The following is a 57671-nucleotide window of genomic DNA, read 5'->3' on the forward strand; positions in this document are numbered from 1 at the left end:
CTCACCGACCGCCGCCTGGCCGCCCGCGGTATCGGGGTGGGGCCGTCCGTCAGGCCTGGATGTCGAGCGTGGCGGTCAGGCGGCGGTCGGTGAGTGAGTGGCAGGCCCTGACCTCGTACGTGCCGGGGACGAGGGACCAGCCGTCCGCCTGCTCGTCCCAGATCTCGAAGGCGCGGCCCGCCAGCGGGACTTCGACCTCGACGGCTTCACCGGGTCCGGCCTCGACGCTCGCGAATCCGGCCAGCCAGCGAGCGGGGCGCTCCACGGGGTCGGCGGTGGGGGCCAGGTAGATCTGGACGACTTCGCGGCCCGTGCGCGAACCGGTGTTGCGGACGCGGACCTTGGCCGTGGCGGGTGTGGCCTCCAGGGACTCGTACTCCCAGGTGGTGTAGCCCAGGCCGTGGCCGAAGGGGTATGCCGGGGCGGCGCCCGCCCGGTCCCAGGCGCGGTAGCCGATGAACACGCCTTCGGCGTAGTGGAGTTCGCCGTTGGTGGGGGTGACATCGGTGACCGGTGCGTCCGCGAGGGAGGCCGGCCAGGTGGTGGGCAGTCGGCCGCCGGGCTCCTCGGCGCCGAGGAGGACATCGGCGAGCGCCCCGCCGCCCTCCTGGCCGGGGAACCAGCTGAGCAGTACCGCGGCGACGTCCTCGCGCCACGGCATCTCCACCGGGGAGCCGGAGTTGACGATCACCACGGTGTTGGGGTTGACGGCGGCGACCGCGCGCACCAGGTCGTCCTGGCGGCCCGGGAGGCTCAGGTCCGTACGGTCGAAGCCCTCGGATTCGACGCGCTCGGTGGTGGCGACCACGACGACGACGGTGTCGGCGTCGCGGGCGGCTTCGACGGCCTCGGCGATCAGTTCGTCGGGGTCGCGCCTGGGCGTGCTGTGGACGAAGGAGAACATGATGGCGGAGAGCGGCCCTGCGGCGTCCGGGTTGACGGTGTGCGCGAGGGAGACCTCGACCGGCTCGCCCGCGGTGAGGCGGACGCGGCCGCGTTCGGCCGGGGAGCCGAAGAACGCCTCGAAGGGGTCGGCCTCGTCACCCATCGCCTGGACGCCTTCGTAGAGGACCTCGTCGCCGACGGTCAGCGTGAAGGCGCCGATTCCGCGAGTGCCGAAGGAGTGCTCGCCGCTGTCGCGGGGGGTGAAGGTGCCCTTGACCTCGACGCTGTGCAGCGTCGAGTGGGTGACGCCGTCGGGGAGGTCGTCGCCGATCCACTGGACCTGGCCGCTGGGCAGGCTGCGGGTGCCGATGACCGCGCCGCTCGCGTCGCGGCAGACGGCGTGCAGCTCGAAGCCCTTTTCGGCGGGGGCCAGTTCGTCGTTCGGGTCGGCCCCGACGGTGTACGTGAGGACGCCGTCGGGCAGGGCCGCGGTGAGACCGTCGAGCGGGGCGACGACGCGCTCGGGGAAGACGGTGGCGGAGCCGCCGCCGAGGACGCGGGCGTCGCGGGCCGGGCCGCCAATGAGGGCGACCTTGCGGACCCGGGAGGCGTCGATCGGCAGGACGGGGACGCCGTCGCGCGGCTCGTTGCGTACGAGGACGAAGGCGCGGTGGGCGACCTCGCGGGCCAGAGCCTGGCCGTCGACGGCCGCGGGCAGCTCGCCGACCACGGGCGGGGCGCCGTCGAGGATGCCGACGCGGGCGGCCAGCCGCAGCACACGGCGCACGGCTTCGTCGACGACGGACTCGTCGACCTCGCCCGCGCGGACGGCTCCGGCGAGGGCGTCGCCGTAGACGGTCTGCGGTCCCGGCATGGCGACATCGAGACCGCCGAGGATGTCGCCGGTGGTGGAGCGGGCGGCCATCCAGTCCGAGACGATGTAGCCGTCGAAGCCCCACTCGGCGCGCAGGACCTCGTTCTGGAGGTGGCTGTGCTCGGTCATCGAGACGCCGTTGACCTGGTTGTACGCCGCCATGATGCCCCAGGGGTGGGCGTTTTTGACGATGGCTTCGAAGGGGGCCAGGTACAGCTCGCGCAGCGGGCGCGAGGTGATGATGTTGTCGACGGTGAAGCGGTCGGTCTCGGCGTCGTTGGCGACGAAGTGCTTGACCGTGGTGCCCACCCCGCCGTCCTGGACGCCCTGGACGTATCCGGTACCGATCTCCCCGGTGAGGTACGGGTCCTCGGAATAGCACTCGAAGTGGCGGCCGCCGAGCGGCGACCGGTGCAGATTCACGGTCGGGGCGAGGAGGACGTGCACGCTCTTGCGACGGGCCTCCTGGGCGAGGAGGCGGCCGGCGCGGCGGGCCAGGCCCTGGTCCCAGGTCGCGGCGAGCGCGGTCGGTGAGGGCAGTGCGACGGACGGGTCGTCGGCGGTCCAGCGCACGCCCCGGACGCCGATCGGACCGTCGGACATGACCAGCGACTTCAGGCCGATCCCCGGAATCGCGGGCAGGGACCACATGTCCTGGCCGGCGAGCAGCCGGGCCTTGGTGTCGAGGTCGAGCTTGCCCAGTGCGGCTTCGACCACCTCGTCGCGGGCCCGGTCGTCCGGGGTCTGTCGCGTTTCCGACGCCCGGGGCGTCGTTCCCGGGGCCTGGGGGATTGCGGGGGTGCTGGATGCGCCTGCCACGGCGGTACCTCCTCGTTGAAGTCCTGCTGGCCTTCCCATCGTCACTCGTCCACCTGTAGAACGGTAGGGTTCGTGATGCATTCGTTACTTCAAGGGGTGGTGCTTCAAGTGATGGCGTACCGTCCTGCCAGCAGGCACCAGGGGAAGGACCAGCACGATGGCCAGGGCCAGAAGCGAGGAGCGACGGGCGGAGATCCTCCGTGCGGCACTCGAAGTGATCGCCGAACGCGGCTACCGCGGCGCGTCGCTCAGCGCGGTCGCCGAGCGCGTCGGCCTCACCCAGCAGGGGCTCCTGCACTACTTCCCCACCAAGGAGTCACTGCTCGTCGCCGTGCTCGAAGAGCGCGACCAGTGGGACACCGGAGCCTCCGGACGGAGCGCCGGGGCCTGGCGGGTCGACCTGCTCGACTCGCTCGTGGAGTACAACGCGATGCGTCCGGGCATCGTGCAGACCTTCTCCGCGCTGCTCGGCGAGAGCGTGACCGATGAGCATCCGGCGCGGGGCTTCTTCACCCAGCGGTATGTGCAGGTCCGCGCGGGCATGGCGGGCGCGCTGCGCACCGAGTACGGCGAGCGGCTGCCGGGCGGGCTCACTCCCGAGCAGGCGGCCCCGCTGCTTGTCGCGGTGATGGACGGGCTCCAGTACCAGTGGCTGCTCGATCCCCGGTCGGTGGACATGCCGGCCGCCTTCCGCGACTTCCTCGGGCTGCTGCGGCGCGGCCCGATGCCCGGCCCCGCGCCCGCCGAAGCAGCCGAAAACCTGTGAAACCGCACGTCACTCGGTCCCCAGGGGCCCGCCCTGTAGCGCGGGCCCCTGCCGGAACGAGATACTTCCGCCACCCCGACGGAAGGATTCCCGTGTCCCGGATTCGTGCCCGGCTGGACGCACTCGGCGTCGCACTCCTCGCCTCCGCCACCCTCAGCCTCGGGACGCCCCCCGCGACGGCCGGTGAGCCGGCGACTGCGGCGAATGCCCCGGTGACAGCTCCACCGGCCGCCCCGCCGACCGTCGAGGAACGGCGGCTGGAGAAGGCCGTTCCGCAGGAGATCCTGCGTCGCAGCGGATTCGACTCCGTGGCGCCGGAGTTCGCGCGGGCGCTGCGCGGGGCACGGTCGTACGGCGCGGCCGAGCGGGCCGTCGAACGCCACGGGTCGCGGCTGTGGCAGCGCGCGGTGGACCGGGCCCAGGGGCAGGGCCCTGCGGGCGGGGATCTCAGCAGGGACGACGACCGGCCGCTGTACTGGGCGCGGCTGGGGATGACGAGCGAACTGCGGGAGTGGCAGGCGCCGTTCGGGCTGCCGGACGAGGCGCGGGGGCGGCTGCTCGGCCGCCTGGAGCGTGCCTCTCGGGGGCAGGACACGATCCACTTTCCCACGAAGGGTGCGAAGGGCGGGATGAAGCGGGTGCTCCTCACCGGCTTCGACCCGTTCACGCTGGACCGGGACATCCGGATCAGCAATCCGTCGGGGGCGACCGCGCTCGCCCTGGACGGCACGGTGGTACGTACGGCTTCGGGCCCCGCCCGGATCGAGACGGCCGTCTTCCCCGTCCGCTGGGACGACTTCGCCGACGGCATGGTCGAGCGGGCTCTGCGGCCGCATCTGCCGCAGGTCGATCTGTTCACGACCGTCAGCCAGGGCCGGGTGGGGCGCGTCGACGTGGAGCGCCACAACGGGGCGTGGCGCGGGGGCTTCGGGGACAACGAGAACATCTCGCGCACCGGGCTCGCGCCGGTGGAGGACCTCGCGTCACAGCCTCAGTGGACGACAACGACACTTCCCTACCGGGAGATCGTGGCCGCCGACACCGGCCGCTTCCCGGTGTACGACAACACCTCGGTCACCGAGATTCCGGCGGGCGGCACTTCGCCCGTGGTGCGGCCCGACGGGCCGACGGCGGGGTCCGCCGCGCGGGCCGGCGGCGGCGGGGACTACCTGTCCAACGAGATCGCGTACCGGGCCACGTTGCTGCGGGACCGGCTGGGGCTCGACCAGCTGCCCGGCGGGCATGTGCATACGCCGGTGCTGGAGTTCGGGTCGGGGAACACGACCGAGATCACCGACCCCGCCTTTGTGCGGAACCGGTTGGACATTGTGGCGCAGATGCGGGCGATCGTGCGGGTGGCGGTGCGGTAGGGCGGGCCGCTGCGCGGGGCTTGTTCCCCACCCCGCCCCTCCCCGAACCGGGGCTCCGCCCCGGCCCCCAATCCTCAATCGCCGGACGGGCTGGACTACTTCAGCCCGTCCGGCAACCTAGCGGGCGAAGCCCAATGTGGCGCCCAGGCCCACCAGGACCGTGCCGATCCCCCGGTTGAGCGCCTTCTGGCGTCGCAGCATCGCCGTCCGCAACCTCGCGTCGGAGAAGAACAGCGCCACCAGAGTGAACCAGCCCAGGTGCGCCGCCGACATGAAAAAGCCGTAGCCCGCCTGCTGCCACCTCGCCGTGTCCGGGCCGACCACCTGGGTGAACGCCGAGACCACGAAGAGCGTCGTCTTCGGATTCAGCACATTGGTGAGGAAGCCGGAACGCAGCGCCCCGAGCGGGCCGAACTCCGGCTTCGCGTCCAGGTCGACAGTGAGTTCGGAGCGGGCCAGGAAGGTCCGTACTCCGATGTAGACGAGGTACGCCGCACCGGCCAGTTTGATCGCGGTGAAGAGCGCGGTCGACGACGCGATCAGCAGCCCGACACCGAGCATCGTGTACGTGACGTGGACCAGGACGCCCGCCGAGACGCCCGCCGCGGCGAACAGGCCCGTCGTACGGCCGTAGAGACAGCTGTTGCGGACCACCATCGCGAAGTCAGCTCCCGGACTGATGACAGCGAGGAGGGTAATGAGGGCTACGGCGACGACTTCGGTCATGCTCACATGCTGACCGCACCGGTCCGGAAGATCAACGGGTTCCGATCTTTCTTCCGCATACCGAGACGGGGATGATGGACCACATGATCATCGCAGCGGCACAGTTCAGACCCGAGCCCGGTGCCGTCGAGGCCAACGCACACCAGATGGCGGACTTCGTCCGGGAGGCCGCCGGACGCGGAGCACGGGTGACGGTTTTTGGTGAACTGACGCTGAGTGGCTACGAGTTGGGGCTGCTCGCCGAGGATCCCACCCTGCTGGTGACACCGGACGATCCCCGCCTGGAACCGGTGGTCGCGGCCTGCCGCGAGACGGCCACCGCGGCGGTGCTCAACTGCGCCGCGCACACCGAGGGCGAGCTCCCCGCCATCACGACCTTCGTCTTCGGGCCCGGCGGTGAACTGCTGACACGCTACGACAAGCAGCATCTGCACGGGGTTGAGAACGAGGTCTTCGCGGCAGGTGCGGTCGACGGCCGGTTCGAGCTCGACGGGGTGCGGTTCGCGCTCGCGACGTGCTTCGACAACAGTTTCCCGGAGCTGGCGGAGCGGGCCGCAGCCGCCGACTGCCGCGTGTACCTGGCCAGTTCGCTGCACGACGAGCTCGACCGCCTTGAGGTCTACCCGGCACGGGCGAGGGACCACGGGCTGTATGTCGTGTTCGCCAACCATGTGGGCCAGTCCGGCCCTTACGCCGCCTGCGGGCTGAGCGGGCTGTGGGGCCCGGACGGTACGGCGCTCGCGAGCGCGACGCCCGACACCGCCTGCCTTGTGCTCGGCGAAGTGGCGACCGCGGTTACGCGGTAGACAGCGACGTCGCGTCGCCGTCGGTGGCGTCGGCCGACGGCTCGTCCAGGAGGTCCCGGGCCATCAGCGTCGCGCCCGCCACCGCGCCCGGCATCAGGAAGACCGCGACCAGCGGGACCAGGAAGGCGAGCGTCAGCGGGACACCGAAGCCGAGGGTCATCAGGCGGCGGCCGCGCAACAGGGAGAGGCGCTGCTTCAGCTCGATGCCGCGACGCTGGAGCGCCACCGCCGCCAGCTCCTGGGCAAGGAAGAAGCCGGAGACGCAGAAGCCGATCGCCGGGACGGCGGTCTGGCCGATGACGGGGATGAAACCGCAGGCGAAGAGCAGGACGGCGTACAGGAGGACACGCGCCAGCACACGCAGGCTGTCACGCGCGGAGATCCACAGCTCCCGGATCAGTGACAGTCCGGACTCCGGCGCGGTGCCGTCCGGGGACACGGAGCGGTCGACGCGCTCGGACAGGTTCTCGTAGAAGGGCTGGCCCACCAGCAGGGTCACGGCGGTGAAGGTGATCACCGCGAGGAAGAGCGCGAGGGCGAAGACCAGCGCGGTGAGCGCACCGCGGAAGAGACCGAGCCAGGGTGCGTCCCAGTCGTCGGCGAAGGGCGTCGCCCAGGCCGTGAGGTTGTCGGCGCCGTAGACGAGGCCGATCAGCGCGCCGGCGTACAGCACGAAGGTGACGAGACCGGGCAGCAGCCCGAAGCCGTACGCCCTGCCGTGCCGGCCGACCCACCGCTGGCCCTTCATCAAGTAGCCGAAGCCCACCCCTAGATCACGCATGGGGGCAGCCTAGCCGGGCGGCGCGCGGGCACACTCCCCGGCCCGGCCGCCCCGCCGCGACGCGCTGCTCGGGTATCTCCGTGAGGCGGAGGGCAACCACATCGCGGGGTCGAACCCGTTCGCCGTCGAGGATCTCGTACGCCGCATGAAGTACGGCGACTTCGGCCGTGCGGGCGAGATCGTCATGTCCGGCATCGCGGTGGTCGAGATGGCCTGCTGGGACATCAAGGGCAAGGCGCTGGGGGTGCCGGTCTGGCAGCTGCTCGGCGGGAAGGTCACCGACCGGGTCAAGGCGTACGCGAACGGCTGGTACAGCACCGAGCGGACCCCGGAGGCGTCTTGGCGTCGAGCTGGATGTGGACGCGGCGGCCGAATTCCCTCAGCAGCAGGCCAGGTTCGATCTGTGGGCCGACGGCTGGGAGCAGAGGAAGCCCAAGTGAACGCCGCCCAGGCCCCGGTGAGCGGGGCGATCGTCGTCGACCGGCCCGACGCGCACCGCCTGGTCGCCGCTGAGCTTCGGGTGCCCGCACCCGGCGAGGTGCGGGTGCGGGTCGCCGCCGCCGGGATCTGCAGGAGTGACCGCGAGGTGTACGACGGCCACCGCGACCCGGGATACGTCGCTGAGCGCCCTGCCGAAGGCGGCGCGGCGCGGGGGTCGTCGACGAGCACGAGGAGGCCCGGGTCGCCGAGTCGTTCCGCCGGAGCATGAACATCAAGGCGCCGACCGTCTTCGAGCAGGTCGGCCGGCTCTCCGGCGGCAACCAGCAGAAGGTCGTCCTGAGCAAGTGGATCTTCGCGGGTCCCGATGTGCTGATCCTCGACGAGCCGACGCGCGGGATCGATGTCGGCGCGAAGTACGAGATCCCCACCGTCATCGACAAGCTCGCCGCCGAGGGCAAGGCGGTCGTCTTCATCTCCTCCGAGCTGCCCGAGCTGCTCGGCATGTGCGACCGCATCTACACGATGTCCGCCGGCGGCTCACCGGCGAGATCGGCTCGTGCTGCTGGCGGCGGTCGACTTCGACGTCCACAACAAGCGGAAGGTCGGTTCCTGACACGGCTCGCGCGCTCCCTCCGCCCCCCATATGCCCCATGCGTCACAGCCCCCCTTGCCGTGACCGGATCGAACCGGTAGACCCTGCGTACCGATCGACGTATTGATCGTCGCGCAGATCGCGTACGGATCACCGTACTGATCGCGTAACGGATCGCCGTACTGATTTCGACGACGCACGTCCCCGGAGGTACACGCGCATGGGCCCAGGCATCCCGAGACCCCTTCTGATCACGACCGCCGTCCTGGCGAGCGCCCTTCTGCTCGCCCACGTCCCCGCCACCGCACAGCCCGGCCCTCCGCCCGGCGCCGGTGACGGTGACGGGGACGGCGCACATCGCGAGCGAGCCGCTCAGGGACAGGCCGCCCGCACCCCGGCGGGCGCCGCCGCGAACGCGCTCGACGCCCGAACCCCGGGCCTCGACCGCGACGGCGGGTATCCCCGGCACACCGAGCTGACCGCGCCCGCGCCGAACCCGGCCGACAAGTCCATCAAGCTCGGCCTCACGCCGTACCACTCCATCGCGCCGAAGCTCAACTCCCTCCAGACATTGGGCAATCGGGTAAGTGTCGAGGTCGCGGGCAAGTCGGCCGGTGGGCATCAGCTGTATCTGGTGACCGTCACCGCGCCGGAGAGCTCCCGCGAGACGCGCGAGCAGGAGCGGATGCGGGAGCTGATCGAGAACGCACCGGCCCGCGCCGCGAAGGACCCGCGCGTCAAGGCCGCCTACAAGGCGCCGGTGCTGATCAACAACAATATTCACGGCAATGAGTGGGAGGGCACGGACGCTGCCCTCGGGCTCATCGAGGAATTGGCGAAGGCGAAGGACCGCAAGACCGCCGAGCTGCTGGCGAAGACCCGTATCTATCTGAATGTGACCGCCAACCCCGACGGCCGGATCGCAGGCACTCGCGCCAACGCCAACGGCTTCGATCTCAACCGGGACTTCATCACCGCGACCCAGCCGGAGGTGCGGGCGATCCGGCAGATCGCCATCGCCAAGCAGCCCGCCGTGATGATCGACCTGCACGGGTACGTCAACGGCACGCTCATCGAGCCGACGACCCCGCCGCACGGGGAGAACTACGAGTACGACCTGTTCCTCAAGAATTCCTACGCGAACGCGCTGGGCATGGAGAAGGCCGTCAACGGGCTCGGCTACACGCCCGCCAAGGACGGGGTCGACCCGGCCGTCATCCCCTTCCGCGACCAGGAGGAGGGCTGGGACGACTGGCCGCCGATCTTCACCCCGCAGTACATGCCGTTCCAGGGCGCGGTCGCGGCCCACACCATCGAGTTCCCGATGCAGGTCAACAACCAGGCGTACGAGACTCTTCCGGTCACCGAGCTGCGCCGCAGGTCCGCCATCAACACGGACATCGCGGGCGCGGCGATGCGCGCGACGCTCGCCTACACGGCGGACCACCGCGCCCCGGTGCTCGCCGACCAGATCGAGACCTTCCGGCGCGGCGCGGTGGGCGCGACGCAGGTGGAGGTGTCGCAGGAGACCGTGCCCGGTGTCCCGGGCATCGGTCCCGAGGACGTGTACACGGCCGCCTTCCCGCGGGCGTACGTCATTCCGGCGGCCGGGCGCGGACAGCGTTCCGCGACCGCCGCGGCCCGTCTCGTCGACCATCTGGTGGCCAACGATGTGCGTGTCGAGCGTGCGCGCGCCACATTCCGCCTCGCGGGGCGGAGTTACCCGGCCGGGTCGTACGTCGTCGACATGCGTCAGCCCAAGCGCGGGCTGGCCAACGTGATCCTCGCCGATGGCCGGGACATCAGCGCGGACGTCTCCACGATGTACGACATCTCGGGCTGGAGCCTCGGGCTGCTGTGGGGCGCGAGCGTGGAGAAGGTGCGGAAGGCCCCGGGCGGGCTGCGCTTCTCGGGGCGCACGGTCGATGCCGCGTCCCCGACCGGTTACGTCGCACCGCGTGGCGCCCTCCAGTTGCGGCTCGACGACCCCAAGGAGATGGAGGCGCTCAACTCCCTTCTCGGGGACGGCGTCAAGGTCCGGCGGGCGGCCGACGGCAGTGCGCTCGTGCCCTCTTCAGCACGCAAGCGGGCCACTGCTCTCGCGGACCGTCTCGGCGTGGCCTTCCACGCGACGAAGGCCAAGGGTGTGGCGCCGCTGCCCCGCACGCGGGTCGCGGCCTCGGTGAGCCCGGGTGAGCTGTTCGCGTTGCGCGAGATGGGCTTCGAGGTGCTGCCGGTGTCGACGGCCGTGCTCAACGCGGGCTTCGACTGGGCGAAGGCCGATGTGCTCTTCGCCTCCGCCGGGCTGGAGTACGGGAAGCTGAAGCCGGCCGCCCGGGGCGCGCTCGACGCGTTCCTGGCCGGTGGCGGTGGCGTGGTCGGCCGCGGTGCGACGGGCGCGGCGCTCAACGCCGAAGCCAAGCTGCTGATCGCGAAGGCCGTGCAGGGCAACGGCGACGCGAACGGTGTGGTGAAGGTCGTCAACGCCGGTGGCCCGGTCACCGGAGGCGCACCCGGCCACACCTTCGTCTACTCCCCCATGTGGTTCACCGACCTCGGGCCCGGCGTCCGCGTCGAGCAGTCCTACGGCGCGCGCGGCGCCCTGGTCTCCGGACACTGGCGGGCGGCGGCCGACAGCAGCGGCGGTCCGGCGGACGCGGCCGGACGGGCGGCGGTCGTCAGCGGTACGACGGCGGGCGGCGCGGGTGTGGTGCTCTTCGGCACCGAGCCGCTGTTCCGCGCGCACCCCAAGGGCGCGTACGCGCAGGTGGGCCGGGCGTTGCTGAACTCGGCGCTGACCTTGGCGCATTGAACTCGGCGCGCTGACCTCGGAATAGCCTCTCGGCGGCTGGTGCTTGATCCCCCTGTCACTTACGACCTCGGGGGCAATAGGGCGCGGGCTCCCGGCGTCATGCGACTCCGCCTCCGGCGTTGTCGTCGAGGTCGTTAAACACACAGACAGAGTTACGGGGGAGCACACGATGTCGAAAACCATCATTGTGCAGGGCACGGTCGCCGAGGGGTTCGATGAGGTACGGGAAGAGTTCGCCGCCGTACTCGCCGAGGAGCGGCCCGGGCATGCCGATGCCGCCTTGGAGGTTGACGACCAGGCCGCCGCCCGCGCGCGGCTTGGCCGCGCCCACGTGCTGCTCGGTGGCCATGACCGTACGGCTGCCGCTCACCGGGTCGTAGGTGTGGATGCGCGCGGACAGAATGTCGACCCAGATCAGCCGGCCCGCAGCCGCGTCCCAGTTCGGCGGACAATGGCCGGGCGGCTCCGAACGGTGCCCAAAGCGCCCCCGGGGGCGACAAAGGGCCGCATCCCCCTCGGCCCGAGGGGGATGCGGCCCTTCATGTCACATCAGCCGGTCATGTCACATCGGACGACGCGGTGCGTCAGACGACGGACAGCTCGACCTTGATGTTGCCGCGCGTGGCGTTCGAGTACGGGCACACCTGGTGCGCCTTCTCGAGCAGGTCCTTCGCGGTGGCCGCGTCCACGTTGGGTATGTGCGCGGAAAGCTTGACCTCAAGGCCGAAGCCGCCGGTCTCGGTCGAGCCGATGCCGGCCTCCGCGGTCACGGTCGAGCCGGAGATGTCGGCCTTCTCCTTGCGGGCGACGACGCCGAGAGCACCCTGGAAGCAGGCGCTGTAACCGGCCGCGAAGAGCTGCTCCGGGTTGGTACCGGCGCCGCTGCCGCCCATCTCCTTCGGCGGGTTCACCACTACGTCGAGCTTGCCGTCGTCCGACGCGACCCGGCCGTCACGGCCGTTCTCCGCGGTGGCGACAGCGGTGTACTTCACGTCTATCTTCTGGATGGTCATGCTGAGGAAACCTCCTGCTTGTACGCCGCGACTCGCGCCCACGGACCGCGGCGGCCTGGGGGTGACCCTACCGGTTGAGGGAAACGATCATCTTGCCGGTGTTCTCGCCGCGGAGCAGGCCGACGAACGCGTCGTAGCCGTTCTCGATGCCCTCGACGACGGTCTCGTCGTACTTCAGCTCGCCGGAACGGATCCAGCCGGAGACCTCTTCGACGAACTGCGGCTGGAGCGCGACATGGTCTCCGACCAGCACACCCTGGAGTCGCAGCCGCTTGCCGATGATCAGCGCCATGTTGCTCGGGCCCGGCGTGGCCTCGGTGTTGTTGTACTGCGCGATCATGCCGCAGATGGTGGCGCGGCCGTGCACGTTGAACGAGCTCATGGCCGCTTCGAGATGCTCGCCGCCGACGTTGTCGAAGTAGACATCGATGCCGTCGGGGGCGGCCTCGCGCAACTGCGGGGCGACCGGGCCGTCCTTGTAGTTGAAGGCCGCGTCGAAGCCGTACTTCTCGGTGAGGTGCTTGACCTTCTCGGCGGAGCCGGCCGAGCCGATGACGCGCGAGGCGCCCTTGAGCTTGGCCATCTGGCCGACCAGGCTGCCGACCGCACCGGCCGCGCCGGAGACGAAGACGGCGTCGCCCTCCTTGAAGGAGGCGACCTCGAAGAGACCCGCGTAGGCGGTGAGGCCGGGCATGCCCAAGACGCCGAGGTAGGCGGAGAGCGGGGCCAGCGAGGCGTCGACCTTCGTGGCGTACTGGGCGGGCACGTCGGCGTACTCGCGCCAGCCCAGGCCGTGCAGGACATGGTCGCCGACGGCGAAGCGCTCGTCGTGGGAGGCGATGACCTCGCCGACCGCGCCACCGTCCATCGGCTGGTCGAGCTTGTAGGGCGGGGTGTACGACTTCACGTCGTTCATCCGGCCGCGCATGTACGGGTCGACCGAGAAGTGCAGATTACGGACGAGGATCCGGCCCTCTGCCGGCTCGGTCACGGGGACCTCGCGCAGAGCGAAGTCCTCGGCCTTGGGCCAGCCGTGCGGGCGGGCGACAAGGTGCCAGGAACGGCCGGTCGTGGGCAGAGCGGTCATGGGGTACGGCCTCCTCGAAAAAGCTTCATGTTCTGAACTAACCATGCTCCTGGATATTTCATGTTGTCAAGTAAGTGGGTACGATGGAAGGCATGACGCCTCGCACTGACCCGCTCACCGTCGAAGTGGTCGAGCTCATCGGCTCCGTCGTCGCCCGCTATTACGAGGAGTACGACGAGGCCGCGGGCAAGCACGGGCTCACCGGCGCCCAGGCGCGCGTACTGGGTCTGCTCTCCGTCGATCCGATACCCATGCGTCGCCTAGCTCAGAAACTCAAGTGCGAGCCGTCGAACGTCACCGGGATAGTCGACCGTCTTGAGTCGCGCGGCCTGGTGGAGCGCAGGCCCGACCCCGCCGACCGGCGCGTCAAGCTCGCCGCCGTCACGGAGGAGGGCGGCAGCACCGCGGCCGGGCTCCGCGACTCGCTGGAATTCGCGCGCGAGCCGCTCGGTGAGCTGTCGGCGGAGGAGCGGACGGTGCTGCGCGATCTGCTCAAGCGGATGCTGGGCGCCGGCTGAGCGGTGACCGCGTGATGGCTGAGTGATGGCTGGGGGATGACTCAGCGGTGACCGAGCGGCGACTGAGCAGCCCTGCGGCCGGGTCAGTCGCACCACCACAGAAAGCGTGTGCAGCTCTCGGAGGGAGTGGGCTCCGGGAGTCGCGTGGGCTCGGGGTCGTCCGGGTCCGGATCCGGGTCCGTCGACGAGGGCGGGTCGGGATTCGACGGGGCCTGGCTCGTACCGCTCGTGGGCGCCTGTGGCGCGGTGGGGGACGTCGCGGCGGGGACCGTCGCCGACGCGGATTCGGGCGTGGACGTGGCGTCCGACGCTCCGGGGGACGGCAACTCGCTCGCGGACGCCGATGCGGTACGTGCCGACTCGTCCGGATCCGCGGTCCGCCCCGGAGCCGGCGCACTGCCGTCCTCCAAGGGTTCCGCGCTGCCCGAACGGCTGGGCAGCACACCCTTCTCGTCCGCCGTGGGCGCCGACGTCCGGTCCTCGCCCACGGACTCCATGGCCAGCTCGGCCAGGCTCAGCGCGCCCCCGGCCAGACCCAGGCCCAGGCCCAGGCAGACGAGCAGCACCTTGCGACCCCTGCGCCGGTGCGCCCTGGTCCGGTCCCTGGCGCGTCCCCTGCCTCCGCCACCCCGGCCACCCGCGCCCTCGCGGGCACGGCGACGGTGACCCGAGGGCTCGGGCGCACCCGGCGGCGCGGGGGCGTCGGGGGCCGGGGCCCGTGCGGGGTCGATGGGGCCGGCGGGCGCGGGGGCCGGGGCCCGTGCGGGGTCGATGGGGCCGAGCGCCTCGGCAGGAGCTCCGCACCCGGCACAGGCCAGGGCGCCGTTGAGGTGCCTGCGGCAGGCGTGGCAGTAATCCATGGCGCCCGCAGATTATGCGGCGGCGGTGCGTCACAGGGAGGCCCGGCCGTGAGGATCTTGTGTGGAAGCGGTCCTTCCGCAGAGTGTCAGTGGGCCCGGGCAGGATGGGGGCATGGAGATTTTCGGGCCGCTCGACTTCCAATTGGTGCTGCTGCGCCGGATGGCCGACCATCAGCCTGACCTCGTCGAGGACGCCCGCCGTGAGCTCGGCGTCTCGCTCGCGGAGCTGCGCGAGGCGAATCGGCGCTGGCAGGCCATGGTGCGCTCGCCGCGGGGGCGGGGCAGCGTGGCCCGCTACCGGTCGGCGCTCGGGCCGCCCGAGACGTCCGTGCGGCGCAGGATAGGCGACCTGGAGTGCGACGCGCTCGCCTGGCCGGTGCCGCTCTGGCCCGACCTGCGCTTCGAGGTGCTGACCGCGCCCGGCGGCGCCGTCTGGAACGAATGGCTGGTCCGCGCCCCTGGCGCCGCCGCCCCCGATCTGCGGGCCGCCGGGGATCTGCGCCCCTGGTCGTGCACGGTGGACGAGGTGGCCCGCGCCTTCCCGCCGGCCCGCCCGATGGAGGGCACGGCGCCCACCCGGTGGCGGCTCGGGTTCACGCTGCCCGACGGGGGGCAGTGCGTCGCGGAGTTCACCTGGGGGCTGTTGCAGGAGGTGCGGCCCTCTGACCCTCGTGACGTTGCAGGAGGCCCGGATTCCCGACCCTCGTGACGTTGCAGGAGGTGCGGACTCCCGACGCCTCATGACGTTGCAGGAGGTGCGGACTCCCGACGCCTCATGACGTTGCGGGAGGTCCGGTCTTCCTGCTGCCTGGTGACGTAGCGGGGGACGCAGTTTCCAGACGCCACGTGACGTTGCAGGAGGTGCGGATTCCTGATGCGCCGTGACGTGGCGGACCCCCGTTTTCCTCACACCTCGTAACGTTGACAGGCCGTGACTCTGATGGCCCGTGACGTGATGCCGCGAAGGTTGTCTTCTGGCGCGGCGTCAACCCGTACCCCCGACCGGCTCATCCCAGCGCGCGCACGCCGCGCGCCCCCCGCACGATGCGAACAGGGGCAGCCCCCCTCGGACCCGGCAGCCGCCGGACCCTCCGCGCCAGCGCTCTCGGGAGAACTCGCCGTGACCGTCAGTCTTGAGCAGTTGCGCCGTTGCCATATCGCCGTCGACCTCGGGGCCGCGAGGACCCGCGTGTATGTGAAGGGGGTCGGGCTGGTCGTCGACGAGCCGAGTGTGGCCGCCGTGAACACCCGCACCGGGGCGCTCATCGCCGTCGGTGCCTTCGCCGAACAGATGACGGGCCGCACGCCCGACTACATCCGCGTGGTACGCCCCGTCTCCGGCGGCACCGTCGTCGACATCGAGATGGCCCAGCGCATGCTGCGCCACCTGCTCGGCGAGAAGCTCCGCCGCCAGCTGCGCCGCAAGCCCAGACTGCGGGCCGCCGCCTCCACGCCGCACGACGCCGACCCGCTCGCGCAGCGCGCCACTGTCGAGACCCTGGTCGGGCTCGGCGCACGCCGGGTCGAGCTCGTCGACACCCTCATCGCCGCCGCCGTCGGCTGCGGGCTGCCCGTGGAGCAGCCGTCGGCCTCCATGATCATGGTGTGCGGGGCAGCGACCACCCAGGTCGCGGTCCTCTCGCTCGGCTCCATCGTCACCGCACAGCGCATCCCGGTCGGCGGCGACGCCATCGACCACGCGGTGATCCAGCACCTGCGCCACCAGCACGAGTTGATGCTGCCGAGCCAGTCGGTGCGCCCGCTCCAGCTGGCGCTGAGCGGCAATGGGCTCACCGTGCAGGGCCCGACGTCCACCGAGATCCACGGCCGGGACGTGGCCACCGGCCTGGCCCGCTCCGTGCAGGTCGACACCGCCGCCGTGCGCGAGGCCATCCACACCCCGCTCACGGCCGTGCTCGACGGCATCGGGCGGGTGCTCCGCGGCTGCCCGCCCGACCTGGTCGCCGACCTCGCGGAGTGCGGGATCATGATGGTCGGCGGCAGTGCGCTGCTGCCCGGCCTGGACCAGCGGCTGCGCGACGCGACCGGCATGCCGGTGCGCATCGCGGAGCGCCCCGACACCTGCGCCGTACTGGGGCTCGGAGCGATGCTGGAAGGCAAGATCCAGCCGATGGTTCTCGACCCGCTCAACGACTGAGCGGCGCTGTTGGAGGGTGCGTGGGCGGTGGACCGGGCATGAACCAGGACGGTGCGGGAAGCGTCACGCCCCGGCTGCCGGTACTGCTGGACGCCGTGCTGAACGTGGGCACGGAGCTTGAGCTGCGCAGCACCCTCCAGCGCATCGTGGACACCGCCACCGAGCTGGCCGAGGCGCGGTACGGCGCGCTCGGGGTCGTCGACCCCGAGCGCGGTGTCCTCACCGAGCTGTTCACGACGGGCGTCGACGAGGAGACCCGGGAGCGCATCGGGCGGCTGCCGGACGGGCACACCGGCCTCATCGGCCACCTCGTGCGCGAGCCCAGGCCGCTGCTCGTCCCGGACATCGCGGACGACGTCCGCTCGGCGGGCCTGCCGCCAGGCCATCCCCCGATGCGGTCCTTCGTCGGCGTGCCGATCCGGGTGCACACGGAGGTCTTCGGCAACCTCTATCTGACCGAGAAGCGCGGCCCGGAGGGCGCTGTGTTCTCCGCCGACGACCTGGCGCTGCTGCGGGTGCTCGCCTCGCAGGCGGGCATCGCGATCGGCAACGCCCGGCTGTACGAGACGGCCCGCTGCCGGGAGCGCTGGATCGAGGGCGCCGGGGCGGTGACCACGGCGCTGCTCACCGGGGAGAGCGCCGCCGACGCGCTGATGACGGTGGCCGAGCGGGCCCGTATCCTCGCCGGCGCGTCGGCGGGCGTGATCCTGCAGCCCACCCCCGAGGGCGGCATGGAGATCGTCGCCGCCTCCACCCTCGACGACCCGGACGCCCTGCTCGGCACCGTCATCGAACCCGGCAGCCCCGTACTGGTGCAACTGCTCGGCGGGGAGCCGGTGTTCATCGAAGACTCGGCGACCGACGTCCGGATGACCACGACCGTACGCGCGTACTTCGGCCCGAGCATGATGCTGCCACTGCAGAGCGGCGGGAAGCTGATCGGTACGCTCGCGCTCCCCCGGCGGCGCGGCGGTACCCCGTACACGGCGGTCGACCGGCTGCTCGCCTCGCAGTTCGCCTCGCAGGCGGCGCTGGCGCTCGTCCTGGCCGACAGCCGGCACGACCGGGAGCGGCTCGCGGTCTTCGAGGACCGCGACCGGATCGCGCGGGACCTGCACGACCTGGTCGTACAGCGGCTGTTCGCCACCGAGATGATGCTGGAGTCCACACGGCGACGGGCCTCGGCTGCGGACCTGGACGAGCTGCTCGGCAGGGCCGTGGACGAGCTCGACTCCACCATCCAGGAGGTACGGACCACGATCTTCGCCCTCCAGCAGCCCCCGGCGGACGCGCCCGCCACCTTTCGGGGCCAGGTGCTGCGCGAGACGGCCGGCGCCGCAGCCCTCCTGGGCTTCCCGCCGTCGGTGCACTTCACCGGCGCGGTGGACACGCTGGTGTCGGAGCCGGTGGACAAGCAGCTGCTGACGGCGCTGCGCGGCGCGCTGGCCACGGCGCACCGGCGGGCGGGGGTGACATCGGTGCGGGTGGAGATCAACGCGAAGGTGCGGCTGCCGGAGGGGCAGGGCGGGGTGCGGCTGACGGTCCACGACGACGGGACCGGGGACGACGGAGTGCGCGGGACGACGGTCAGCTGGCAGTCGGCACTCTGACGCGGGCCGCGGCCCCGGGGGGTGGGAGCCGCGGGCGCGGGCCGGTGGTGACCCGCGGGCTGATGCGGCGTGCGGGCGAAGGCCGGTGGTAGCCGCAGGGGCTGCGGCGGGGCCCGGGGGGCGCGAGGGGCGGCGCTGGAAAAGCGCTCACGGGAGTGTCCCCGGTTGGCCGACAGCGCGCGGCAGGAGCGCCGTGGCAAGTTCGGAGGTCGGTGACGACGAGCCCCGGGACAGGAGCGCCGTCGGGACTTTCGGACGGTTCGCCGGGCTCCCCCTGATCAACCCGACCACCGCCCTGTACTTCGCCGCCCTCACCACCGCACAGGGCGACGCCCTCAGAGGTGGCGCCGCGGGGGCGGTCTTCGTCGGCGGGGCCTTTGTGGCCTCGTTGGCGCGGCAGCAACTGCTCGTGGCGATGACCGGGTTACCGGTGCGCATCTCGGCGCGGGCCCGCGCCTGGACGTTCAGGATCGGGTACGGGCTTGGTCGCGGTGTACGCCGTGCAGCTCGCCCTGCCCCTGCCGTAGATCCCTGCCATGGAGCGCTGCCATAGAGTCGACGCAGCCCTGTCGACAGCGAGGAGTGCGCCCCGTGTTCCCTCTACTGCCCGCCCTGGACGCGGTGCCCGACCGGACCGCGGTGCGGTTCGGCGAGCGCTCCCTGACCTATGCGGAGCTTGCCGTCGCCGCGGACGCGCTCGCCGCCCGGATCGGCGGGGCGGGCCGGGTCGCCGTCTGGGCGACCCCGTCGCTGGAGACCGTGGTGGGCGTGGTGGCCGCGCTACGGGCCGGCGTGCCCGCCGTGCCACTCAATCCAAGGACCGGCGAGCGGGAGCTGGCGCACATCGTCGCGGACAGCGCGCCCTCGATGGTGCTGGCCGCGCCCGGCACCGAACTCCCCACCGCGTTGCAGGAGTTGGTACGTATCGACGTCACGCCGGCCGGCACTGGCGGACGGAGGCCGGCCGAGGTTCCGCCGGACTCCCCCGCCCTGGTCGTCTACACCTCGGGCACGACGGGGCCGCCGAAGGGCGCCGTCCTGCCGCGCCGGGCGATCGCGGCTACGCTCGACGCGCTGGAGGACGCGTGGGGGTGGACGGCCGACGACGTGCTGGTGCACGCGCTGCCGCTGTTCCATGTCCACGGGCTGATCCTCGGCGTTCTCGGCCCGCTGCGGCGCGGCGGCGAGGTGCGCCACCTGGGCAGGTTCGACGCGGCGGGCGTCACGCGTGAGCTCACCGCCGGCGCCACGATGCTCTTCGGCGTACCGACGATGTACCACCGGCTCGCCGAGTCGCTCGAAAGCGACCCGTCGCTGGTCAAGGCCCTGGCGGGGGCCCGGCTGCTGGTGTCCGGGTCGGCCGCGCTGCCCGTCCACGACCACCGGCGGATCACCGCCGCGACCGGCCGGGGCGTCGTCGAGCGGTACGGGATGACGGAGACGCTGATGCTGTGCTCTTCGAGTCCGGCGGATGCCCGGCCCGGCGGCGAGCCGCGCCCCGGCACCGTCGGGGTGCCGCTGCCCGGCGTGGACCTGCGGCTCGTCGACGAGGCGGGCGGCGAGATCACGGCGTACGACGGCGAGAGCGTGGGCGAGATCCAGGTGCGGGGCCCGAACCTCTTCACCGAGTACCTGAACCGGCCGGACGCGACCGCCGCCGCCTTCGATGGAAGCTGGTTCCGTACGGGCGACATGGCGACCAGGGGAGCCGACGGCCATGTCCGCATCGTCGGCCGCAAGGCCACCGACCTCATCAAGAGCGGCGGCTACAAGATCGGCGCGGGCGAGATCGAGAACGCGCTGCTCGAACACCCCGCTGTGCGGGAGGCCGCCGTCACGGGTGAACCGGACGAGGACCTGGGCGAGCGGATCGTCGCCTGGGTGGTGCCCACCGACCCCGAACAACCACCCGAGCTCGCAGAGTTGGCGGACCATGTGGCCGGGCTGCTCGCGCCGCACAAGCGTCCGCGCGTCGTCCACCACCTCGCCGCTCTGCCGCGCAACGACATGGGCAAGATCATGAAGCGGGACCTGAAGCATGGCTGAGCGCGACACGGCCGGGCGCGCGACGGCCGGGCGCGTGACGGCCCGGGACGCGATCGCCGCCGTCGTCGACGACTCCGCCTTCGCCGAACTCGCCGTCTCCGAAAGGGTGTCCGCGCCGGACGGGCCGATCGGCTGGGAGGGTTACGACGTCTCGCACGCCCGCGCCCGGGAGCGCACCGGTGAGCGGGAGTCCGTGGTCTGCGGCGTCGGCACCTTCGGCGGGCGGCGGGCGGTGCTGCTGGCGTTCGAGTTCGGCTTCCTGGGCGGGTCGCTGGGCGAGCGGACCGGCGACCGCATCGAGGCCGCGTACACCGCGGCCCGCGAGGAGCGGCTGCCGCTGGTCTCACTCGTGGCGACGGGCGGCAGCCGGATGCAGGAGGGCATGCGGGCCCTGACCCAACTCCAGCGCGTGGCCCACCAGTCCGCGCTCAACCGGGCCGCCGGGCTGCCGCAGATCGCGGTGCTGCGCGACCCCACGACGGGCGGCGGCTGGGCCACGCTCGGCGCGGGCGCCGATGTGATCCTGGCGCTGTCCGGCGCACAGGTCGGCTTCGCCGGGTCACGGGTACGGCCGCCGGACGCCGACCCGGCCGCGTACACGGCGGAGGGCCAGCTGGCGGCCGGGCACATCGACCAGGTCGTGGCCCCGCAGGAGCTGCGTGCCTCGCTGGGGCGCTGGCTGACGCTGCTGGCCGGGCGGCCGGAGAGCCCGCCGGCTGCCGCGCCGCCGCCCGCGGCGTTCGGCGCCGGGCAGCCGCCGGAGAGGGGGTGGGACGCGGTGCTGCGGGCCCGTGCCGACGCCCGGCCCCGGGCGAAGGCGTACCTGGACGCGTACTTCGAGCTGCGTGAGCCGGTGAGTGGCGACCGCTGCGGGGGCGTGGACGCGGGGATGCTGTGCGGTTTCGGGCTGCGTGAGGGGCGGACCGTCGCGTACGCCGCCCAGTGCGGCACCGCGACGCTGCCGGCCGGCTACCGGACCGCCGTCCGGCTGATCCGGCTCGCTGACCGGCTCGGCATCCCCGTCCTCACCCTGGTGGACACGCCGGGCGCGGCGAACGACCACCGGGCGGAGCGGGCGGGGGCGGGGGCGGCCATCGCGGCCACGTTCGCGGCGGTGGCCACCGCGAGTGTGCCGGTGACCACGCTGGTGATCGGGGAGGGCGGCTCGGGCGGAGCGCTGGCGCTGGCCGCGCCCGAACACACCTGGGTCACCCCGGACAGCTACTTCTCCGTCATCGCGCCGGAGGCCGCGGCGGCGATCCTCAAGCGGCCGGCGGATGCGGTGCGCGATACGGCGGACCAATTGCGCTTGCGTCCACAGGACTTGGTGGAGCTTGGGGTGGCTCGGGGGGTTGTGGGGCGGGGGTAGGCGGGTGGTGCCGCTGCGTGGAGCTGTCCCCTTCGCGTCCCTTCCCGCTGTGTCATTGTGCGGCTGCCGCCGCGTGGTGGGGCTCCGCCCCGGACCTCGGTCCTCAATCGCCGGACGGGCTGAAGATGCGCGGCACCCGGAACACTTTCAGCCCGTCCGGCGCTTGAGGACACGCCCGCAGGGCGTCCGGGGGTCCGGGGGTCCGGGGGCTCTCCCCCAGCTTCGGGGACGGGGCGGGCAGGGGAACAGCCCAGCGCAGCGCCCTACCCCCCTCCCCCGCCCGTCCCCGCCAGCCCGTACACCCGATCCGCCGTCCCCCCGAAAACTTCGGCCCGCTCACTCTCCCCCAACCCCGCAACCAACTCCCGCGCAGCGCCGAGCACTTCCCCGTACGTCGCCGCCAGCACACACACCGGCCAGTCCGAGCCGAACATCACCCGGTCCGCGCCGAACGCGTCGAGCGCCGTGTCCACGTACGGCCGCAGGTCCGACAGGCGCCAGTTCGCCCAGCGTGCCTCGGTGACCAGGCCCGAGAGCTTGCAGGCCGTGTTGGGCAGCGCGGCGAGCGCCCGTACGTCCGACGCCCAGGGTTCCAGCTCTCCCGACGCGACCGGCGGCTTACCCAAGTGATCCAGGACAAAGGTGAGTCCGGGATGGGTCACCGCCGCCTCGGTCGCGGCGGGGAGCTGGCCGGGGAGCACGATCAGGTCGTGGACGAGCCCGGCCGCCGCGACCGCTTCGAGCCCCCGCCGCACATCCGGACGCAGCAGCCACCCCGGGTCCGCCTCGCCCTGCACCTGGTGCCGGATGCCCACCAGGTGCTCGCCACCGGCGCCTTCGCGCAGCTCGGCGAGCGCGTCGGCGACTCCGGGCGCGGTCAGGTCGGTCCAGCCGACGACGCCGGCGATCAGTGGGCTCGTACGGGCGAGAGAGAGGAACTCCGGGGTCTCCTCGGCCACGGTGACCGTCTGGACGAGCACCGTCGCGTCGACTCCGGCGGACGCCGCCTCCTCCGCGAGGTCCTCGACGAGGAAGTCGCGCCGGATCGGGGCCAGTTCGGGACCGGTGATCCAGTCCTGGTCGCGGACGGACAGGTCCCAGACATGATGGTGGGCATCGACCACACGCGGGGTGGTCACAGCTCCCACACCACCGGCAGCCCCGCCCCCGCACCCTCCGCCGAGTAGTCGTGCGCGAGGTCGAGGAGCTCGCACATGCGGGCCTGCCAGGCGATATTGACCGGAAGCTTCTCCAGCCGCGCGAGGAGGTCCGCGTAGTCGGCGCAGTCGATGAGGTGGAAGAGGTCCGCGCCGCTGCGCCAGATCATCCAGGAGCCGACCCCGGCAGCGCGGATGGCCGCTGTGAGTTCGGCCGGGACCTCCCGGTGCGCCTGCTCGTACTCGTCGATCCGGTCGGCTCTGATCCGGGTGTGCAGGGCGACTCTCATGGCAACTCCGTATCCGGGCCCGTGTTCGGGGGGTTCGAGGCGATGGGCTGTGCGGGCTCCGTGACGGCCGTGGGCTCCGCGACGACGACGTCCAGGGTGCGCGGGCCGTGCACGCCCTCCACCCGGTCGAGTTCGATGTCACTGGTGGCGGACGGGCCGGAGATCCAGGTCAGCGGCCCGGTCGGGTCGAGGCGGCCGAGCGCCTCGGGCACGTCGCCCGCGATCTGGTCCTGCCGTACGACGCACAGGTGGTAGTCGGGAAGCAGTGTCAGCGCCCTGCGCCCCTGCCCGGGTCCCGCGTCGAGCACGATCGTGCCGGTGACGGCGATGCCGACCGCAGCGGTGGTCAACACCGCGTCGGCGGAGTCGAGTTCGGCGGTAGTGAGTGGTCCGGCGTCGCGCAGGACGGTCCAGTCCCCGGCGGGGAGGAGCGCGTCCGGGAAGCCGTCGGGGACGACGAGGGTGCGTACGCCACGCGCGATGAGGCGCGCGGCGACGGCCTCGCGAATCCCGTCGTCCGGCGTACGGGTCACCGTCGCCCGGTAGTCGGCGACGCGCTCCGCGAAGAGCCCGACGACATCGGGGCCCGCGTGCGAGTGCCGGTAGGCGCGCGGCACGGGCACGTCGTCGGGGCCCTCCGTCGCGGGTACGTCGGTCAGGGCCTCCCTGATCCGGCCCAGCACAGTGTCCCGGGTGCTCACTTCCCGTCCTCCTCTCGCGTCCGCCGCCACCAGGCCCGCAGCGATTCCTTGGGTGGTACGGCCGTGTCGCGGGTGCCCGTCCAGCGGCTCAACGGCCCCGGCAGGTTGCCGATGGTGCCGCGCCTTGAGACCAGCCGGGCGGCGGGGTTCGCCAGGCGCTGGGCCGCGGAGAGCCGACCGGGCGAGTTGAGGACGGCAGCCGCGGCCTTCATGACCAGGGCCTCGGGGGTCGGGACGCGGCTCTTGGCGCGCTTGGACTCGACGACCTTGGCGCGCAGATGGACCAGCACCTCCGGAATGTTGATCTTCACGGGGCAGGCGTCGTAGCAGGCGCCGCAGAGCGTGGAGGCGAACGGCAGCGAGTCGGCGTGCGAGTCGTCCCTGCCGACACCGACGAGCTGCGGGGTCAGCACCGCCCCGATCGGACCCGGATAGACCGACCCGTAGGCATGGCCGCCCGTGCGCTCGTACACCGGACAGACATTGAGGCAGGCCGAACAGCGGATGCAGGCCAGCGCCTGGCGGCCAACGGTGTCCTTGAGCGTCGCCGTGCGGCCGTTGTCGAGGAGGACTAGGTGGAAGCCGCTCGGGCCGTCGCCCTCGGTGGTGCCCGTCCACATGCTCGTGTACGGGTTCATCCGCTCGCCCGTCGAGGAGCGCGGCAGCAGCTGGAGGAAGACCGCCAGGTCCTCGAAGGACGGCAGGACCTTCTCGATGCCCATCACGGTGATCAGGGTCTCGGGCAGGGTGAGGCACATCCGGCCGTTGCCCTCGGACTCCACGACGCCGACCGTGCCGGTGTCGGCGGCGGCGAAGTTCGCGCCGGACACCGCGACCTTGGCACGCAGGAACTTCTCCCGCAGATGCAGGCGCGCCGCGTCGGCCAGGTCGCTCGGCCGGTCGGTGAGGCCCTCGGGTGCGGGGCGGCCCCACCGGCCCATCTCGCGCCGGAAGATCTCACGGATCTCGGCGCGGTTGCGGTGGATGGCGGGGACCAGGATGTGCGAGGGCCGGTCCTCGCCCAGCTGCACGATCAGCTCGGCGAGGTCGGTCTCGTACGCCGTGATGCCTTCGGCCTCGAGGAACTCGTTGAGCGCGATCTCCTGGGTCGCCATCGACTTGACCTTGACGACCTCCCGCTCGCCGGTGGCCTTGACCAGGTCGGTGACGATGCGGTTGGCCTCGGCGGCGTCGGCCGCCCAGTGGACGTGGCCGCCCGCCTTGGTGACGGACTCCTCCAGACGCACCAGGTACTCGTCGAGGTGGCGCAGAGTTTTGCGCTTGATCGCCTCGCCCGCGTCGCGCAGCTGCTCCCAGTCGTCGAGTTCGGCGGTGACGGCCAGGCGCTTGTCGCGGATGGTGCCGGTGGCCTTGCGCAGGTTCGTACGGAGCTGGGTGTCGGCGACGGCCGTGCGGGCGGCTTCCGGGAAAGACGGGGCGCCGAGCCAGGTCACGTTGTCGGGCATCGGACTGCTCCTTGCGTCGGCGCGAGGATCTCGGCGAGGTGGCGGGTGCCGACGCCGGTGCGCAGCCGGTCGAGGCCGCCGCCGATGTGCATCAGGCAGGAGTTGTCGCCCGCGGTGAGGATGTCGGCGCGGGTGTCGAGCACGGCGCGCATCTTGTCGGCGAGCATGGCGTTCGACGTGTCGGGGTTCTTGAGCGCGAAGGTGCCGCCGAAGCCGCAGCAGCTGTCGGCGGCGGGCAGCTCGACCAGGTCGATGCCCTTGACCGCGCGCAGCAGCCGCAGGGGGCGGTCGCCGACGCGGAGCATGCGCAGGCTGTGGCAGGTGGGGTGGTAGGTGACGCGGTGCGGGAAGTACGCCCCGACGTCGGTGACGCCCAGGACGTCGACGAGCAGCTCGGACAGCTCGTACACCTTGGGCGTGATCCGGTCGACGCGCCGTACCAGCGCGGCGTCGCCGTACTGCTCGGCGACGACGCGGTGGTAGTCGCGCACCATGCCGACGCACGAGCCCGAGGGGGCCACCACCGCGTCGTACTCGCCCTGTTCGAAGACGCCCGCGAAGCGGCGGACCATCGGGAGGGTCTCGGGGCGGTAGCCGGTGTTGAAGTGCATCTGGCCGCAGCAGGTCTGGGCCGGTGGGAACTCGACGGTGTGACCGAGCCGTTCAAGGAGGGAGACGACCGCCTTGCCGGTGTCGGGGAACATCGTGTCGTTGAAGCAGGTGATGAACAGGGCGATCCTCATGCGCTGTCCGACCTCCGCATGCCTTGCCGTCCGGCCTCCGGCGGGTCCGGTACGTGTGCCAACCGGTCCGGTACGTTCGACGGCCGGACCCGTACGTGTGCCGACCGTTCCCGTACGTCCGACGACCGGTCCGGTACGCCGGTCGGCGAACCCGTTACACCGACCACCTGGACCCGTACGCCGGTCACCGGGACCGGGACGTCTGCCGCCAGCAACCCCTCCGCGCGCAGCTCTTCCCACAGCGCGGCGGGCACGGGCGTGGCGAGCATAGCCGCCGCGTCGGTGACCTCCGCCGCGGAACGCGCCCCGACCAGGACACTCGCCACGGCGCTCTGGCCGAACGGGAAGCTCAGGGCCGCGGCGCGCAGCGGGACGCCGTGCCGCCCTGCGACGGCCTTGATGCGCAGGGCCCGGTCCAGCACATCCAGTGGCGCCGCCGCGTAGTCGTATGTCGCGCCGGGGCGCGGGTCGGCCAGCAGACCGGAGTTGAAGACCCCGCCGACGACGACGCTCTTACCGCGCGCGGCGGCCTCGGGCAGCAGTTCCCTGGCGGCGTCCTGGTCGAGCAGGGTGTAGCGGCCGGCGCACAGCACCGCGTCGACGTCGGTGTCCCGGAGGAACCGGGTGAGCATGCCGGTCTGGTTCATGCCTGCGCCGATCGCCCGCACCATGCCTTCGGCGCGCAGCCGCTCCAGCGCCGGGTACCCCTCGCGGAACGCCTGCTCGGCGTGGTCGTCGGGGTCGTGCAGGTAGACGACATCGATGCGGTCCAGGCCGAGCCGCTCCAGGCTGTCCTCCACGGAGCGCCGTATGCCGTCGGCGCTGAAGTCCCAGACGCGGCGGTGTGTGGCGGGCACGGCGAAGCCCTCGTCCTGCATGCCCCGGCCGTCCCGGATCGGTTCGAGTAGCCGTCCTGCCTTGGTGGACAGGGTGTACGCGTCCCTGTCCCGCCCGCGCAGGGCCGCCCCGAGGCGCCGCTCCGAGAGCCCCAGGCCGTAGTGCGGCGCGGTGTCGAAGTACCGCATGCCCGCGTCCCAGGCCGCGTCGACCGAAGCGGCCGCGGCTTCGTCGGTGACGGCGGCGAAGAGGTTGCCCAGGGCGGCGGCCCCGAAGGACAGCGCGGTGACGGGAACACCGCTGCGCCCTAGCGTGGCCACCGGCCGCTGCCCGCTCACCTCTCCGCCGGGCGCAGGCGCAGCCCCTGCATTCCGCCGTCCACCGCCAGCGCCGTGCCGGTGACGGACGCCGCGGCGGGGCTCGCCAGATAGGCGACGGCGGCGGCGACCTCGGCCGCGCTGACCAGCCGGCCGATGGGCTGGCGGGCGTTGAGCGCGTCCCTTTCGGCCTGCGGGTCGTCGGCAGCGTCGAGCAGCCGGCCGACCCACGGCGTGTCCGCGGTGCCGGGGTTCACGCAGTTGACGCGGATCCCCTCCCGGACGTGGTCGGCGGCCATGGCGAGGGTCAGCGACAGTACGGCGCCCTTGCTCGCGCTGTAGAGCGCGCGCTGCGGCAGACCGGCGGTCGCGGCGATCGAGCAGGTGTTGACGATCGCCGCGTGTGCGGAGCGCCGCAGGTACGGCAGGGCGGCGCGGCTGGTGCGGACCATGCCGAGGACGTTGACGTCCAGGACGCGGTGCCACTGCTCGTCGTCGTTGTCCTCGACCGTCCCGACGGCGCCGATGCCCGCGTTGTTGACCAGGATGTCGAGCCCGCCGAGCCGCCCGACCGCGGCGGCGACTCCGCCTCGTACAGACGCGTCGTCGGACACATCGGCCTTGATGCCGAGCAGTGGCGCCCCGGCGCCCGACGGGTCGAGGTCGAGCACGGCGACCTCGGCGCCGCGCGCGGCGAGCAGCTGTGCGGTGGCGAGGCCGAGGCCGGAGGCGCCACCGGTCACCAGGGCCTTGAGCCCGTCGAGCCGGTTCGGGTCGGCAACGGCCGGCGCGTCGGCAACGGTCGGCACGGATCGGTTCTGCTCGGTCATACGGCGGCCTCCTCGGCAGCGGTGACGGGGGTGACGGCAGTACGGGCGACAGCTCCGGCGGCGAGGGCGTCCGCCGCCAGGTCGGCGGCCCAGAACGTGCCGCCGGGGTAGGTGAATTCCGCGATCGACTCCGGGTGCATGGTCGCCGAGAACCCCGGCGCGTCCGGCGCCGTGTAGTGCCCGGCGCGCATCACCACCGGTTCGGTGAAGTGCTCGTGGAGGTGGTCGACGTACTCGATGACCCGGTTCTCGGTGGTCCCGGACAGCGCGACGTAGTCGAACATCGACAGGTGCTGGACGAGTTCGCACAGCCCGACACCGCCCGCGTGCGGGCAGACCGGCACCCCGAACTTCGCGGCGAGCAGCAGGATCGCCAGGTTCTCGTTGACCCCGCCGACGCGCGCCGCGTCGATCTGCAGCACATCGATGGATCCGGCCTGGAGAAGCTGCTTGAAGACGATGCGGTTCTGTACGTGTTCGCCGGTCGCGACCTTCACCGGGGTGACGGCCCGGCGTATCTCGGCGTGTCCCAGGACGTCGTCGGGGCTGGTCGGCTCCTCGATCCAGTAAGGGTCGAACTCGGTGAGCGCCCGCGTCCAGTCGATGGCCTCGCCGACGTTCCACCGCTGATTGGCGTCGATCGCGATGCGGATGCCGGGGCCGACAGCGGCGCGCGCGGCCCGCATGCGCCGGATGTCGTCCGCGAGGTCCGCGCCGACCTTGAGCTTGATCTGGGTGAAGCCGTCGGCGACGGCCTCCTTGGCGAGCCTGGTCAGCTTCTCGTCGGAGTAGCCGAGCCAGCCGGGCGATGTGGTGTAGCCGGGGTAGCCGTTGGCGCGCAGCAGGGTCTCGCGTTCGGCCGATCCGGCCCGGCCCTTCCGCAGCAGGGCCAGTGCGTCCTGGGGGCTCAGTACGTCGGTGATGTAGCGGAAGTCGATCTGCGAGACGAGCCATTCGGGCTCGGCGTCGGCGAGGAACTTCCACAGGGGCAGGCCGGCCCGTTTCGCGGCCAAGTCCCAGGCGGCGTTGACGACCGCCCCGATCGCCATGTGCATCACGCCCTTCTCGGGCCCGAGCCAGCGCAGTTGGCTGTCGCCGGTCAGGTCGCGGCCGAGCGTGCCGGGGTCGGCGCACAGTTCGTCGGCGGAACGTCCGATCAGGTGCGGGCGCAGTGCCTCGATCGCCGCGACCTGGACATCGTTGCCACGCCCGATGGTGAAGGTGAAGCCGTGCCCCTGGTGCCCGTCCGGCGCGTCGGCGCGCAGCACCACATAGGCGGCGGAGTAGTCGGGGTCGGGGTTCATCGCGTCGGAGCCGTCGAGCTGCCGCGAGGTGGGGAATCTGATGTCGTACGTGTCGACGGCGGTGATGCGGGGACCTGTTGCGGTCACGTAAGGGCTGCCTCTCACGCTCGGTCGAAGGTCTGGCGCTGGCCGCCGAGGCCGTCGATGGACAGCTCGACGGTGTCGCCGGGGCGCAGATAGGGGGTGCCGGGCAGGCCGAGCGCGACTCCGGCGGGGGTGCCGGTGTTGATGACGTCGCCCGGTTCGAGCACCATGTACTGGCTCAAGTACGCGATGATCTGCGCCACTTGGAAGACCATGTCGCGGGTGTGTCCGTCCTGCCGCTTCTCGCTGTTGACGGCGAGGTGGAGCGCCAGGTCCTGCGGGTCGGGGATCTCGTCGGCGGTGACGAGCCAGGGGCCGAGCGGGTTGAACGTCTCGCAGGACTTGCCGATGTCCCACTGCGAGGAGAAGTCGAGCTGGAACTCGCGCTCGGACACGTCGTGGCTGACGGCGTAGCCCGCGACGCACCCCAGGGCGTCGACGGTTCCTTCCAGGTAGCGGGCGCGGCGGCCGATGACGACGCCGAGTTCCACCTCCCAGTCGGTGCGGCTGGAGCCGCGCGGGATGAGTACGCCGTCATACGGGCCGACGACCGTGCCGGGGTCCTTCATGAAGACGACGGGCCGCGGCGGTATCGCGGCGCCGGTCTCCTCGGCGTGGTCGCGGTAGTTGAGGCCGATGCAGACGACCTTGCCGGGTCGGGCGACGGGCGCGCCGACACGCAGGTCCTGCGCGCCTTCGAGCAGGGGTACTTCGCCGGCGGCGAGCGCCGCGCGTACCCGCTGCACGCCGTCGCCGGCGAGGAACGCGCCGTCGATGTCCGGGGTGAGGGCGGACAAGTCGTACGTCCGGCCGTCGTCGGCGAGGAGCGCGGGGCGCTCGTGCCCGGCGTCACCGAGTCGCTGAAATTTCATGGCACTTTCCTCAGCTGGTTCAGATGGTGGTGCGGTCAGTCCTGGGCCCGGCCGGTGGTGACGCGCGCGATCATCAGGGCGACGAGGATGATGCCGCCGTAGATCGCCTGGATCCAGAAGGACGGCACCTGCGCGAGGGTCAACAGGTTCTGTACGACGCCGAGCAGCAGGACGCCGGTGAGCGCGCCGAACATCGTGCCCTTGCCGCCGTCCAGGCTGATCCCGCCGATGACGGCGGCGGCGAACACCGTGAAGATCATGTTCTGGCCCTGATTGGCGTTGATCGCGCCGACGTAGCCGGTCTGCATCAGACCGCCGACGGCGGCGAGCGCGCCCGCGACGACGAACACGCCGAGCATCACCCGCTCCACGCGGATACCGGCGGCCCGTGCGGCGGCCGGGTTGCCACCGATCGCGAACAGCGCCCTGCCGACCCGGTGGTACTTGAGCACGAAACCCGCGACGCCGAAGGAGACCGCGGCGAGCCACACCGACAGCGGCACGGTGAGGAAGGTGGTGGTGGCGAGCGTGTAGAAGGCGTCCGGCATGCCGAAGAGGGTCTTGCCCTCGGTGGCGCCGACAAGCAGTCCGCGCAGCACGATCAGCATGGCGAGCGTCACGATGAACGCGTTGAGTTTGAGCTTGACCACCAGCAGGCCGTTGAAGACACCGATGAGCGCGCCGATGACGACGATCGCCAGGACGCAGACGAAGCCGGGGAGTTCGACACCGAACCCGGCCTGCGCGGCGGGCAGTACGAGCAGTGCGCCGACGGCCGGGGCGATGCCGACGACCGATTCCAGCGACAGGTCGAACTTTCCGGTGATGAGCACCAGCGCCTCGGCGAGCACCACCATCGCGAGCGCGGCGGACGCGCCGAGGATCGAGATGATGTTGCGCTGGGTGAGGAAGGTGTCGTTTACCAGCGACCCAAAGATCACGAGAACCAACAGGGCCGGTACGAGGGCCAGTTCGCGGGCGCGCTTCAGCAGCACGTCACGCGCGCCGGACGCCCTGGATGCCCGGCCGCCGGCCCTATCCGTCTCGCCCGTCTCGCCCGTCTCGCCCGGGGCGGGGGTGGTGGTCTTCGAGGCCGACGGGGCCGTCGTGTCAGCCACGGTCTACTCCTTCGATGGATGCGATCAGCTCGTGGTCGTGCCAGCCGGCCGGGTGGTCGGCGACGACGCGGCCGTGGAAGAGGACCAGGACCCGGTCGCAGCGGCGCAGGTCGTCGATCTCGTCGGACACGACGAGGACCGCCGTGCCGTCCTGGCGTGCGCTGTCCATGCGCGCGAGCAGGGATTCCTTGGACCGCACGTCGACACCCGCGGTGGGGTTGATGAGGACGAGCAGTCGGGGTTCGGAGGCGAGCGCCCGCGCCATGACGACCTTCTGGGCGTTGCCGCCCGACAGGTCGGACACGGGCTGGTCGGGTCCCTCGGCGTGGATGTCGAGGCGGGCGATGAGCTGGGCGGCCTCGGCGCGCTTGCGTTCGGTGGCGACGAGGCCGTACCGGCCGAGCCGCCCCAGCACGCTCATCGTGGCGTTGTCGCCGATGCTCATGCCGGACACCAGGCCCTGGTCGTGCCGGTCGCGGGGCACGCAGCCCACACCGGCCTTCAGCGCCGCGGGTACGTCGCCGAACGGCAGCTTCTTCCCGTCGAGTTCGGCGCTGCCCGCGTCCGGGGCGTACAGCCCGGCGAGGGTCTCGGCCAGCTCGACCTTGCCGCTGCCGCTGCTGCCGGCGAGTCCGACGACCTCGCCCTCGCGGATGGTCAGGCCGATGTCCCGGTACGCGGCCGAGCCGAGCCCGGCGACCTTCAGGCGCAGGGGGGCGTCGTCGGGGACACGGGCGCGCGCGGCGCTCTCCTCCGCCGTCACCGCCTCACCCGCCATCGCCTCGACCAGAGCGGCGCGCGGCAGTTCGGTGACGGGCGCGGTGACGATCCAGCGGGCGTCGCGCAGCACGGTGACGGTCTGGCACACCTCGTACACCTCCTGGAGGTGGTGCGAGATGAACAGGAACGTCACCCCGGACTCCTGGAGGGCCCGCATCCGCGCGAAGAGCCGCTCGATCTCTTTGTTGTCGAGCTGGGCGGTGGGCTCGTCGAGGACGATGAAGCGCGCGCCGAAGGACAGGGCGCGGGCGATCTCGACCATCTGCCGGTCCTCGACCTTGAGGTCGGCGGTACGGGCCTCGGGGTCGACCCGTGCGTCCCAGGTCTCCAGCACCCGCGCGGCCTCGGCGCGCAGCTTCCGCCAGCTGATCAGGCCGCCGCGGCCGGTGGGCTGGCGGTTGATGAAGAGGTTCTCGGCGACCGTCAGCTCGGGTACGACGGTGGGCTTCTGGAAGACGCAGGCGACCTTGGCGCGCCATGCGTCGCGGTCGGACAGCGCGGGCGCCGCCCCGCCGTCGAAGAGCACGGTGCCGGCGTCCGGTGCCTGGAGCCCGGTGAGGATGGTGACGAGGGTGGACTTGCCGGCGCCGTTGCGGCCGACCAGGGCGTGGGACTCACCGCGCATGACGGTCAGCCGGCCGTCCTGGAGGGCAGTGGTCGGACCGTAGCGCTTGGTGATGCCGGAGGCCTCGACGAGCGGGACCCGGGGTTCGGCGCCAGGTCCGGTGCGGGGGCTGGTTTCGGTACTCACTTGACCGTGTTGCCCCACAGCTCGGGGTCGTCCACGTTCTCCTTGGTGACCAGTGGCGCAGGCAACTGGTCCTCCAGCATCCCGTTGGGGTGCTTGACGATCACGGAGTCGTGGTCGGTCGGGCCCGGCTTGAAGGTCTTCCCCTCCATCGCCGCCCTGATGTAGTGCATGCCGTACTTCGCGTAGGTGTCGGCGGGCTGCGAGATCGTCGCGTCGATCTCGCCCTTGCGGATCGCGTCGAACTCCTGCGGGATGCCGTCGTTGGAGACGATCGCGATATGACCCGGCGTGCCGGCCTTCTTGAGCAGGTTCTTGCTCTTGAGCGTCTGGAGGGTCGGCGCGAGGTACACCCCGCCGGCCTGCAGGTAGATGCCCTTGATGTCCGGGTTCGCGTTCAGCAGGGTGTCGAGCTTTGACGCCGCCGCGTCGGACTCCCACTTGGCCGGGATCTCCAGGACCTTCAGCTTGGGGTGGTTCTTCTTGACGCACTCGCGGAACGCCTCGGAGCGCTCCCGTCCATTGACCGAGGCCAGGTCACCCATGATCTGGACGACCTTGCCGCTCTTGACGGTCTTGCCGAGGAACTCGCAGGCCTTCTCGCCGTACGAGACGTTGTTGGCCCGCACGATCATCGCGACCTTGCCCTTTTCGGGGGCCACGTCGACGGCGATGACGGGGACGCCCTTGCGCTCGGCCTGGTCGAGCCCGGCGGATATCGCGGCGCTGTCGAGCGGAGCGACGACGAGCCCCTTCACGCCCTGGTTGAGCTGATTGTTGATGTCGGTGATCTGCTGGGCCGGGTCGCTGTTGGAGTTGACGGTCTTGAGCGCGTCGACGTCCTCGGACTTGGCCATCTTGGGCACATAGTCGTTGTACGACTGCCAGAACGGCGAGGTCAGCAGGGGCAGGATCACGCCCACCTTGCCGCTGCCGTCGCCCTTGGCGGTGTCCGCCTGCGTGTCCTTGGTGCTGCCGCACGCGGCGAGCACGAGCGAGGCGCAGGCCGCCAGGGCCACCGTGCGTGCCGCTCTTGTCCTGTTCCCCACTGTCCTGCCAGTCATCAGACGGCTCCTCATCGAAGGAAAGCGTTGGGTGCGCGACCAGGTCCCGAATCGGGCCGCGCCGAATATTTATCAGACCTTTCACCCCCTCCAACACCCCTCAGGGCCCATTTTCACGAGAAAACCGGGCTATTGGTCCGATGACTTGCGTGGTTAGACTGCCGCGACACCGAACGTCGGGAGGAGCAGAAGTGAGCATCACGGAGGACGTAACGCCCGAAAAGGGATCGGTGACGCAGCGTGCCATCGAACAGATCAAGACAATGATCGGCGAGGGCCTTCTCGTACCGGGCCAACGTCTGCCCACCGAGCGGGACTTCGCGGCGAAGCTGGGCATATCCCGCGGCTCGATGCGCGAGGCCGTCCGCGCGCTGACCACGCTCGGGGTACTGGAGGCACGGCACGGCTCGGGCATCTACGTCACGCAGCTGGAGGCCGTGGACCTGCTGGAGACCTTCGGAATCGTCGCGGAGATCTCCCCCAAGCCCCGGCTCGCTGAGCTCCTGGAGGTCCGCAGGATCCTGGAGTCCAGCGCGACCGCGCTCGCCGCGGCCCGGATCACCGACGCGGACCTGGCCGAGGTCGAAAAGCAGCTGGCAGCCATGAACGCCACCGAGGAGGCCGAGGAGTTCCTCGCCGCCGACATGGCCTTCCACCGCGCGATCGCCCGCGCGGCCGGCAACGACGCTCTGGCGGCGATCATCGACGGGCTCTCCTCACGCACGTTCCGCGCACGGGTACGCCGGGGCCACCAGGAGGTGGGAGCCTTCGGCCGGACCCGCGAGGAGCACCGAAGGATCTTCCGCGCCCTGGCGGCCCGCGACCCGGAGGCGGCGCGAGTGGCTGCGGCGGCTCACGTGGGCGCGGTGGAGGAGTGGCTGCGGGAGCAGCTCGACTGAGGGGGCATGGCCCGCCGGGGTGACGGCCGCGAACCGAACCCCCGCCGGGACCGAATCGCGACCGAACGCGCTCCCCGGACATGACAAAAGGCCCCCTCCAGTGGGAGCCTCGATGGTTCCGCAGCTTGAAACGTTCCTGCATGCAAGCCGCACCGTGGGGCGGGTGGGACTCGAACCCACAGCACCCGCAGGCCGCAGATCGCCCTTGCACACCAGCAGATCGCCGCCCCGCCGGAACCTCCCGCGAATCCACCACCAAGGTCCTGCGCGAGTACGGCGGCCAAGGTCTGATCCGACTCGTCAGAGGCCGCATCACCGTCCTCGACACCGATCGGCTGAAGGACCAGGCGGGCTGACGTCACCGAATCGTAAGAACACAACCGTCCCATCCACGGAGCCGACCGATCTACATTCAGGGCCGACACCGAACATCAGGAGCAGACATGCGTGCCCGCCCGTTCCTCCCCGCGGTCCTAGCCGCGGGAATTCTCACCCTGACCGGCTGCGGCTCCGGCGGCGGGGCCACCTCGCCCGATGATGCGGGCACGGCCGGCGCCACCACGGCCACGGCCCCCGCCTCCGCTCCCGCCTCGGCAGGCAGCGGTTCTTCCAGGGCAGTTCCCGAGGCGCTGCGCTTCACCGGGACCACCCTCGACGGGAAGCCGTTCGACGGCGCGACGCTGGCCGGTAAGCCCGCGGTGTTGTGGTTCTGGGCTCCGTGGTGCCCCAAGTGCAAGGCCCAAGGGCCGGAGACGGCGAAAGTCGCGGCCGAGTTCAAGGGGAAGGCGAACGTCATCGGGGTGGCCGGTCTTGACCAGCCGGAAGCCATGAAGAGGTTCGTCTCCTCCACCAAGATCGACGGCTTCCCGAATCTGTCCGACGAGCCGGGCACCATCTGGAAGAAGTTCGAGATCACCGAGCAGAGCACGTACGTCGTGCTCGACAAGGACGGGGAGACCGTCTTCACCGGTGTGCTGCCGGGCGGCAGGGGGCTCTCCGACAAGCTCGACGGACTCGTCGGCTGACCGGTGTCCGACCTCCCGCTCGCCCTGGCGCTGACCGCGGGCATGCTCGCCGCCGTCAACCCGTGCGGCTTCGCACTGCTCCCCGCGTACTTGTCGCTGCTCGTCATCGGCGACGACTCACCCAGCAGGGCCTCGGCCGTCGGCCGCGCCCTGACGGCAACCGCCGCCATGACCGCCGGATTCGCCGGCGTCTTCGCTCTCTTCGGCCTCGCCATCGCCCCGGTCGCCGGCCAGATCCAGCAGCATCTGCCCTGGTTCACCATCGTGTTCGGGCTGCTGCTGGTCCTCGTCGGAGGCTGGCTGCTGGCCGGACGCACCCTGCCCCCGCTCCTGCCACGACTCCGCCGTGCCCCCCGTGTCACCCGGTCCCTGACCTCCATGGCCCTGTTCGGCGGCGCTTACGCCATCGCCTCCCTGGGTTGCACCATCGCCCCCTTCCTCGCCATCGTCGTCTCCGCCTTCCGCGGCGGTTCGACGGCCGAGGGCATCGTGCTGTTCACGGCGTATGCGGCCGGGATGGGCGTCATCGTCGGCGCGGCCGCGCTCTCCGTGGCCCTGACCCGTACCGCCCGAGTGTCAGGCATCCGGCGGCTGGGAGCCTTCGCCTCACGGCTGGGAGGCTCCCTGCTACTCCTGGCCGGGGCCTATGTGGCGTACTACGGCTGGTACGAGATCCGCCTCCTGCGGGGCGGCCCGGACACCGACCCGGTGATCGACGCGGCGGGCGCGGTGCAGCGGTGGTTGGCGGACACCTTGACCTGGATCGGCGTCCCCGTCGTGGCCGCGGCCCTCGCCCTACTGATCGCCGGCGGGCTGATACGCCGACGCCGCGGCCGAGGACGCACTCACCCCTGAAGCACCGCCGTCCACTCCCCAAGAGCGGGACCCTGTAGTGGCGGCCGTGGGGCGCCTGGGCCAAGGCGTTCCTTTCTCGTAAGGGCTGTCCGGCTTGCGGGGTACGCGTCGGCGTGAGTCGATGGACGTGCGGCTTCGGACGATCCCCGTCCGCGGTCCAAGGTCAAAGGTCGCCAAACATGGACGTGCCCAACGGGTCCCCAACACGTCGCGCGGAGGAGCCTCTGGGCTCTTCTCGGTTGTCCCGTCTGCTGCTGGCAGTCTGCCGCGTCGTGGTCGGCCTGCTGTGGATTCAGAATCTCTCGTGGAAGCATCCTCCGGCCTTCGGCAAGGACTCAGGCCCACCGCGGGACCTCTACCGCTGGACGCTGAACGGGGTCGAGCACGAGGTTTTCGCTCCGTGGGCGTGGTTGGTCGAGCATGTGATCATTCCGAATTTCGCGGTGTTCGCCTGGGGCGCCTTCGCCGTGGAGGCTTGCCTGGGCGCGTTCCTGCTGGTGGGCCTGGCAACCCGGTTCTGGGCACTCGTGGGGCTGGTGCAGACGACCGCGATCACTTTCTCGGTCTTGAACACCCCACACGAGTGGTTCTGGTCGTACTTCCTCATGTACGTCGCGCATCTGGCGCTCCTGGCCACCGCTGCGGGCCGTGCCTATGGAGTGGACGGTGCGCTGCGCCCCGCCTGGCGGCAGCGCCGCGGCCTGCTGTCACGGCTTCTACTGGTCGCGTCATAACGGTGGCGAAGGAGGCATCGGGTGAAGGCACCACGGACTGCGATCGCCAAGGCCGCTACGGGCCTGGGGCTGGGAGCTGCGGCAAGCGTCGTAGTGGGGATCTCGGACGCGCCCCCGTGGCGGATCGTCACGCTCGGCGGCACGGGAATGCTGGTCCTGCTCATCCTGGCGTGCCTGACGGTCGCCGCGGGGCTCTCCGGGGTGCAGGCCCTGATCGTCCTGGCCGGGACCGGGTTTCTCGCCGCTACCGCCCTGCAGCTGGTCCAGATCGGGTGGACGGATGCGAACCTGCTCGGCGGTGACGGCTCCACCGTGGCCCTGCTCCTTGCGTTCGCAGTCGGTTTGCTGGCCCTCGGCCTTGCCCCGGCGGCTCACAGCAATGCCCCGGATCCGTCCCCATCCTCCTCAGGAAGGCCCGACTCCCCATGAATATGGACAGCACGCTGAAGCCGGTCCTGGCCACTGCCGCGGAGCACGCCCCCGCAGTGGACGCGGCCGGCCGGTTCCCCAGCGAAGCGGTTTCCGCTCTGGGCACGTCCGGCCTGATGGGCCTGCCCCTGCCTGAGCAGGTGGGCGGGCTCGGCGCAGGCCCGCCGGAGTTCGCCCACGTCACGGCCGAACTGGCGGAAGTCTGCGGTTCGACCGCCATGATCTATCTGATGCACATCTGCGGTGCCATGACGGTGCTGGCCTCACCACCGCCCGGAATCCCGTCCCTCCCGCCCGAAATGGCCACCGGCCGGACACTGGCCACCCTGGCGTTCAGTGAGCCCGGTTCCCGCTCGCACTTCTGGGCACCGATCACCCAGGCCAAGCGCAACGGCGACGACGACGTGCGGTTCACCGCGGACAAGGGCTGGGTAACCTCCGCCGGCCATGCGGGGCTGTACGTCACCTCCGTACTCTCGGCCGACGAGCCGGGCACCGTCGACCTCTACGCCGTCCAGGCGGGCCGGCTGGGCGTGAGCGTCACCGGCTCGTTCCGAGGCCTTGGGCTGCGAGGCAACGCCTCCTCGCCGATGTGCTTCGACGTTACGGCTGCGGACACCACGCGTCTGGGGCCGGCCGGCGCGGGGTTCGCACTGATGACTGAGACGGTAATGCCCTGGTTCAACCTGGGAAACGCGGCCGTCTCCCTGGGCCTGGCCCGATCCGCCCTGAAGGCCGCCGTGCGGCACACCAGCAGCGCCAGACTTGAGCACACCGGCCAGACACTGGCCGAATTGCCCACCATTCGCGCCCGGCTGGCCCGCACCTCGCTGCAGCTCGAAGCCGCAACCGCCTATCTCCACCAGGCGGCGGCGAGCATCGCCGCACCCGACGAGGACACCCCGCTGTACGTCCTCGGGGTCAAGGCGCTGGCCAACGACACCGCCCTGACCGTCACGGACGACGCCATGCGGGTGTGCGGCGGCGCGGCATTCTCCCAGCACCTGGGCATCGAGCGGTCTTTCCGGGACGCCCGCGCCGGCCATGTCATGGCCCCCACGGCGGACGTTCTCTACGACTTCTACGGCAAGGCCATCACCGGCCAGCCGGTATTCGGCTGACGCCCAGGAATCTAGACCCGCCCGAAGAGGAGACAGCCATGGAAACGCTGGTGGTAGGGGCGGTGGCGTACACCCCCAACGTCGTGCCCATCTGGGAGGGCATCCGCGACTACTACCGCACAGCCCCCGTCGACATGGACTTCGTGCTGTTCTCCAACTACGGCCGCCAGGTTGACGCTCTGCTGGCCGGAACCATCGACATTGCCTGGAACACCAACCTGGCCTGGGTACGCACCGTCCTCCAGGCCGACGGCCACGCCACGGCGCTCGCCATGCGCGACACCGATCTGGCATTCCGCAGCCACCTGGTCTGCCGGGCCGGAGCCGGACTGCGCGGCCCCGGGGACCTCAAGGGTCGGCGGCTGGCGCTGGGCAGCCGGGACTCCGCGCAGGCGGCGATCCTGCCCCTGCACTACCTGCGTCGCGAAGGCATCAACAACGGAGATGTCGAGATCCTGCGCATCGACAGCGACCTGGGGAAGCACGGCGACACCGGCCGCAGCGAACTGGACGCCATCCGGGCCGTACTCGACGGCGACGCCGACGCCGCCGCGATCGGCATCACCACCTGGGAGTCCATCGGACGCGACGAACTCATGCCCGGCGCCCTGGAATCCTTCTGGACCAGCCCCGCCTACTGCCACTGCAACTTCACCGCCCTCGACACCCTCGATGCGGCACGTGCCGCAACCTGGACCACGCACCTGCTGGCCATGGACTGGGACGACCCCGAACATCGCCGCATCCTGGAACTTGAGGGGCTCACACGCTGGGTACGCCCCGAACTCGACGGCTACACCGACCTCTTCCAGGCCGTCGAAGAACAGGACATCGCGTCGCGATGGTGATCCTCGAGCTGGTCGAGAGAGTCTCCTCCGCAGCGGAGGGGGACATGATCACGCTCCCGCTCGACTCGGCTGACGAACGTGAACTGGCCGCTGCGTGGTGCGCCCGCACCGGCAACACGCTGGTGGCCGCCGACGACATCAGCGTCACAGTCCGGCGCGGACGCCCGGCGGATCCGGTCGCGGCACTTCCCGCGGACCGCCGCCCTGGGGCCCGCCTGTGGCTCTATACCAATTTCGACTGCAACCTCGCCTGCGACTACTGCTGCGCACGGTCGTCACCGCAGGCAGCGCGACGCGCGCTGGGCGTGGACCGGGTACGGGAGATCACGAAGGCCGCCCCGGCCGCCGGAGTCACCGAGATCCTGCTCACCGGCGGCGAACCCTTCATGCTGCCGGACCTCGGCCAGATCGTCGCCGAATGCACCGCCGCGCTGCCCACCACCCTCCTCACCAACGGCATGCTCTTCCGCGGACACCGGCTCCAGATACTCCAGGCCATGCCCCGCGACCGCCTCACCCTGCAGATCAGCCTCGACTCCGCCACCCCGGACCTGCACGACTCCCACCGTGGCAAAGGCACCTGGGCCAAGGCAGTCGCCGGCATTCGCACAGCCCTTGGCGAGGGCTTCACCGTACGGGTAGCCGCCACGCTCACCACCGACGATCGGAACGAGGAAAACGAGCTTCGGGCCTTCCTCGACTCGCTCGGCATCCCGCACCGGCACCAAGTCGTCCGGCCCCTCGCCCACCAAGGCGCCGCCGACGACGGCCTGGAACTCACGGTGGAAACCCTGATTCCAGAGGTCACCATCACCGCCGACGGCGTGTACTGGCACCCCGTCGGAGCCGACAACGACGAACAGCTCGTCACCCGCGACATCTTCCCCCTCGACGCCGCCATCGACCTCGTACGGCAGCAGTACCGCGCCCACCAGGCCGCAGCGGACGCCGCTGCCCGCACCTTCCCCTGCGCATGAGCTGATCCTGGGCGAGCAATCCGTTCTACCTGCCAAGCGACAGCCACCCGCCGTGCTCCCGGCCCCGTTCACGCATGAAGACCTTGCTCTCGCGGACGTTGACCTACGCATCAACCGGGGCCTTGCAGATGGGGCAGACGGACTTGCTGAACTCGACGAACACCTCCTACCGTCCCGCTGCCGGTGAACTCACCTTGCCGGGTGCCTACGTCGCGTCGTCCACGGTCATCCCCTCTCCGCCTCTGCGATATCGCCCTGCCGCCACAATCGGTGGCGCCGCCGCTGGTGGCCGGTGCCGGTGTGCGCAGCCTTCGACGGGAAGTACGCGTGGCTGGTCGTCGTGGCGGCGCTCAATACGGTCGCCTCCCTCTTCTACTACCTGCGCTGGATCGCCCCGACCATCTCCAGCTTGATACGAGAGACACCGCGCACTCTGTCGGTGACGGCGGCCGGGGTCGCGTACACGGCAAGAGCAGGGTGCTGCCGTGCCACGCCCCGGTAGTCCTCGATCGTCCGGGCCTCAGGAAGTGCGCAGACCACCGCGAACGCTCCGAGGTTGGTGACCGCGTACCCGGCCAGGTAGTAGAGCAGTGCCTTCTGGTCGATGTCCGTACGTCCGGCGACCGCCACCGGCATCAGGATGTAGCCGACCTGGCTGACGGTCGAGTGGGCGAGCAGGCGCTTGACGTCCTGCTGGAAGAATGCGGCGAGATTACCCAACGTCATTGAGGCGACGGAGAGTACGGCCACAAGGTCGGGCCATGGCGTGGTCGTACCCGAGAGCGGTTCGGCCGCGAACCGATAGAAGGCCGCCAGGGCCCCGATCTTGGGCAGGGTTGTGAGGAACGCGGCGACGGGCGACGGGCTGCCCTGGACCGTGTCCGGCACCCAGAAGTGGCCTGGCACTCCTCCTGCTTTGAACAGGATTTCCGCGAGCAGCGCGACCGTGCCGACGGCGACCAGTCCCGCGGGCGCCTCGGGCAGCGCGCCCCGCAGTACCGGGTACGACGTACTGCGCCCGGCGGCAAGCAGGACGGTGATTCCTGTGAGCATCACCACGCCGAGGAGCGCACCGACGACGTAGTACTTCAGGGCCGCCCCGGTCCCCGGCCCGTCCTTGCGAAAGCCCGCGAGCGCGTAGGCGGGCACACTGGCGAGGAGATAGCCGGCGGCGAGCAGCAGCAGGTCCTGGGCTCCGGCCAGCATGAGGGCACCTGCGGCTGCGAGTTGCAACAGGACGTAGAACTCCGTCTCGCGTGGGTCACCGCGCAAGGGCGCCGAGGCGAGGGCAAGGATCAGGAGTGTGCCGACGAGGATGATGATCCTGCTGGTGTTCGTGACCGGGTCGATAGCGAAGGGTTCGCCGAAGGCGGTCGTGGCAGGATCGGTTGCCGCCACCGCGGCGGCCACGATGCCCGCGACGCTCGCCGCCCGCGAGCGCGCCGACCACCCATTGCCGGTGGCGCGGCATCCACGCACCGAGCAGCAGCCCCAGGACGGCCGAGGCTGCGAGCAGCACTTCGGGCAACAGGTCGAGGGGGTTCTCGTTCATCTCGGTCATCGCGCGAGCAGCTCCAGCACCCTGCGGGAGGCGGGGTTCGATGATGTCGAGGACGAACCGGGTTGTGACACCGAGGACGACGCCGAGAACGAGCAGGGGGACAATGGAGATCGCCTCGTGGGCCCGGATGTCACGGAAGGACGGTTCAGCACCCGGGGCGATGGCCGGGAGCCGCAACGGGCCGAGGAAGATCTGCCGCAGCGCGCGCAGGAAGAGACCGGCGGTGAGCAGGATTCCGAGAACGGCCAGGCCCGTCGCCACCGGCTGGGGGCCCAGGCTTCCGGCGAGGATCTGGAACTCGGCGATGAAACCGGCGAAGCCTGGCAGGCCCAGGGATGCGAAGGCGGCGACCCCGGTCAAGGCGGCGAAGGTGGGGGCGCGTTCGGCGACACCCGAGTACGCGGAGATCTCATAGGTGCGTCCGCGCTCGTACAGCACACCAGACAGCAGGAACAGTGCTCCGGTCAGCAGTCCGTGGCTGACCATCTGGAACACGGCCGCGAGCAGCAGAAACAGATCCAGGCTCATCGGCCGCCACTTCCCGGGATCGGGTCGTCGGCCGGACGCGACCGCAGGTCGTCGCCACGTGAGCAGCACCGGTAGCAACCGTTCTCACCGCCGACCGCTCAGCCGGTGGTCTTTCGACGCCGGACGCGAAACTCACGCCCGCCAGGCAGCCCGCCGGTTGCGGGCTGTGCATCCGCGCGACGGCGATGCCTGGCACTTCGTTGGCGAGACCTTCGAGGCCGCCGGCGATCTGCAGGCGACCGCCGAGTGGTTCACCGCGGGAATCAGCCACATCCTCGGCGCCGCCGCCCAACTCACTGCCGACACCGTACGCACCGGCCCGCCCGGCCTCGACATGCTGCTCACCGGCCGCCACCGCGTGCGACGCCAACTCGGCGACCCACGCGACGGATGGGACGACGTCGCCGACCAGGTCCACGACCAGCTCCCGCCGCTGATGCGCGGCACCCAAACCCTGGACGAGCTCCATCACCCCAGGCGCCTCGCCCAGCTCGACAACGACGACCCCGAGGTCCTGCGCGCCGAGATCGCCCGGCTCACCGCGCAGGTCGAGCAGCGCCGCAGCGCCCTGAACGCACCGCAGATGACCTGTGCGGTGTTCTGGCCGCAGCAGGAGTTCGCCGAGCTGCTCCGCCGCTGGCCTGCCTTCGCCGACGACTACGGCACCGATCACGTCCACCACCTGCGTGGGGTGGAGGAGCTGCTGCGTACCCACTCCGACCAGGGACAGCCCCGCCTGGGTACCGCCCGCGGTACGGTCGACGACTTCGCCGCCGACGCCCGCGACAAAGACCGGGACCCCGCCGCCGAAGGTCTGCGTGCTTCCTTCGCCGCCGACCTGGCAGCCCGAGGACAAGCGAAGTCCTGGCCCCCGCCCCGCAACGGACCGTGCTGGTGCGCGTCAGGCCGCAAGTACAAGAAATGTCACGGCAATCCAGCCCTCACCTGAACATCCCCTGCGGCACCCTGGCACGACGGGCACCCTCCCTGAGCCGCAGAGGCGCTCGCCCTCACGGAGCGACAGTGCACGCTTCCGGTGGGATGGCAGAGTGAGTCCCGTGACCAGTGACGAACTGATGAGCGCCTTGGCCGGACTACGGCGTGCTCAGATAGGTAGTCGCCGCGCCCCGCACAAGCCGCTGCTATTGCTGTGGCTGCTCGGGCGGTTCGGCACCTCGGGCAGTACCACAGTGACGTACGACGAGGCTGAGGAGCCTGTCAGCCGTCTGATCAACGACTTCGGGCCGACGGTGATGAGCCGGTCGAGGGCACGGGAGCGGGCTGCGATGCCCTTCGTACATCTCGAGCGCGAGCTGTGGGGGCTGCACGACCACGACGGCAACCCCATCGGGCCGGACGCCCCAGAGCGCGGGGGCTGGCTCCGTACGCGGGGAGCTCACGGCCAACTGCTTCCCCCGGTCGAGAAGTTGCTGGCTGACTCGGGCACGCTCGCGGCGGCTGCCCGGCTCCTGCTGGATCAGCACTTCACGCCCGCGCTGGAGGCCGCCATCTGTGATGCCGTCGGCCTCGATCTGGCAGCCCTGGAGGACTCCGCCTGTCAGCCGACCATGAGGAAGCGCCGCAAGCGCCGACCCGGGTTCGCCGAAGAAGTCCTGCACTCCTACGCGTATGCATGCGCCATGTGCGGCTACGACGGCGCGCTCGGCCGAAACCCTGTGGGGCTCGAGGCCGCCCATGTCCGATGGCACAGCCAGGACGGGCCGGACGAGATGCACAACGGTCTCGCGCTGTGCTCCCTGCACCACACGCTCTTCGACCTGGGCGTCATCGGCCTGATGCCGGACCTGCGAATCCAGGTCTCCCAGATGTACGTGGCCCGTAGCCATGCGGGACAAACAATCGACGCCCTGCACGGGCAGCCTCTGTCCACGCCCCGGCCCGGACGACCCGTGGTCGAACCCGACTTCGTCGTCTGGCACGGGTTGCAGGTCTTTAAGCGGCCTGGAGCACAGGCCACTTAGTTCATCGGGTCCGGCGGCGCCCCGTATCGAGACGAGGGTGCATACTCCGTCTCGCCCGGGGGCTCCTCCATGTCCATGAGCCGCTGTTTGAGCGCCCGGACGGGTTTCAGCGTCGTACAGTGGAGGGCTGTTGAAGCGTGTCAGGCGCGGACGTCCCGCTGCTGCACTTCCTTGAGTACCGCCGCCACGGTGGCGAAGTCATTGTCCACGTGGAGCACGGTGTGACCGTGGTGGACCGCTGTCGCGCACACCAGGAGGTCGATGGCTCCCGCGGCGCGGTGTTGCCCTCGTTGTGTGAGCTTGTACTGGGCGGTGTCGACCCAGCGCCACGCATTCTTGGGGACCGGCGAGAGCTGGCACAGAGCATCCAGCTCCCCGGCCAACTCGTCGCGGTGAGCCGGGCTGGTGGCCGAGCACAGGAACTCAGTGCGCGTGGGCTCACAGATACGCAACACCCCGGCGGCGATGTGCCCCTCCCAGGGGCGCAGTGCCCCTGGGGTACGGAACAGGTGCCACAGCGCAGAGGTGTCAACGAGATAGGTGATCATTCAAAGGCCGCCCGCCGCGCGCGCTTGGCAGCGTCGTGCGCAGCCGCGGCCTCCTCGAACTCGCCGCGCTCGCCTCGCTCGGCCAACTTCTCCGCAGCCTCAAGCCTCCGGATGCGAGCCACATAATCCCGCAGAGCCGCGTTGACGGTCTCCTTCTTCGTCGTCACGCCCATCAGGCGCATCGCCTCGGCCAGCGCCTCGTCATCAAGGTCGATCTGGGTAACGGACATGCTCACCACCCCACCCATGAGTACACGATGTACATACTTAAGATACATCACCAACATTCACTGTGGGAGCTCCCGCGAGGAGCGGCGGCGCGAAGCCGGATCGGCGAGCTCAAGGCTTCAAGCCCTGATTCTCAGCGCACGCCACGAGATCTACCCAGATCACTTTTCAGGCCACATGCGACCCATCGATCATGAGCCGCATTTCGGACACACCGCGCCCTCTGAGTCTCCACTGGATCTTGGTCCGGAGCTAGAGTGAGGGCCCTCATGAGGTTCGCAAGGGACCTCACTACAGCATTTGTGCAGGTCAGAACGTTTCTGCACAGGTGATTTGAAGTGGGGCGGGTGGGACTCGAACCCACGGCCGACGGATTATGAGTCCTTTGGGGATCTTGGCGGCCCTTGCATTTCTACGCTGGTTTTCGACGTTCTACCAGCTCAGAGTGCGTTCCGTGTGCTGGCGCTCTGGAGCCTTTGTCAGTCTGTTCCTGTCCTTGCGTCCCCAATGTGTCCCCAACGAGTCCCCACGGGGACGGAGCGGGGAAGCCCGGGGAGGGCCGCGACAGCTCGGAGCCGGTAGTTGAACCTCCCCGCAGCGGATTTCCCTTCCAACGCGTAGAGGCGCCGCCCCGTCTCCTGGTAAGTACGTCAGCTACTTCCCGGCACGCCGCCACGGGCGCCTGGCCGCCGCGGCGGCACGGGCAGCGGCGTCGGTGCTGGCCGTGTTGGGGTGAGCGCAGCATCCACGAGATCGATGTCGCCGCCGATGATGATTTTGCCAAACAGCCACACCAGCCGCGTGGCTCGCGCCACTCCCAGGGCTATGGCCACCGAGGCCAGCCAGTGCGCCCCGCCCGGGTCGCGCTGCTTCGTGTCGAGGATGATGGTCAGCAAGCACAACCCTGAGACCACCAGTGTTGCGCTGAGGATGCTCATCCAGTTTCGGCGGAATTGCGGCCCCTGTACGGGATGCGTGCGCAACGTGCGCATGCGCTCTCCGGTGGATGCGGCGTACAGGGTGACAGCCGCGGTGATGAAGCTACCGACGACTGCGGCGACCGTCGCGGTTGCCGTGTAGACGGCGATCCGTTGCTCTCTGTCGGGCCAGGCCAGTACATCTCCGCCGCCTGTGATCCACACAGCCGTCAGATGTATGCCGGTGACCGTCAGCGCGAGGATCCAGTCCACCGCAGGTCTGCCCACCCACTGTCGCCACAGCCAATCCAGCACGCGTCCCCCACTCCTGACTGCTGCTTAGAGTAGCGGCCGCTACTGACAGGCTTCCTGGAGAGCACGCTCATGCGTGCGAGCCGCACTGAAGATGGCGTTGACGGCGTATCGCAGATCCACCGAACGACCGTCGGTGAACGCGACTGGCACATCGCACTGCGCTGTGATGCGGTGGGCCAGGAAGTCGAGCGGCTCGTACTCCAGGGACTGGCGGTGTGGGTCGCGTATGGCTACCTGGCCGCTAACCGAGCGCACCACTCCCGACTCGTCCATCCATTCATCAAGGTCTGGGATGAACTGGAGCACATCGCTGCGCAGTTGGGTGGCGGCCCGGTTCCTGCGGAGCTTGCTGAGCCGCCCTCCACGCCTGGGAACCTTCAGGGAGAGGGTGATGGAGGTGTCGGGGTGACGCTGCCCGAAGCTCCGCAGGGAGTCTGCGAGGTCCCCCCGCGCCCCCAGGGCGCTGATGGTGTCCGCCGGGGCGCCTTCGAGCTGCACGGTGAACTCCGATACCGCCTCGATGCGGTTGAGTTTCTCGCGGGCTCGCGCGTGAATGACGGGCTTGAGTACGACCTCGCCGCAGGGGAGACCGATCCCGTTTAGCCACTTGGTGATGGCGCTGACGCGCGGTGCGGAGAAGCCTCCGTGCAGGGCGCCGATGATGTTGGCATAGGGCAGGAAACAGAGCGTGGTCACATGGACCACATCTGTGCCGGCCGCAAGCTGTAGAGCTTCAATGGTGCCGTTGCTGTGGTCGAGCTGGTGCGGCACCTCGCCTGTGATCTTGGCGAGCTGCAGGTGATCAGTCGCGGTTGCCGTATCCACGATCCCGACCAGTTGGTCGTCCGCGCTGCGCACGATGCGCTCGTGCGGTTCCGAGGCCGCGACCTGGCCGAGGAAGCTTCTCCAGGGCTGGGGCTCCATACGGGGCTGGCCGCGGCGAGCTTCCACGATCTCGAAGAAAAATACGGTGCGTTTGCGCACGGTCCCGGCCATATCCATCTCCCCCGCCTGCGGCTTGCTGAGTACTCCATGATCGTAGAGGTGCGCACTGTGACGTATGGCATACAGGCCACAGAATGGCCAGATAGCGACAAGCTCTCTGGGGTCTACCTCGCGGCCGTCAGGATTTCCCGCGGTCCACTGCGATACTGCCTCCCACCTGGCAGGATGTCCCATTCAGTAGGCTGACGATTTCAGAAAGCCGCGATTCGCCTCATACCATCACCCTCGACAGCGATCATGTCGACGAGCATGCGGGTCCGGCAGTGGAAAGGTGCGGTGAACGGCGGTGGCGGCAGCAGCCGGCCAGGTGACCCCCAGGCCCGGGCCACCTCAGGTGAAACGCTGGTACCAGACCCGGCCGTCACCGTTCCCCTGGGAGCAGGCGGCTCTCGATCACGTCAAGCAGCGGATGCCGGCCACCGCCCCCCACTACGCGTGGGCAACGTTCTCCTTCACGGCGATGAGCGGCCGTATCAACGAGTGTGATCTCCTCATCGCGGTACCTCGCGGCCTGTACCTGGTCGAATTGAAGGGGCACCCGGGTCGGGTGGTCAACAGCGGCGACACCTGGAGCTTCCACGCTCCTGATGGCCGGATCCGTACGATTCGCAACCCGCTGCACCTCACCGACCTGAAGTCCAAGGAGCTCAAGTCCCGCCTTCAGCAGGCCGCCGACGATCTCCGCCTGCCCATCCCGCGCATCCCACGCATCGACCCGGCGGTCTTCCTCTCCGACCCGCTGCTCCGGAGCGAGCTCGACACGGTCCAGCGCACCCATGTATATGGACGCGACAGTGCCGTCACAGGGCTACCCGGCATCTGGGGCGACTTTCTCAGCCTGCCGCCGGAGCGCGAGAACGGGCGTATCACCGAAGACTTCGCCCGGCACTTGCCCGTATTGATGAAGAAGATCGGGGTGCGGGCCTCCACCGCTCACCTCGACTTCGGCGACGGCTGGAAACTATCCTCCCGCCCTCTGGATGCGGGCCCCACCTGGGAGGACCGGCTCGCCGAGCGCAAGGAGATGATCCACGAGGAGGGCCGGGTCCGGGTCTACCTCGTCGAGCAGATGGCGAGCGAGGACAAACGCCGCTCGGCCATGCGGGCAGCCGAGCGCGAGTACCAGGTGCTCCAGGGGATCACCCACCGCGGTATCGCTCAGGCTGTCGCCATCCGCCAGCACCAGGGCGGTCCGGCAATTCTCTTCCGTCATCGCGAGAGTGATCTTCGCCTTGACACCTATCTGGCGGTGCACGGAGCGAAGCTGCCCGACGCGGTACGACGCGACATGGTCCGCCAGCTCGCCGAGGCTGTTCGCTATGCTCACCGTCGGTCGCTCTACCACCGCGCACTGGCCGCCCGCTCGGTATACGTCACCGCGCGCGAGAACGGCAGCAATCCGGTCCTGCGGATCATCGACTGGCAGGCCTCCGCACGCGACTTCGACACGACCTCCCTGCGCTCACTCGGCGAGGCCTCCTTCACCGAAGAGCACATTGAGGACGCTGCCCAGTGCTACCTCGCGCCGGAGACAGACGCTGACTTCCCGGACCCCGTGGACCTCGACGTGTTCGGTCTGGGTGCGGTTGCTCACCACATCCTGACCGGGATGCCGCCCGCTGAAACCCGTACGGCACTCAAGGAGCGGCTACAGGCCGACGGCGGACTGCACATGTACGCAGTCAGTGACGCGGTCGACTCCGGCCTCGACGAGTTGGTGTATGCCGCTACTCGATCATCAGTCGACGAACGTCTCGACTCCGCAGACGCCTTCCTGACTTGGCTTGATGAAACCGAGCAGGCCAGTACCGCTCAAGCCGCCGCCGTGGAGGCTGACCCCCTAAACGCCACTCCCGGCCAGGCCGTTGACGGAGACTGGACCGTGGAACGAGTGCTCGGCTCGGGCGCCACCGCCCGTGCCCTGTATGTGACCCGCGTCAGTGAGGACGAGCGCGGCCGGCTGGTGGCGGAGGAACGGGTCCTCAAGGTAGCTCTGGACGCTGAGAAGAACGAGCGCCTGGCCTCCGAGGCCGCAGCCCTGCAGCAAGTGAGCAGTGGCCGCATCGTCAAGCTCTACGAGGGCCCGCGCACCCTTGCCGGCAGGACCGTACTAGCCCTTGAATACGCCGGACCTGAAACGCTCGGTCAGCGGCTGCGCAGCCACGGGCCACTGGGATATGAGGAGTTGGCATCCTGCGGCGAGGATCTCTTCACGGCGCTGGACGATCTCGCAGCCAGGGGTATGCGGCACCGCGATCTCAAGCCGGACAACCTCGGGATCAAAGTCCGGGAGGACGGAGAACAGCAATTGATGCTGTTCGACTTCTCCCTGGCAGCAGTCTCTGACCGGGACATCAAGGCAGGCACCCGCGGCTATCTGGACCCGTTTCTGGGTGACGCACGGCGGCCCGTGTACGACGACTACGCGGAGCGGTACGCGGCCGCGGTCGTCCTGTACGAGATGGCCGCCGCTGAGCGCCCGGCGTGGGGCACCGGCCAGGAGGACCCTCATCTGGGGATCGAGGACGAACTCCCGTTCATCGCCTCCGACGCCTTCGTAGCCGTATTGAAGCCGGGGCTTGAGGCGTTCTTCGAGCGGGCCCTGCACCGGGACGTCAACCGCCGCTTCGAGACGTTGCGGCAGATGCGGGACGCCTGGCGGGCGATCTTCAGTGAAGCCGACCGTACCCAGCCGCCGCCGACCGCGGACAACCTGTCGCTCCTTGGGGTGGGCGAGTTCCCGCAGGGGTTGTCCGACGATGCCATCCGGGATCTGTGCGCGGACAGAGCGAAGTGCACCACGACTCTCAGGGACGCCGGTTTGACGGCGCGGGCGGCGGCGGTGGCTGAGGAGTTGGGGGCAGTGACGGTTGGTGAACTGCTCGACGTGCCGTTGCCCAGCTTCCGGAACAAGCGCGGGATCGGCGCGGTCGTCAAGAAGGAGCTCAACCGGCGGCACCGACAGTGGACACTGGCACTGCGGCCGAGGAAGCCCAAGGCCACGCAGACCGCCGAGACAGTGCAGCCGGTTGCACCGGCTGCCGGCGGCACCCTGAGCGCGGAGCACGAGGCCCGGCAGAACGTTGAGCGGCTCACGGCCCTCCTCAATCCGGTTCCGCCAGGCCGCAAGGACAACAAACGGCCCCAGGTCGTCGCGGCCTGGCTTGGACTCGACGACACGTCGGAAGTCGGCGCCTGGCCGACCAACCGGCAGGTCGCGGAGAAAGTCAAGGTCTCCGAGTTCACGGTCTCCAAACACCTCAGCTCGGCCATCGATGGCTGGGCTGCGGCGGGGTGGATGGACGTCATCTGCGACGAGCTGGTCGACGCAGTCCGTGGTGCGGGTCGGGTGATGACCGCACGCGAACTGGCCAGGGTGCTTGCTGCCAGTCATGGCTCGGAAAGTGAGACTGAAAAGAACACGCAGGCGGCCGCTCACGCGATCGTACGAGCTGGAGTCGCAGCCGAGATGCTCCTCACCGGCCGCGACGAGGAGCATGAGCCGCAGCTCGCCCAGATGCGACGCAGGGGGCGGCTGATCGTGGCGCTGGCGTCACTGGACGGCTCCGACGACCCCACGCCGGAGGAGCTCGCAGCGTACGCCGTAGCGTTGGGTGACGCAGCCGACAAGATTGCAGTCACCAAACCTTTGCCCGACCGGACCGCGGCTCTGCGTGACCTGCGGGCTGTGGCAACGCCCGAGGACATGAACCCTCTGCCGGACGCCCGTCTGGTGACGCTGGCTGCCTCGGCCTCGGCAGGGGCAGCTGCCTCGCCGCGGCTCGAGTTGTACCCCAGGACGCTGGAGCTGTGGCGGGCCCTGCAGATCTCACAGGCTGCCTCCGGTGTGCGCCGCGACGCGGGGATCAGTCGGGACGGACTGCTGGCGCGGCTGCGGTCCCGCTTTCCCGAAATGGCGCTCGGCAGGCCCACGTATGTCGAGGTCGAGGACGCCCTGCAGAAAGCGGGTTTCCCGCTGACCTACGAGACGACTGAGCAGCGTTTCAAGCCGCTGGCGCCGGTCGCCCCGATGGGCGGGGGCAGTAGTTGGCTGTTCTCATCATCCACAGGAACGGTGACGGCGGCCTCCCGCGCGCAGGCCGCGCGGGCGGGAGCCGGGCGCGATCCGGTGGCACTGCTCACCACGAAACTCAACTCCGCTGTGCGAGAAGGCGGTTTCCTCGCACTGAATGTGTCCGTCAGGCGACTGCGGGACGAGAGCGGCTCGGTGATGGAGGCGGTCGCGCGTGCGTTCCCGGTGGTGCCGGTGAATCTCGGGCGCGTGTTCTTGAAGGAATTTCAGGAGCTGGCCGCCGAACATGGGACGGACTGGTCCAAGGTGCTGGGCGCGGACACCCGCTATACCAGGAGCGGTGCATTGCCAGGCGGGTTGCGGTCCTTCGTGGTCCGGGTGTGGCCCCGGGTGGCGGAACGTTTGGCGGAGGCTGCCGAAGCGGAGCCAGGATCGGTCTTGTTCGTCCACACGGCAGGGCTGCTCACCCACTACTACGAGGCGGGCGGCCACGAGTTGCTGGTGGGAGTCCAGCGGGAGGCCCGCAAGCCGGGAAGCAGACCACATGGGCTATGGCTGCTCACCCCCTCGCACAACCCGCAGGGCGCGCCGGAGCTGGATGGACGCACAGTGGAGGTGACCGGCGGCGACGCGGAACGCGTGGTGCTGACCGAGGACTTCCTCAAGGACTTGGCCGCACATCGAGAGGGACTGGCACAGTGAGCGCGCGCGGTAGTGGTGGCGGCAGCAAAAAGGACGGTCTGCTGAAGGACCTCCGCAAGCAGGTCTCGCTCCTGGAGGACGATCTGCGGGCGCGCAGCGACTCGGTGGAGGTGTACCGGGAGGAGCTGAGGGCGGAGTACGGGAAGGCCTTCGAGGCGGGGCGTACGGCAGCCACGTACGAGGCATGGCGAGACGAGCGGGTCACGCAGGTCGCGGCGGCGTGGGTGCTGGGTTGCGTCTTCGTGCGCTTCTGCGAGGACAACGAGCTCGTCGCCAGGCCGTGGCTGGCGGGCGTCGGCGAACGCCTCAAGGACGCGGAAGATCACGACGCTGCGTTCTTCGCAGCGCACCCGGAAAAGAACGACCGAGACTGGATCATCGCCGCCTTCGACCACCTGGCCGGGACCAATCCGACGGTTGCAGGCCTCTTCGACCGTGCGCACAACCCGATGTGGGAGATCGAGCCCTCGTACGAGGCGGCGACAGGGCTGTTGAAGTTCTGGCGGCGGGTCGGGGCTGACGGCGAGATCGTCCACGCGTTCGTGGACTCTGAGCTGGACACGCGATTCCTCGGCGACCTGTACCAGGACCTGAGCGAGCACGCTCGGAAGACGTACGCGCTGCTGCAGACACCGGTGTTCGTGGAGGAGTTCATCCTCGACCTGACGCTGGAGCCGGCGGTGGCAGAGTTCGGCCTTGACCCGGTCGTCGAGATCCGTGATGGGCACGGCGGTGTACGTGAACTTCCGGCGGGGCTGCGGGCGATCGACCCGGCGTGCGGGTCGGGGCACTTCCTGCTGGGAATGTTCGAGCGGCTGCTGGAGAAGTGGCGGGAGACGGACAAGGCCGCGGACGACTTCACGCTGATCCGGCGGGCGCTAGCTTCGGTGCATGGATGCGACAAGAACCCCTTCGCAGTGGCGGTGGCCCGGTTCAGGCTACTGGTGGCCGTGCTGAAGGCAGCGGACAAGCGGCGGCTGGATGTGCTAGGGGAATTCCCGATCAATATCGCGGTGGGGGACTCGCTGCTGCATGGGCGCGGGGCGCCAAAGCGGGAAAGTGAGGACTTGTTCTCCTCGCAGGAGGTCTTCCACTACCGGACTGAGGACATCGAGGACTACGAGGAACGCTGCGACTTGCTAACGCGGGACACTTACCACGTGGTCGTGGGGAACCCGCCATACATCACGGTCAAGGACAAGCAGGAGAAGCTCAACTACCGAGTGTACGAGTCCTGCTCACATCAATACGCACTCTCGGTCCCCTTCGCCGAACGACTCTTCCAACTGTCAGTGCGAACGGGAGGGTCCGATCGGGCTGCGGGATATGTCGGGCAGATCACGGCCAACTCGTTTATGAAGCGAGAGTTTGGCGCTAAGTTGATCGAAGGGTTCTTCAACTCCAAGATCCACCTCACGCATGTGATTGATACATCAGGGGCCTACATCCCCGGGCATGGGACCCCCACGGTCATTCTGGTGGGACGGAATCACTTCCCGCGACAAGAAGAGCCAATTCGCGCTGTACTTGGAATTCGTGGAGAACCATCCCAGCCAGTCGTCGCAGCAGATGGGCTGGTATGGAAGGCGATCATCCGCCAAATTGATACCCGTGAAACTGAATCAGAATGGGTAACGGCAACCGATATTTCGAGGCGACAGCTAGCAACTCATCCCTGGTCTCTTAGTGGAGGAGGAGCCTCGGATCTAATCGACCAGATCGACACCAGTGTCCGAAGTAAGCTTAGTGCGAGAGTTTCTAGCATCGGTTTTTGCGCCGTGACGCGCGAGGACGATGCCTACATTATTGGACGCCCGGCTGCCCTAAGGAAAAGTATTCCAGAGGAAGAAATTCGACCCGTGCTGGGTGGGGCGGCGATTCGAGATTGGTCGATCAATCCAGAATCCTCCGGAGTCTTCCCCTATGCGGGAGATGCTATGGCTCCTGCCATCTCGCGCCCCACGGAGCGTTCCCTGTGGCCGAATCGACTTCTTCTTAAATTGCGCAGGGCACTCTCGGGGACCCAAGAAGAACAAGGGCTTACATGGTTTGAATATTCTAGCTTCTCGCGATCAAGATATGTATCCAAATTTCTGCTAACTTTTGCTTTTGTATCCACGCACGCCCATTTCACCCTGCGTAGAGGTAGTGAAGTATTCATCCGCACTGCACCGGTGATCAAGCTGGCGGCGGGGGCGAGTGAGGATGAGCACTTGGCGTTGCTCGGGGTGCTCAACTCATCGACGGCATGCTTCTGGCTCAAGCAGGTGTGTCATGGCAAGGGCAACGGCGGTGTGAACGAGGGTTACCGCGGTGATGAGTGGGAGGAATTCTACGAGTTCACAGGCACCAAGCTTCAGGAGTTCCCCCTTCCCGCCCAGCTTCCTCTCTCGTTCGGCCGCTTCCTCGACACCCTCGCCCAGGAGCTCGCCACGCACGAGCCTTTCTCCGTCTGTGCCGCCGAGGAGCCGCCCACTCGTGCTCGCCTCGATGCCGTCCACACCGCGTGGACGAGTACCCGCGAGCGGATGATCGCGCTTCAGGAGGAGCTGGACTGGAACGTCTATCACTCCTACGGGCTGCTCACCGACGCCGAGAAGGCTCGCCTCACCGACCCCTGTCTCGCTCCGAGGACAACTCCCCAGGTCAAGTTCGGGGAACGCGCATTCGAGATTGTGCTCGCGCGCAGACAGGCCGCTGGCGAGCTGGAGACCGCATGGTTCGACCGGCACGGGTCCAACCCCGTCACCGAGATCCCGGCCCACTGGCCGGACTCCTACCGGGGACTCGTGCAGGCCCGTATCGACGCCATCGTCGCCCGACGCGACCTCGCGCTCATCGAGCGCCCCGAGTGCAAGCGTCGCTGGGCCACCGACCCCTGGGAGAAGCGCGAGAAGGCCGCGCTCCGCAGTTGGCTGCTGGACCGGTGCGAGGACAAGAGCCTGTGGTTCCACGTCCTCAACGACTTCGAGCAGCCCCGCACCCTCACCGTAGGCCAGCTCGCCGACGAGCTGGAGAAGCGGTCTGACGCGGAGGCGATCCTCAACACCGCACGTCTCTACGCGACTCACCTCGGTAAGCCGAACCTCTCCCTAGCCCTGGTCCTGGCAGACGTGGTCGACGCGGAGCACGTCCCCTACCTCTCCGCATACCGCTACAAGGAAGCCGGCCTGCGCAAGCGCGCACAGTGGGAAAACGTCTGGGAGCAGCAGCGCCAGGAGGACCGCACGGGGGAGCAGCTCGACATTGCCGTACCCCCGAAGTACGCGTCTACGGACTTCGCCAAGCAGTCCTACTGGTCGAACCGCGGGAAACTCGACGTGCCCAAGGAGCGTTTCGTGTCCTATCCGGACGCGAACCCCGACTCCGACCCGACTCTCCTCCTCGGCTGGGCCGGCTGGGACCAGCGGGACCAGGCGACCGCCCTGCTGAACCTGGTCAGCGAGCGTCGCAAGCAGCAGGACTGGCCGACCGAGCGACTCGTACCGCTCCTCGCCGGGATCGCAGAGCTCATGCCCTGGCTGCGTCAGTGGTTCGGGGACATTGACGAGGAATGGGGCGAGGAATCCGCCGCCGAGGAGTTCCAGAGCTTCCTGGACGGGGAATTGGCGAGCGCGCAGCTCACCCCGGCCGCCCTGACCGACTGGCGTCCGACGAAGAAGACCCGGGCGCGTAAGGCAGCAGGCACCGCAGTGCAGACGAAGACAACGCTCGCAACGGAGACGGTGGAAGACGATGAGTAGCGGCAGCGGCGAGCTTTACCTCCGGGACGTACTGGACCTTTCCAAGGACGTTCTGGCTGGCTCGTTCAAGATCGAGCTGTCCGGCGGCTTCGACGAGACCGCCGAGCGGGTCCGCGAGTACGTGGTCACTCCTCAGCTGGAGCAGGCGCTCCGTCGGGCGCTGAAGATCGTTGAGGTCTCGGTACAGGCGGGGTCGTCCAACGCCGCCTATCTGCACGGTTCCTTCGGTTCTGGCAAGAGCCACTTCATGACTGTCTTGCACGCGATCCTCTCCAACGACCCGGCTGCCCGGGCCAAGCCTGCGCTTCAGCCGGTCATCGCGGACCACGACTCCTGGCTGCGGAACCGCAAGTTCTTGATGGTTCCCTTCCACCTGGTCGGCGCGACCGACCTCGACTCGGCGATCCTCGGCGGGTACGTCCGCACGGTGCAGCAGTTGCATCCGGATGCGCCCGTGCCTCCGGTCTACCGGGCAGACGCGATGTTCGACGACGCCCGCCGCCAGCGGGAGTTCTTCGCCGACGACGCCCAGTTCGTTCGTTGGCTCGGCGACCCTGCGCTGCCGAAGGAGGAGCAGGGATCCGCACAGCAGGCCGCAGCAGCGGAAGACGAGGGTGACCTGGAGAACCTCGACGTCAAGGAGGCTCCGAAGGTCTGGACCCCGCCCCTCCTTGACCAAGCTCTGGCCGCCTCACCCGACCCGAAGGTCCGCGAGTGGCTGGCTTCCGCGCTGCTGTCCGGGCCGTACTCCTCGTACTCCCGTGGTGCTCTTGGCGTGAAGGACGCCTACCTCCCGTTGGAGAACGGCCTGGACATCATCAGCCGGCACGCCAGATCCCTCGGCTACGACGGTCTGATCCTGTTCCTCGACGAGCTGATCCTCTGGCTCCAGGCGCATCTGCGCGAGCGGACTTTTGTCAACGACGAGGTCAACAAGCTGGTCAAGCTGATCGAGTCGGGTACGGGTGGACGCGCACTGCCCGTCGTCTCCTTCATCTCCCGCCAGCGCGACTTGTCCGAGCTGATCGGGTCGGATGCGGTCGGCGCCGAAGCCAAGAACCTCGAACAGCAGGTCAAATACCTGGCAGGACGGATCGACCCGATCAGTCTGGAGGACCGCAACCTTCCGGAGATCATCAAGGAGCGCGTACTCAAGCCCAAGGACGACGCGGCGAAGGCTGCCCTCGAAGCTGCGTTCGCCCGGATCGAGACCTCGAACCAGTCGGTACGTGACGTACTGCTCGATGCCAACGGCGTCACCCACGCAGACTGGGCGGACTTCAAGGCGCTCTACCCGGTCTCGCCCGTCCTGCTCAATGTCCTGGTGGCCCTGTCCGGTGCGCTCCAGCGCGAGCGCACCGGACTCAAACTGCTCCA

General features: G+C 69.8%; 46 protein-coding genes and 6 pseudogenes (1 of these 52 running past the window's edge). 27 read left to right on the forward strand and 25 right to left on the reverse strand.

Annotated elements, in window-relative coordinates:
- Window positions 1–49: 49 nt before the first annotated feature.
- Window positions 50–2617 (reverse strand): beta-glucosidase family protein, encoded by a 2568-nt coding sequence (locus QMK30_RS15265; protein WP_502963146.1) that lies wholly within the window; start codon window positions 2615–2617, stop codon window positions 50–52.
- A 118-nt stretch (window positions 2618–2735) separates the two neighbouring features.
- Here QMK30_RS15265 and QMK30_RS15270 point away from each other — a divergent pair, with 118 nt between their 5' ends.
- The gene (locus tag QMK30_RS15270) at window positions 2736–3344 is read left to right on the forward strand and encodes a TetR/AcrR family transcriptional regulator (RefSeq protein ID WP_283518437.1); all 609 of its coding nucleotides are present in this window, start codon (window positions 2736–2738) and stop codon (window positions 3342–3344) included.
- A 92-nt stretch (window positions 3345–3436) separates the two neighbouring features.
- Window positions 3437–4714, forward strand: coding sequence for a pyroglutamyl-peptidase I (locus QMK30_RS15275; protein WP_283518438.1), 1278 nt, complete (start codon window positions 3437–3439; stop codon window positions 4712–4714).
- Window positions 4715–4831: 117 nt separating this feature from the next.
- Here QMK30_RS15275 and QMK30_RS15280 read toward each other — a convergent pair whose 3' ends face one another.
- Entirely contained in the window at window positions 4832–5440 is a 609-nt protein-coding gene (locus tag QMK30_RS15280; protein ID WP_283518440.1) for a LysE family translocator, read from the reverse strand.
- 83 nt (window positions 5441–5523) lie between these two features.
- Between QMK30_RS15280 and QMK30_RS15285 the strand changes: the two genes are divergently transcribed.
- Entirely contained in the window at window positions 5524–6246 is a 723-nt protein-coding gene (locus QMK30_RS15285) for a carbon-nitrogen hydrolase family protein (protein WP_283518441.1), read from the forward strand.
- Here QMK30_RS15285 and QMK30_RS15290 read toward each other — a convergent pair.
- On the reverse strand, window positions 6236–7027 hold the full coding sequence (locus QMK30_RS15290) for an EI24 domain-containing protein (RefSeq protein ID WP_283518442.1): 792 nt from the start codon (window positions 7025–7027) through the stop codon (window positions 6236–6238). The genes QMK30_RS15285 and QMK30_RS15290 overlap by 11 nt on opposite strands.
- A 58-nt stretch (window positions 7028–7085) precedes the next feature.
- On the opposite strand from QMK30_RS15290, the pseudogene QMK30_RS15295 reads away from it, so the two are divergent.
- The 3 genes and pseudogenes from QMK30_RS15295 to QMK30_RS15305 form a co-directional block, all read left to right on the forward strand.
- A pseudogene (locus QMK30_RS15295) lies at window positions 7086–7379 on the forward strand (mandelate racemase/muconate lactonizing enzyme family protein); the annotation flags it as partial.
- A 247-nt stretch (window positions 7380–7626) separates the two neighbouring features.
- A pseudogene (locus QMK30_RS15300) lies at window positions 7627–8161 on the forward strand (ATP-binding cassette domain-containing protein); the annotation flags it as partial.
- 119 nt (window positions 8162–8280) lie between these two features.
- Window positions 8281–10872 (forward strand): M14 family zinc carboxypeptidase, encoded by a 2592-nt coding sequence (locus QMK30_RS15305; RefSeq protein WP_283518444.1) that lies wholly within the window; start codon window positions 8281–8283, stop codon window positions 10870–10872.
- Between the two features lie 259 nt (window positions 10873–11131).
- Here the strand turns inward: QMK30_RS15305 and QMK30_RS15310 are convergent.
- From QMK30_RS15310 to QMK30_RS15320, 3 genes and pseudogenes are all read right to left on the reverse strand, one after another.
- A pseudogene (locus QMK30_RS15310) lies at window positions 11132–11317 on the reverse strand (SMP-30/gluconolactonase/LRE family protein); the annotation flags it as partial.
- A 139-nt stretch (window positions 11318–11456) separates the two neighbouring features.
- Entirely contained in the window at window positions 11457–11885 is a 429-nt protein-coding gene (locus QMK30_RS15315) for an organic hydroperoxide resistance protein (protein WP_283518446.1), read from the reverse strand.
- Window positions 11886–11952: 67 nt separating this feature from the next.
- A complete protein-coding gene (locus QMK30_RS15320) occupies window positions 11953–12972 on the reverse strand; it encodes an NADP-dependent oxidoreductase (protein WP_283518447.1) in 1020 nt (339 codons plus the stop codon).
- Between the two features lie 92 nt (window positions 12973–13064).
- Here QMK30_RS15320 and QMK30_RS15325 point away from each other — a divergent pair, with 92 nt between their 5' ends.
- Entirely contained in the window at window positions 13065–13490 is a 426-nt protein-coding gene (locus QMK30_RS15325; protein WP_283518448.1) for a MarR family winged helix-turn-helix transcriptional regulator, read from the forward strand.
- A gap of 83 nt (window positions 13491–13573) precedes the next feature.
- On the opposite strand, the gene QMK30_RS15330 is transcribed toward QMK30_RS15325, so the two are convergent.
- Window positions 13574–14350 carry an SCO2400 family protein gene (locus tag QMK30_RS15330; protein WP_283518449.1) on the reverse strand — a complete coding sequence of 259 codons (777 nt, stop codon included), beginning with the start codon at window positions 14348–14350 and terminating at the stop codon, window positions 13574–13576.
- A 112-nt stretch (window positions 14351–14462) separates the two neighbouring features.
- On the opposite strand from QMK30_RS15330, the gene QMK30_RS15335 reads away from it, so the two are divergent.
- The 6 genes from QMK30_RS15335 to QMK30_RS15360 all read left to right on the forward strand — a co-directional run bounded on the left by QMK30_RS15335 (window position 14463) and on the right by QMK30_RS15360 (window position 21533).
- Window positions 14463–15059, forward strand: coding sequence for a hypothetical protein (locus QMK30_RS15335; protein ID WP_283518451.1), 597 nt, complete (start codon window positions 14463–14465; stop codon window positions 15057–15059).
- 411 nt (window positions 15060–15470) lie between these two features.
- Window positions 15471–16508: a rod shape-determining protein gene (locus QMK30_RS15340; RefSeq protein WP_283518453.1), complete on the forward strand. Its 1038-nt coding sequence runs from the start codon at window positions 15471–15473 to the stop codon at window positions 16506–16508.
- A 38-nt stretch (window positions 16509–16546) separates the two neighbouring features.
- Entirely contained in the window at window positions 16547–18118 is a 1572-nt protein-coding gene (locus QMK30_RS15345) for a sensor histidine kinase (protein WP_283518454.1), read from the forward strand.
- Window positions 18119–18311: 193 nt separating this feature from the next.
- The gene (locus QMK30_RS15350; protein ID WP_283518455.1) at window positions 18312–18671 is read left to right on the forward strand and encodes a hypothetical protein; all 360 of its coding nucleotides are present in this window, start codon (window positions 18312–18314) and stop codon (window positions 18669–18671) included.
- Window positions 18672–18709: 38 nt separating this feature from the next.
- Entirely contained in the window at window positions 18710–20164 is a 1455-nt protein-coding gene (locus tag QMK30_RS15355) for an acyl-CoA synthetase (protein ID WP_283518456.1), read from the forward strand.
- Window positions 20157–21533: a carboxyl transferase domain-containing protein gene (locus tag QMK30_RS15360; RefSeq protein ID WP_283518458.1), complete on the forward strand. Its 1377-nt coding sequence runs from the start codon at window positions 20157–20159 to the stop codon at window positions 21531–21533. The genes QMK30_RS15355 and QMK30_RS15360 overlap by 8 nt, the downstream gene beginning before the upstream one ends.
- A gap of 263 nt (window positions 21534–21796) precedes the next feature.
- Here QMK30_RS15360 and QMK30_RS15365 read toward each other — a convergent pair whose 3' ends face one another.
- The 12 genes and pseudogenes from QMK30_RS15365 to QMK30_RS15420 all read right to left on the reverse strand — a co-directional run bounded on the left by QMK30_RS15365 (window position 21797) and on the right by QMK30_RS15420 (window position 33844).
- Window positions 21797–22681 (reverse strand): amidohydrolase family protein, encoded by an 885-nt coding sequence (locus QMK30_RS15365; RefSeq protein ID WP_502963147.1) that lies wholly within the window; start codon window positions 22679–22681, stop codon window positions 21797–21799.
- Window positions 22669–22980: an L-rhamnose mutarotase gene (locus QMK30_RS15370; RefSeq protein ID WP_283518460.1), complete on the reverse strand. Its 312-nt coding sequence runs from the start codon at window positions 22978–22980 to the stop codon at window positions 22669–22671. The genes QMK30_RS15365 and QMK30_RS15370 overlap by 13 nt, the downstream gene beginning before the upstream one ends.
- On the reverse strand, window positions 22977–23681 hold the full coding sequence (locus QMK30_RS15375; protein ID WP_283518461.1) for a LutC/YkgG family protein: 705 nt from the start codon (window positions 23679–23681) through the stop codon (window positions 22977–22979). Before QMK30_RS15375 ends, QMK30_RS15370 begins: the two co-directional genes overlap by 4 nt.
- Complete coding sequence (locus tag QMK30_RS15380) at window positions 23678–25147, reverse strand: LutB/LldF family L-lactate oxidation iron-sulfur protein (RefSeq protein WP_283518462.1); 1470 nt, start codon at window positions 25145–25147, stop codon at window positions 23678–23680. The genes QMK30_RS15375 and QMK30_RS15380 overlap by 4 nt, the downstream gene beginning before the upstream one ends.
- The gene (locus QMK30_RS15385) at window positions 25132–25890 is read right to left on the reverse strand and encodes a (Fe-S)-binding protein (protein WP_283518463.1); all 759 of its coding nucleotides are present in this window, start codon (window positions 25888–25890) and stop codon (window positions 25132–25134) included. Before QMK30_RS15385 ends, QMK30_RS15380 begins: the two co-directional genes overlap by 16 nt.
- Before the next feature lie 188 nt (window positions 25891–26078).
- Window positions 26079–27065 (reverse strand): annotated as a pseudogene (locus QMK30_RS15390) (aldo/keto reductase); the annotation flags it as partial.
- A complete protein-coding gene (locus tag QMK30_RS15395; protein WP_283518465.1) occupies window positions 27062–27874 on the reverse strand; it encodes an SDR family NAD(P)-dependent oxidoreductase in 813 nt (270 codons plus the stop codon). The pseudogene QMK30_RS15390 and the gene QMK30_RS15395, both read right to left, overlap by 4 nt.
- On the reverse strand, window positions 27871–29265 hold the full coding sequence (locus tag QMK30_RS15400) for an L-fuconate dehydratase (RefSeq protein ID WP_283518467.1): 1395 nt from the start codon (window positions 29263–29265) through the stop codon (window positions 27871–27873). Before QMK30_RS15400 ends, QMK30_RS15395 begins: the two co-directional genes overlap by 4 nt.
- Before the next feature lie 14 nt (window positions 29266–29279).
- Window positions 29280–30134 (reverse strand): fumarylacetoacetate hydrolase family protein, encoded by an 855-nt coding sequence (locus tag QMK30_RS15405; RefSeq protein ID WP_283518468.1) that lies wholly within the window; start codon window positions 30132–30134, stop codon window positions 29280–29282.
- 35 nt (window positions 30135–30169) lie between these two features.
- The gene (locus QMK30_RS15410) at window positions 30170–31129 is read right to left on the reverse strand and encodes an ABC transporter permease (RefSeq protein ID WP_283518558.1); all 960 of its coding nucleotides are present in this window, start codon (window positions 31127–31129) and stop codon (window positions 30170–30172) included.
- 115 nt (window positions 31130–31244) lie between these two features.
- Window positions 31245–32783 (reverse strand): sugar ABC transporter ATP-binding protein, encoded by a 1539-nt coding sequence (locus QMK30_RS15415; protein WP_283518470.1) that lies wholly within the window; start codon window positions 32781–32783, stop codon window positions 31245–31247.
- Window positions 32780–33844, reverse strand: coding sequence for a sugar ABC transporter substrate-binding protein (locus QMK30_RS15420; RefSeq protein WP_283518472.1), 1065 nt, complete (start codon window positions 33842–33844; stop codon window positions 32780–32782). Before QMK30_RS15420 ends, QMK30_RS15415 begins: the two co-directional genes overlap by 4 nt.
- A gap of 191 nt (window positions 33845–34035) precedes the next feature.
- On the opposite strand from QMK30_RS15420, the gene QMK30_RS15425 reads away from it, so the two are divergent.
- The 9 genes from QMK30_RS15425 to QMK30_RS15465 all read left to right on the forward strand — a co-directional run bounded on the left by QMK30_RS15425 (window position 34036) and on the right by QMK30_RS15465 (window position 40732).
- The gene (locus QMK30_RS15425) at window positions 34036–34743 is read left to right on the forward strand and encodes a FadR/GntR family transcriptional regulator (RefSeq protein ID WP_502963148.1); all 708 of its coding nucleotides are present in this window, start codon (window positions 34036–34038) and stop codon (window positions 34741–34743) included.
- Between the two features lie 140 nt (window positions 34744–34883).
- A complete protein-coding gene (locus QMK30_RS15430) occupies window positions 34884–35099 on the forward strand; it encodes a helix-turn-helix domain-containing protein (protein ID WP_283518474.1) in 216 nt (71 codons plus the stop codon).
- A gap of 87 nt (window positions 35100–35186) precedes the next feature.
- Entirely contained in the window at window positions 35187–35768 is a 582-nt protein-coding gene (locus tag QMK30_RS15435; protein WP_283518475.1) for a redoxin domain-containing protein, read from the forward strand.
- 3 nt (window positions 35769–35771) lie between these two features.
- Window positions 35772–36623 (forward strand): cytochrome c biogenesis CcdA family protein, encoded by an 852-nt coding sequence (locus QMK30_RS15440; protein ID WP_283518476.1) that lies wholly within the window; start codon window positions 35772–35774, stop codon window positions 36621–36623.
- 239 nt (window positions 36624–36862) lie between these two features.
- The gene (locus tag QMK30_RS15445) at window positions 36863–37357 is read left to right on the forward strand and encodes a DoxX family protein (protein ID WP_283518478.1); all 495 of its coding nucleotides are present in this window, start codon (window positions 36863–36865) and stop codon (window positions 37355–37357) included.
- A gap of 21 nt (window positions 37358–37378) precedes the next feature.
- On the forward strand, window positions 37379–37786 hold the full coding sequence (locus QMK30_RS15450) for an Rv1678 family membrane protein (RefSeq protein WP_283518480.1): 408 nt from the start codon (window positions 37379–37381) through the stop codon (window positions 37784–37786).
- Window positions 37783–38907, forward strand: a complete 1125-nt coding sequence (gene fadE16, locus QMK30_RS15455) for an Rv1679 family acyl-CoA dehydrogenase (RefSeq protein ID WP_283518482.1) — start codon at window positions 37783–37785, stop codon at window positions 38905–38907. The genes QMK30_RS15450 and fadE16 overlap by 4 nt, the downstream gene beginning before the upstream one ends.
- Before the next feature lie 38 nt (window positions 38908–38945).
- A complete protein-coding gene (locus tag QMK30_RS15460) occupies window positions 38946–39755 on the forward strand; it encodes an Rv1680 family SBP-like protein (protein WP_283518484.1) in 810 nt (269 codons plus the stop codon).
- The gene (locus tag QMK30_RS15465; RefSeq protein WP_283518486.1) at window positions 39749–40732 is read left to right on the forward strand and encodes an Rv1681 family radical SAM protein; all 984 of its coding nucleotides are present in this window, start codon (window positions 39749–39751) and stop codon (window positions 40730–40732) included. Before QMK30_RS15460 ends, QMK30_RS15465 begins: the two co-directional genes overlap by 7 nt.
- Window positions 40733–41194: 462 nt before the next feature.
- On the opposite strand, the pseudogene QMK30_RS15470 reads toward QMK30_RS15465, so the two are convergent.
- Window positions 41195–42293, reverse strand: a pseudogene (locus QMK30_RS15470) (NADH-quinone oxidoreductase subunit N); the annotation flags it as partial.
- Window positions 42290–42791, reverse strand: a pseudogene (locus tag QMK30_RS15475) (proton-conducting transporter transmembrane domain-containing protein); the annotation flags it as partial. The pseudogenes QMK30_RS15470 and QMK30_RS15475, both read right to left, overlap by 4 nt.
- Before the next feature lie 196 nt (window positions 42792–42987).
- On the opposite strand from QMK30_RS15475, the gene QMK30_RS15480 reads away from it, so the two are divergent.
- Window positions 42988–43770, forward strand: a complete 783-nt coding sequence (locus QMK30_RS15480; RefSeq protein ID WP_283518487.1) for a DUF8829 domain-containing protein — start codon at window positions 42988–42990, stop codon at window positions 43768–43770.
- Between the two features lie 109 nt (window positions 43771–43879).
- Window positions 43880–44803: a phosphorothioated DNA-binding restriction endonuclease gene (locus tag QMK30_RS15485; protein ID WP_283518488.1), complete on the forward strand. Its 924-nt coding sequence runs from the start codon at window positions 43880–43882 to the stop codon at window positions 44801–44803.
- A 140-nt stretch (window positions 44804–44943) separates the two neighbouring features.
- On the opposite strand, the gene QMK30_RS15490 is transcribed toward QMK30_RS15485, so the two are convergent.
- The 4 genes from QMK30_RS15490 to QMK30_RS15505 all read right to left on the reverse strand — a co-directional run bounded on the left by QMK30_RS15490 (window position 44944) and on the right by QMK30_RS15505 (window position 47807).
- Window positions 44944–45351 carry a PIN domain nuclease gene (locus QMK30_RS15490; RefSeq protein WP_283518489.1) on the reverse strand — a complete coding sequence of 136 codons (408 nt, stop codon included), beginning with the start codon at window positions 45349–45351 and terminating at the stop codon, window positions 44944–44946.
- The gene (locus tag QMK30_RS15495) at window positions 45348–45581 is read right to left on the reverse strand and encodes a type II toxin-antitoxin system VapB family antitoxin (protein ID WP_214900769.1); all 234 of its coding nucleotides are present in this window, start codon (window positions 45579–45581) and stop codon (window positions 45348–45350) included. Before QMK30_RS15495 ends, QMK30_RS15490 begins: the two co-directional genes overlap by 4 nt.
- A 648-nt stretch (window positions 45582–46229) precedes the next feature.
- On the reverse strand, window positions 46230–46811 hold the full coding sequence (locus QMK30_RS15500) for a hypothetical protein (protein WP_283518494.1): 582 nt from the start codon (window positions 46809–46811) through the stop codon (window positions 46230–46232).
- Between the two features lie 39 nt (window positions 46812–46850).
- Window positions 46851–47807: a hypothetical protein gene (locus QMK30_RS15505; protein WP_283518495.1), complete on the reverse strand. Its 957-nt coding sequence runs from the start codon at window positions 47805–47807 to the stop codon at window positions 46851–46853.
- Window positions 47808–48102: 295 nt separating this feature from the next.
- Between QMK30_RS15505 and pglW the strand changes: the two genes are divergently transcribed.
- The 3 genes in view from pglW to QMK30_RS15520 are tightly spaced (each overlapping or abutting the next) and all read left to right on the forward strand, a layout consistent with a single transcriptional unit that may run on beyond the window.
- Window positions 48103–52551 (forward strand): BREX system serine/threonine kinase PglW, encoded by a 4449-nt coding sequence (gene pglW, locus QMK30_RS15510; RefSeq protein ID WP_283518497.1) that lies wholly within the window; start codon window positions 48103–48105, stop codon window positions 52549–52551.
- The gene (pglX, locus tag QMK30_RS15515; RefSeq protein WP_283518499.1) at window positions 52548–56294 is read left to right on the forward strand and encodes a BREX-2 system adenine-specific DNA-methyltransferase PglX; all 3747 of its coding nucleotides are present in this window, start codon (window positions 52548–52550) and stop codon (window positions 56292–56294) included. The genes pglW and pglX overlap by 4 nt, the downstream gene beginning before the upstream one ends.
- A protein-coding gene (locus QMK30_RS15520) for a DUF6079 family protein (RefSeq protein WP_283518500.1) crosses the window boundary here: on the forward strand, window positions 56287–57671 show its 5' end (the start). Its footprint extends 2506 nt past the window's final position; the window shows 1385 of its 3891 coding nt (coding positions 1–1385); the start codon lies at window positions 56287–56289; its stop codon lies off the right edge, out of view. The genes pglX and QMK30_RS15520 overlap by 8 nt, the downstream gene beginning before the upstream one ends.

It is taken from the genome of Streptomyces sp. H27-C3 (assembly GCF_030063415.1).
Taxonomy (GTDB): Bacteria; Actinomycetota; Actinomycetes; order Streptomycetales; family Streptomycetaceae; genus Streptomyces.

Bases quoted from the DNA above. Each gene is read 5' to 3' on its own strand.
- QMK30_RS15305 (WP_283518444.1), top strand. From the start codon at position 8,281: ATGGGCCCAGGCATCCCGAGACCCCTTCTGATCACGACCGCCGTCCTG.
- QMK30_RS15285 (WP_283518441.1), top strand. From the start codon at position 5,524: ATGATCATCGCAGCGGCACAGTTCAGACCCGAGCCCGGTGCCGTCGAG.
- QMK30_RS15435 (WP_283518475.1), top strand. From the start codon at position 35,187: ATGCGTGCCCGCCCGTTCCTCCCCGCGGTCCTAGCCGCGGGAATTCTC.
- QMK30_RS15420 (WP_283518472.1), bottom strand. From the start codon at position 33,844: ATGACTGGCAGGACAGTGGGGAACAGGACAAGAGCGGCACGCACGGTG.
- QMK30_RS15395 (WP_283518465.1), bottom strand. From the start codon at position 27,874: ATGACCGAGCAGAACCGATCCGTGCCGACCGTTGCCGACGCGCCGGCC.
- QMK30_RS15325 (WP_283518448.1), top strand. From the start codon at position 13,065: ATGACGCCTCGCACTGACCCGCTCACCGTCGAAGTGGTCGAGCTCATC.
- QMK30_RS15430 (WP_283518474.1), top strand. From the start codon at position 34,884: ATGCAAGCCGCACCGTGGGGCGGGTGGGACTCGAACCCACAGCACCCG.
- QMK30_RS15495 (WP_214900769.1), bottom strand. From the start codon at position 45,581: ATGTCCGTTACCCAGATCGACCTTGATGACGAGGCGCTGGCCGAGGCG.
- QMK30_RS15465 (WP_283518486.1), top strand. From the start codon at position 39,749: ATGGTGATCCTCGAGCTGGTCGAGAGAGTCTCCTCCGCAGCGGAGGGG.
- QMK30_RS15460 (WP_283518484.1), top strand. From the start codon at position 38,946: ATGGAAACGCTGGTGGTAGGGGCGGTGGCGTACACCCCCAACGTCGTG.
- QMK30_RS15385 (WP_283518463.1), bottom strand. From the start codon at position 25,890: ATGAGGATCGCCCTGTTCATCACCTGCTTCAACGACACGATGTTCCCC.
- QMK30_RS15490 (WP_283518489.1), bottom strand. From the start codon at position 45,351: ATGATCACCTATCTCGTTGACACCTCTGCGCTGTGGCACCTGTTCCGT.
- QMK30_RS15505 (WP_283518495.1), bottom strand. From the start codon at position 47,807: ATGGCCGGGACCGTGCGCAAACGCACCGTATTTTTCTTCGAGATCGTG.
- QMK30_RS15270 (WP_283518437.1), top strand. From the start codon at position 2,736: ATGGCCAGGGCCAGAAGCGAGGAGCGACGGGCGGAGATCCTCCGTGCG.
- QMK30_RS15405 (WP_283518468.1), bottom strand. From the start codon at position 30,134: ATGAAATTTCAGCGACTCGGTGACGCCGGGCACGAGCGCCCCGCGCTC.
- QMK30_RS15360 (WP_283518458.1), top strand. From the start codon at position 20,157: ATGGCTGAGCGCGACACGGCCGGGCGCGCGACGGCCGGGCGCGTGACG.
- fadE16 (WP_283518482.1), top strand. From the start codon at position 37,783: ATGAATATGGACAGCACGCTGAAGCCGGTCCTGGCCACTGCCGCGGAG.
- QMK30_RS15345 (WP_283518454.1), top strand. From the start codon at position 16,547: ATGAACCAGGACGGTGCGGGAAGCGTCACGCCCCGGCTGCCGGTACTG.
- QMK30_RS15315 (WP_283518446.1), bottom strand. From the start codon at position 11,885: ATGACCATCCAGAAGATAGACGTGAAGTACACCGCTGTCGCCACCGCG.
- QMK30_RS15290 (WP_283518442.1), bottom strand. From the start codon at position 7,027: ATGCGTGATCTAGGGGTGGGCTTCGGCTACTTGATGAAGGGCCAGCGG.
- QMK30_RS15370 (WP_283518460.1), bottom strand. From the start codon at position 22,980: ATGAGAGTCGCCCTGCACACCCGGATCAGAGCCGACCGGATCGACGAG.
- QMK30_RS15335 (WP_283518451.1), top strand. From the start codon at position 14,463: ATGGAGATTTTCGGGCCGCTCGACTTCCAATTGGTGCTGCTGCGCCGG.
- QMK30_RS15380 (WP_283518462.1), bottom strand. From the start codon at position 25,147: ATGCCCGACAACGTGACCTGGCTCGGCGCCCCGTCTTTCCCGGAAGCC.
- QMK30_RS15265 (WP_502963146.1), bottom strand. From the start codon at position 2,617: ATGGGAAGGCCAGCAGGACTTCAACGAGGAGGTACCGCCGTGGCAGGC.
- QMK30_RS15320 (WP_283518447.1), bottom strand. From the start codon at position 12,972: ATGACCGCTCTGCCCACGACCGGCCGTTCCTGGCACCTTGTCGCCCGC.
- QMK30_RS15280 (WP_283518440.1), bottom strand. From the start codon at position 5,440: ATGACCGAAGTCGTCGCCGTAGCCCTCATTACCCTCCTCGCTGTCATC.
- QMK30_RS15330 (WP_283518449.1), bottom strand. From the start codon at position 14,350: ATGGATTACTGCCACGCCTGCCGCAGGCACCTCAACGGCGCCCTGGCC.